This is a genomic window from Hyphomonadaceae bacterium ML37, assembly GCA_027627685.1.
Lineage (GTDB): Bacteria > Pseudomonadota > Alphaproteobacteria > Caulobacterales > Maricaulaceae > Oceanicaulis.
In genome coordinates this window covers 899,379-955,294 of record CP091241.1, presented here as the reverse complement: position 1 = coordinate 955,294, position 55,916 = coordinate 899,379, and the positions used below count along the sequence as shown (strand labels likewise).

Sequence of the window (55,916 nt, the reverse complement as noted above, 5' to 3'; positions counted from 1 at the left end):
CGCGGGTGGCCAAACCAAAAGCATCGTCACCGCTCTGGCTGTCATCCTCCCAAGCAATGATGAAACCACCCTCAGATAGCGCCGCAACACTGGGGCGGCGCTGACCACGCTCCGTTGTTGTGTTAACAAGAAACTCGCTACCGTCGGGTGTTCCGTCAGCACCATATCGCTGGGCGCGGATCGCCAATCCCGACGTATCGCCATCAGTTCGGCTGTCATCTTCCCAGGCGATGACAAAGCCCCCGCCCGAGAGCGCCGCAACACTAGGGCGGCGCTGATCACGCACAGTCCTTGTGTTAACAAGAAACTCGGTACCGTCGGGTGTTCCGTCAGCACCATATCGCTGGGCGCGGATCGCCAATCCCGACGTATCGCCATCAGTTCGGCTGTCATCTTCCCAGGCGATGACAAAGCCCCCGCCCGAGAGCGCCGCAACACTGGGGCGGCGCTGATCACGCTCTGTTGTTGTGTTAACAAGAAATTTGGTGCCGTCGGGTGTTCCGTCAGCACCATATCGCTGGGCGCGGATCGCCAAGCCCCACTCATCTGGAGGAGCCTCACTGTAATCCTGCCAAACGATAACAAATCCAGCATCCAAAAGCACGGCAACCACAGGAAATGAAAATTCATTGTAAATCCGGCTCACCAAGAAGCCTCCGTCAATTGGCTCTATATTTGCAACGTCTGAATTAATAAAATCATCCACCGCAACGGGTTGCGCCGCTGCGGCCCCAACAAGAACCGTGCTCACGAAAGCACTGGAAAGGATTTTGAAAAGTGCTGTCCAGTGACGCCGTTGGAAAACCCGCATAGGACACCCCCACTTTTCGCATTCATGTGGACAAAATGACCTTTGGCTGTCTCGCAGTAAAGCTAAAACAGAAAAGCCCGCAGCCAAAATGCGTATTCCTCTCGTAAGCTGTGACCGGCATCAAGAAGTTCAATCGATTTGTGGCTGATCCTTTGCGGCCTGATCTCTCGGAAGGGGATATTGTAGGCCAGACCGCACCGCCGGGAATCGCTGGCGAGCGACAGGAGCGGGCCGGTCATAGGGACCTATTTCAATAGGATTATACGCGCGCGCGGAAAGGGCTTGAAACTCGACGCGGCCAGATCACCATTTTGGCCAGACGTATCACCTGCGCTTTCGATCAAAAGGCCATTGCCTGTGGGCCGCCCCATACTGAATCCAAACTATCCGCGCTTTCGCCTACCGCTCCAACGCCACCCGCCAGCTTCCGCGCTCACCTGCGATGAGCACGCTCGGAGTCTCAGAGCCACGCGGCGACCCGGATAGAAGCCATCAAATCACTGACTTTAAATTGGAATTATTGGTAGCGGGGGAGGGACTCGAACCCTCGACCTCAGGATTATGAGTCCTGCGCTCTAACCAGCTGAGCTACCCCGCCAGGGGTCATGCGGGCCCGGTGGGCCGGAGGCAGGCGTATACCTGTGCGCGCCTTGGCGTGCAAGCGTGCGGCGCGCCCGAATGGAGGGGGTGTCTGCAAGTCACGTCCGCAGGCAATGCCCGAGGGTCCGCAGGCGCCCGCTGACAGGTGGCGCGGCGCGCAACAGGCGCGGAGTACGCGCCCGATGAGCGGTCCGCTGCACCGCCCCCTTCACCGGCCCGGCGCGTGTCAGCGGATCAGGCCGAGCGCACCCCGGCCAGAAACTCCGACACCGCGCCCTTGAGCGCGCCCGATTCCTGGTTCAGCGCTTGCGAGGCGGCGCTCACCTGGGCGGCGCACTGGCCGGTTTCGCTGGCCGCGGCGTCCACGCGCGAGATCGATTGCGACACGCCCCGCGCGCCGGCGGCGGCTTCCTGGGCGGCGCGGGTGATTTCGCTGGCCGCGGCGCGCTGTTCTTCCATGGCGGCGGCGATGGCGCCGGAGATGGCGTTCATCTCGTCGATCACCGCGCCGATATTGGCCATGGCGTCCACCGCCTTGCCGGTGGCGGTCTGGATGCCGCCGATCTGGTCGGAGATGGAGGCGGTGGCCCGTCCGGTCTGCTCGGCGAGGGATTTGACCTCGCTGGCCACCACCGCGAAGCCCCGCCCCGCATCGCCGGCGCGCGCGGCCTCGATGGTGGCGTTGAGGGCCAGGAGATTGGTCTGCTCGGCGATATCCCTGATCAGGCGGACAATGTCGCCGATTTTCGACGCCGCTTCGTTGAGCGCGGCCACATCGCCATTGGTTTCGTTCACCCGCGCCGCCGCCGTCTGCGCGATCTGGCTGGATCGCGCGATCTGCTGGGCGATCTCGGCGATGGAGCCGGTCATCTCCTCGGCGGCTGCGGCCACGGTGTCGACATTCTGCGCCGCGCGCGCGCCCGACTGATTGACCTCGGCCGTGGTCTCGCCAGCGCTGCGCGAGGATTCGTCCAGCGCCCGGGCCGCGATCTCCATCCCGCCTGCCGCCTGCGACACCGCGCTGAGCGCGCGCCCGGACACGGTCTCGAAGCGCGCTATCAGGTCTTCGATGGTCTTCGCGCGCGCCTCGCGCGCGGCCTGATCGGCTTCGGTCTGGGAGGCGAGGCGGCGGCGCTCGATGGCGTTCTCGCGGAACACCGCCACGGCGCGCGCCATGCCAGCGATCTCGTCGCGTCCATCATCATCGATGTCCTCGCCGATCTCGCCGCCGGCCAGATCCGTCATGGACGCGCTGATGCGTGTGAGCCGGCGCAGCAGATTGCGGTTCACATAAAACCAGGCGACGCCGAGCCCGATGGCCATGCTGATCAGGCCCAGGACGATCATCATCACCGCGCCCGCCGCGATGGCGTCGCGCCCCGCCTCGCCGGCCGAGACCTGAGACGCCAGGGCCGTCTCGCGCGTAGTCTGGACCCGCTCGGCCAGCGCCGCATCGGCGGCGCGCGCCTCGTCGACCAGGTCTTCGGCCGCCGCACCCGCCGCCAGCTCCGCCCGGCGCAGCGCGAACAGACCCTCCGCCCCGTCTGCGCGGGCCAGCAGGGCGTTGGCCGGCGCCGTCACGCTGGCGTCCACCGCCCCGTCCAGAATGGCCAGATTGATGCGTACTTCGTCTGCGGCGATCTCAAATGCGTCCTCGATGGCGTCCACATCACCAGGGGCCGCCGCGGCGCCCAGCTCGGCATAGCGCGTCGCAGCCAGATTCACCGCCATGGCGGCGCGCAGCAGGGTTTCGATGGCGCCGGGCTCCGTGGTGGCGTCCAGCACGCTTTCCAGCGCGTCGGCCGCCTGCGCCCGGTCACGCAGGGCCGCCTCCAGCGCCCGCTCGCGCGCGGCCTGCGCCTCCAGGCGCTGGCCCACCGGACCAGCGGCCGCGTTCACCGCCTCGCGCACATCGCTCACAGCCTGTTCCAGGCGTTCCGCCTCCTGCGCGTCCAGACCGGCGGCGCGCAAGTCAGCCACGCCGGACGCCGCCTGTTGCAGCAGCGCGTCCAACCGCGAGGCGGACACCGTGCGGTCATGCCCGTCGCGGGCGCGCGAGAACGCCGCGAACTCTCCGGTCAGCGCCGCCGACGCCGCCTGCAGGCGCTGGGCCGCCGCCGCGCGCGGCGCAGTGCGCTCCACCACCTCATCCAGCGCCCCGCCCGCCGCGTTGAACGCCAGCATGCCCGCGGCGATCACCGCCAGGGTCAGGGCCGTCACCCCGCAAAAGGCGGCGATCAGGCGCGTCTGGACCGATTGGAGTGCGAGTGTCATGGCGAAACCCCGTTAAGGTTAATGGCGCAAGGCGCGAAAAGCCCGGCGCAGCCATTAAGGCCGCGCCGCGCCGTGTCAGTGTCTAGCCGGCCAGAGCAAAATCGAACCGGCGCTCCAGCGTGTCGGTGCGCTCGGCGGCGGCGTAGCGCCAGGCTTCCAGCGCGCGCAGCACAGCGCGCTCGAACACGCCGGCCGGGGTGGCCTCGACCACTTCCACATCGGTGACCGCGCCGTCTTCGGTCACGGTGTAGCGCACGGTGACATGCCCCTCGAGATTGCGCCGGTGCGCCGCGCGCGGAAATTCCGGCGCCTCAAAGCTCACCAGTTCCCGAGCCTCATCGGCGGCCAGCGCCGGCGCGGCGCCAAGGCCCGCAGCCAGACTCAAGGCAAGCGCCATTGCAGACAGATGTTTCGCCATCACACCCCTCCCGGTGTCCGTAAAGCCGCCCCCGTTGGCGGCCTGAGCAAGTCCGTCCGGACAGGCGGGGGGGATCGGCCGCCTCGCCTGTCCGGACGCATGGAAGGATGATGTGAAGCTGTTGCCGTTCACTTAACACAGGCGATGAATACGCGTATGCAGTGTGCGGTTGCGCAGCCCGGCTTGGCGCTGCGTGCCGCGCGTTGAATCGCCGGTGTCAGGCGGAGATGTGGATCGGGTGGCCCAGGGCGGCCAGCGCGCTTTCGGCGAAGGCTTCGGTCAACGTCGGGTGCACGTGGATCGTGCCCGCGATGTCTTCCAGACGCGCGCCCATTTCCAGCGCCAGGGCGAACTCGCCCGACAGCTCGGACACATGCTTGCCCACGGCGTGAATGCCCAGGATCACATGATCGCTCTTGCGCGCGGTGACGCGCACAAAGCCGCCATCGGCGCCGCCCTCCATGGTCAGCGCCCGGCCTGACGCCGCCAGCGGGAATTTGCCGGTGATCACCTCTTCGCCTTTGGCTTTCGCTTCATCCGGCGTCAGCCCGGCGCCCACCAGTTCGGGCTCGGTAAAGCACACCGCGGCGATGGCGGCGGGATCAAAGCGGCGCTTCTTCCCGGCGATGATCTCGGCCACGGCTTCGCCTTGCGCGGTCGCCTTGTGCGCCAGCAACGGCTCGCCGGTCAGATCGCCAATGGCGTAGACGCCGCGCATGGCGGTGCGGCACTGGCCGTCGATCTTCACAAACGGCCCGTCCATATCGACGCCCATGGTTTCCAGCCCCCAGCCCTCGGTGACCGGCTTGCGGCCCACCGAAACCAGGATTTTGTCCGCTTCGATACGCTGGGTCTCGCCGTTTGCGGTCTCGAACTCCAGGAAGGTCTTTCCGCCCTCCTCCACCACGCCCTTGGCCTTGGATTTGAGGTGGAGATCGACCTTGTTCTTCTTCAGCCACATGGTGACCGGGCGCGTCAGCTCGGAATCATAGAGCGGCACGATGCGGTCGAGCGCTTCGACCATCGTCACCGCACTGCCGAGCTTGCGGAACGCGATGCCCAGCTCCAGCCCGATATAGCCGCCGCCGACCACCACCAGTTTTTGCGGCAGCTCGGTCAGCTCCAGCGCCTGGGTCGATCCGATCACCGCGCCGCCGAACTTCATGAAGGGCAGTTCGGTTTCCTTCGACCCCGTGGCCAGGATCACGTGCTCGGCGGTGATCTCCAGCTCGCCGCCATCGGCCAGCGTCACCACGCAGGTTTTGGCGTTTCTAAACACCGCCCAGCCATTGACCGCTTCGACCCTGGCGGCTTTGAGAAGCTGGCCCACGCCCTTGGTGAGCTTGTTGACGATGGTGTCCTTCCAAGCCGTCAGCCCCGCCATGTCGAGCTGCGGCGCCGCGCTGAGCGACAGGCCCATGTCGGCCTTATCCGCCAGATGGCGCATCTCCTCGAACTTCGACGCGGCGTGGATGAAGGCTTTCGACGGGATGCAGCCGCGATTAAGGCATGTGCCACCCAGCCCCGCCTTGTCCACGATCACCGTGTCCAGCCCCAGCTGCCCCGCGCGGATCGCAGCCGGGTATCCGCCCGGCCCGCCACCCACGACGAGAACCTGACATTGGCGGGTTTGGCGCTGGGGCATGGGGGCGTCCTTTTGGCTCAAGAGGATATCGCGCCCGATCTAACCGGTCAGCGCTCCGAGGGGAACCCGGCAGCGCCTTCCCTACCGCCGCGCCGACCCGGCCGAGCCGCCAAAGAACACCATCACCCCGATCAGAAAGCCCAGATCATAGGGCCAGCCATTATTGGGCGAGGCGTAGACCGCCACCTCCATGAAAAACCCGGCGATGAAGGTGAAGGGCAGAAGGAATCCATGGGCCAGACCATACAGGAAGCCCGGCGCCCCCGCCTGCACCCCGCCCGCCACAGGCTCGGCGCAGCCGGTCAGGGCCAGCAGGATCACGAGAACGGCGAGCGCGATACGCATGGGGGGTGCTCCTGGGGCTGGTTGACGCGGCTTGATCATGAGGGTTTGCGGGGCGAAGGGGAAGCGGGGGCACAAGACTCCGCTCCACCAAACTTGTTTTCCCGGACGGCGTAGCCGATCCGGGACCCATCCCGTCAGGTTTGGACCGCCTGTGCTTTGGAGAGGCTTGGTGGATGGATCCCGGGTCTCGCTCCGCTCGCCCGGGAAAACAAATAAGGATGAAGGGCTTTAGGCCCCCCTACTCCATGAAAAGCGTCGCGGGATGCTCCAGATAGGCTTTCACCGCCTGGATCAGGCGGGCGGCTTCGTAGCCGTCCACGATGCGGTGATCAAAGCTGGAGGAGAGATTCATGATCTTGCGCGGCGTGATCTGGCCCTCGGCGTTATAGCGCGGCAGGACCTGCAGCTTGTTGACGCCGATGATCGCCGTCTCGGGATGGTTGATCACCGGCGTGGTGACGATGCCGCCCATGGCGCCCAGCGAGGTGATCGTGATCGTGGAGCCTGACAGCTCCTCCTTGGTCGCCTTGCCGGTGCGCGCAGCTTCGGCCAGGCGTTTGACCTCGGCGGCGATCTGCCAGATGTCCATCGCCTCGGCGTGGCGGATCACTGGCACCATCAGGCCCTTGGGCGTGGCCGCGGCGATGCCGCAATGCACGCCCTGATACTGAGTGAGCACCGCGTTCTCGGTGTCGTAATGGGCGTTGGCCTGGGGCACGTCCACGACCGCTTTGGTCAGCGCCGTGACCAGGAAGGGGATGATGGTCAGCTTCTCGCGGCGCTCTTTACGCGAAGCATTGAGATGGGCGCGCAGGTCTTCCAGCGCGGTGAGGTCGATCTCCTCCACATAGGCGATGTGGGGGATGGTGCGCTTGGCCAGCGCCATGTTCTCGGCGATCTTGCGGCGCAGGCCGATGATCTTGATCGTCTCGGTCCCGGTGCGCGGCGCACGGCCCGGTGCAGTGGCGCCCGCACGCGACGCCAGCCGCCCGCCCGAGGCGATGAAATCATCCAGATCATCATGGGTCACCCGTCCCGCCGGACCGGAGCCCGGCACGGCGGACAGATCGATATCCGCCTCCAGCGCGCGCTGACGCACGGCGGGGCTCGCCAGCGGACGCTCGCCGGAGGGGCGTGACGGGGCAGGCGCAGCACCCTTTCCTCCCCCGCTTGCGGGGGAGGTGTCCCGGACTTGACCCGGGACGGAGGGGGCAGCTGAGGCTTTGGGCGCGTCGGGTTTTTCGGAAGCGGCGCTTCCCCCCTCCGTCCGCTTCGCGGACACCTCCTCCGCAGGCGGGGGAGGTGACGAATCCGCTTTGGCCTCACCCTTAGCCGGGGCCGGCGCGTCATCTTCCGTCGGAGCCGTCCCATCGATCTCGATCACCAGGATGACCGTGCCCACGGCCAGCACCTCGCCGGGCTCGCCAACGATCTTTTTCACCACGCCATTGACCGCGCAGGGGATTTCTACCGTCGCCTTGTCGGTCATCACATCCAGGATGTGCTGGTCCTCAACGACCTTGTCACCTTCCTTGATGTGCCATTCGACGATCTCGGCCTCGACCACGCCCTCGCCGACATCGGGAAGCTTGTAGGTGTATTCGGCCATGGCTTCAGGCCTCCGTGACGGTTTTCAGCGCGCGGATCATGCGGTCGCGCGTCGGGAAATAGGCCCATTCATGGGCGTGGGGATAGGGCGTGTCCCATCCTGTCAGGCGGAAGATCGGCGCTTCCAGCGCGTAGAAGCATTCTTCCTGGATCTGGGCGGCCAGCTCGGCGGCAAAGCCGGACGTGCGCGGCGCCTCCTGGGCGACCACCACCCGTCCGGTCTTGTTCACCGATGCGGCGATGGTCTCGATATCGTAGGGGACCAGCGATTTGAGATCGATGATCTCCACATCAAGGCCCGAATGCTCGGCTGCGGCCTCGGCCACATGCACCAGCGTGCCATAGGTGATGAGCGTGCAGGCCGAGCCTTCGCGCACCACTTCGGCCTTGCCCAGCTCCACCGTGTAGCGACCCTCGGGCACCTCGCCCTTGGGATGGCGCGCCCAGGAGGCGAGCGGCTTGTCGGGCACGCCGTCGAACGGGCCATTATAGATGCGCTTGGGTTCAAAAAAGATCACCGGATCACCGCTCTCCACCGCCGCGATTAGCATGCCCTTGGCGTCATAGGGGTTGGACGGCACCACCACCTGCAGGCCGGGCACATGGGTGAAGAAGGCTTCCGGGCTCATGGAGTGGGTCTGGCCGCCACGGATGCCGCCGCCCCAGGGGCTGCGCACCACGCACCCGGACGTGAACTGGCCCGCCGAGCGGTAGCGGATGCGGCTCATCTCCGACACGATCTGGTCAATGGCGGGAAAGATATAATCGGCGAACTGGATCTCCGCGATGGGTTTGAGCCCCCGCGCCGCCATGCCGATGGCCATGGCCGCGATGGCCGCCTCGTTGATGGGCGCATCAAACACCCGGTCGAGGCCGTATTTCGCCTGCAGCCCGTCCGTGGCCTTGAACACACCGCCGAAATAGCCGGCATCCTCGCCGAAGATGATGACGTCCGGGTCGGTGTCCAGAAGCACGTCCATCGCCGAGTTCAGCGCCTGAATAATGTTCATCGCTGGCATGACTAGACCCCCAGATCCTGGCGCTGGCGGCGCAGGCGCCAGTCGGGGCGCGCGTACACGTCCTCGAAAATGCTTTCCGTGGGCGAGAGCGGGCCGTCATGCAGCGTGCCGTGGCTTTCAGCCTCTTTATAGGATTTCACCACCAGCGTGGTCATCGCTTCCACCAGCGTGTCGTGGCGGGCCTCGTCCCACTCGCCCTTGCCGATCAGGTGCTGTTTGAGCCGCTCCAGCGGATCGCCCAGCGGCCAGACGCCGGCTTCGGTCTTGGGCCGGTATTTGGACGGATCATCGGAGGTGGAGTGCGCGTCGGCGCGATAGGTGAACATCTCGATCAGCGTCGCCCCGCCGCCCTTGCGCGCCCGCTCGGCGGCCCATTGCGTGGCCGCATACACCGCCAGGAAGTCATTGCCGTCCACGCGCAAGGACGCCAGCCCATAGCCCAGCCCCTTGGACGCGAAGGTCGGCGCATCGCCCAGCGCGATATTCTGATGGCTGGAAATGGCCCACTGGTTATTGACCACATTCAGGATCACCGGCGCGCGATAGGTGGACGCCAGCGTCAGCGCGCCATGGAAATCTCCTTCAGCCGTGGTGCCGTCGCCGATCCAGCTGGCCGCCACCCGGTCCTCGCCCTTGTAGGCGCAGGCCATGGCATAGCCGACGGCTTGCGGAAACTGCGTGCCCAGATTGCCCGAGACGGTGAAGAAATGCCCCTCCGCCCACGCATAGTGAACCGGTAGCTGGCGGCCTTTGAGATTATCGCGGCTGTTGGAGATGCAGTGGCACATCATGTCCACGATATTGCGCCCGCGCGCGAACAAAATCCCCTGCTGGCGATAGCTGGGGAACACCATGTCATTGGGGCGCAGCGCCATGGCGGCGGCCACGGCGACGGCCTCCTCGCCGGTGGACTTCATGTAGAAGCTCATCTTGCCCTGGCGCTGGAGCTTGAGCATGCGCTCGTCATAAATGCGCGTCAGCACCATGTGCGACAAGCCCTCGCGCATCAGCTCCGGGCTCAGCTTCGGGTCCCAGTCGCCCACCGCCTGGTGGTTATGGTCCAGCACACCTACCAGACCTGTCGCGAGATCGCTGGTCTCGCGCCAGGACGCCAGCGCCTCGGGGCGCTTGGCCGTCCCCGCCTTGGGCAGGTTCAGATAGCTGAAATCGGGCGCATCCCCGGGACGAAAGGGCGGCGTGGGCACATGAAAGCGCGACTGTCCGTTCGACATGGATTGTCCGTACGTTTCTTCTTGCCCCGCAAGGCGTTTGCGCGGGCGAGGTAGCCCTACGCAGCGGATTTGGCAACCGCGCGGGCCGGTGCGAAGCGCATGCTGCGTCTGCGAAGGGGGGAAGCAGAGGGGGCGGCACAGGCGTCCATCGATCCTCCATGCGTTTCCAAATCTTGCGTTTTCCCGGCGCAAGCCGGGACCCAGAATCACCGGCACCACTAAAGCCAGGCGTTCGCCGGGGCACGCAATGAGGGCGACACGGATTATTTGGCTCGCAAACGCGCGCAGCCCTGCTACATTCGCCTCATGCGCGAAGAGCCCTTTCAGCCTTCCGTGTATCTGATGGCCAGCAGGCGCAATGGCACGCTCTATTGCGGCTCCACCTCATCTCCGCTTCGGCGCATCTGGCAGCACCGCGAAGGCGTGGGCTCGGTGTTCACCCGAAAATACCGTGTGACCCGGCTGGTCTGGTATGAGTTTCACGGCCAGATGAGCGCCGCGCTCAAACGTGAGCTCCAGATCAAGGAATGGCGCCGGCGCTGGAAACTGGAGCTTATCGAAGCGGCCAATCCGGACTGGCGCGATCTCTACGAGGACTGGTTTTGATCGCCCACCTTGGGTGTTCCCGGCGAAAGCCGTGACCCGGATTCAGGGCCGCACTGGGCCCCGGCTTACGCCGGGGAAACGCTGGGAAGGGATGCTTTTATCAAGCAACCAGCTGCAAAAGTCGCATACGTCCGCGCTACAGTGCCATCAACCGAATCATCCTCCCTGCGGAGAGCAAGCCCCATGGCGGCGGCCGGACCCGAGATTGAACGTCTGATCCAGCTGCTCGCCAAGCTGCCGGGGCTCGGCCCGCGCTCGGCGCGGCGCGCGGCGCTGCAAATGCTGCAAAAGCGCGACACGGTGATGCTGCCGCTGGCTCACGCCCTGGCCGAAACCGCCGACAAGGTCCGGCCCTGTTCGGTGTGCGGCAATCTCGATGTGGCCGATCCGTGCACGGTGTGCCGCGATCCTCGCCGCGAGGCGGGGGTGATCTGCGTGGTGGAGACGGTGAGCGATCTGTGGGCGCTGGAGCGCGCCAGCGCCTTCAAGGGCCGCTATCACGTGCTGGGCGGGGTCCTGTCGGCGATTGACGGCATCGGGCCGGACGAACTCAACATCGCCCGCCTGATCGAGCGGGCGCGCTCCCACGAGATCAGCGAGATCATTCTGGCCCTCAACGCCACGGTGGACGGCCAGACCACCGCCCATTTCCTCGCCGACAAGCTGGCCGGAACCGGCGTCGCCCTTACCTCGCTGGCGCGCGGCGTTCCTGTGGGCGGCGAGCTCGATTACCTTGACGATGGCACGCTGGCCGCCGCCTTCCGCAGCCGCCGTCCCGCCTGAAGGAGGCCTCATGACCGCCCGCCACAATCACCCCGCCGGAACCCTCACCCGCATCCATGTGGACAGCGCGCTCCTGAAAGACAATTTTCTCGGCGATCCCACGTCGCGCGCCATCGATGTCTATACGCCCCACGGCCATGACGGGGCCGGCTTGCCGCTTCTGGTGGACCTCACCGGCTATACCGGCAGCGGGCTGTCCCATACCGCCTGGAAGAATTTCGGCGAAAACGTCCCCGAACGCCTCGACCGGCTGATCGGGACGGGCCTGATGGCGCCGGCGGTGGTGGCCTTTCCTGACTGTTTCACGCGGCTGGGCGGCAATCAGTATGTGAACTCCTCGGTCATGGGGCCGTGGGAGGATGTGCTGATCACCGAATTCACGCCGGCCGTGGAGGCGCGCTTTAATTGCGGCGGCGCCGGGCGCCGGGCGGTGTTCGGCAAAAGCTCGGGCGGCTATGGCGCCATCGCCCACGCCCTGCTGCACGCCGATTTCTGGGCCGCCGCCGCCTGCCATTCGGGCGATATGGCGTTTGAGCTGTGCTATGGGCGCGAGTTCCCGTCCGTGCTGCGCGCGCTGGCCAAAAAGGGCGGGGTGCAAGGCTTCATGGAGGCGTTCGAGGCTAGCGTGAAACCGTCCGGCGGCGACATCCACGTCCTGATGACCCTGGCCATGGCCGCCACCTACGACCCCGACCCGTCCCAGCCCTTCGGCGTGCGCCTGCCCGTCACCCACGACACGTGCGAGCGGATCGATGATCTCTGGGCCAACTGGCTCGCCTTCGACCCCCTCACCCTGGTGGAACGCCATCACAGCGCCCTCAAACAGCTCAAGGGCCTGTTCATCGATTGCGGCGATGTGGACCAGTACGACCTGGTCTACGGCGCCCGCCGCCTCCACCGCCGCCTCGACGCGCTGGGCGTGCCCCACGACTACCACGAATTCCCCGACGACCATTCCGGCATCGACTACCGCATGGATGTGAGTTTGCCGTATCTGGTGGGGGTGCTAAACGACTGACCGCCTCCGAAACACCGCCGCCACTTCCACATGGCCGGTCCAGGCGAACTGGTCGACGGGGGTGACGGGGCCCATGAGATAGCCGCCTTCGATCAGGATGGCGGCGTCGCGGGCGAAGGTGGCGGGGTTGCAGGAGATCGAGACGATCACCGGCGCCGCGCTGTCGGACAGGCGCTCGCACTGGGTTTTGGCGCCCGCGCGCGGCGGGTCGAGGACGACCAGATCGGCGCCGGCGAGCTCATTCACGCTCAGCGGCTCCAGCGCCAGATCGCGCACCTTGGCCTCGACAGGTTTCAGCCCCGGCGTGCGCCGGGCGGCGTGGTTGAGGGCGTTGAGCGGCCCGTCATCGCCCTCCACCGCCAGCACCGGCGCCTGGGCAGCGAGGCGCAGGGCGAAGGCGCCGGATCCGGCATAGAGGTCGATGACCCGCGTGGCGCCCTGCGCCGCATCCATCACGATGCCCGCCAGCACCGCCTCGCCCGCCGCCGTCGCCTGCAGGAACCCGCCAGGCGGCGGTGACAACACCACAGAGCCGATTTTGAACACCGGATCGGCGATTTTGAACACCGGATCGCCGTTGATTGTCACCCGCGCCCAGTCATTATCCCCCGCGCTGTCCGCCGCGCTTTCCCGCATGGCCAGATCGAGCTTGTCCGCCCCCGTCAGCGCCACATCCAGGCCGCTATCGCTGGCCGCCACGGCGATCTCCAGCTTTCGCTTGGGGTGAGCGGCGGCCTTCGCAAGCTTGCGCAGGGCGGGGATGGCGGCGCGGATAGCGGGATGGGAGACCGGGCAGTCATGAAGGTCGACGATCTGGTCGCCCGCCCGCTCCATGAAGCCGAACACCAGCCGCCCGCCTGAATTCATGGCGTGAAAGGTCGCCCGCCGGCGCCCCTCGCCATGGGCGTCGATCAGCTCGCCAACCTCGGCCCTGACCCCGGCGCGCTGCAGCGCCTCCACCACCAGGCCCCGCTTCCACGCGCGATAGGCGCCAAGCTCCATGTGCTGCACAGAGCAGCCGCCGCAGCGTTCGGCCACCGGGCAGAACGGCGTCACGCGGTCCGGGGAGTCGCTCAGCCGGCGCAGCACCCGCCCGCGCTCGCCGCGCACCTCCAGCTCGGCGCTCTCGCCGGGCAGAAGCCCGGGTGCATAGACAGGACCGGGCAAAACCGCATCGCCGCGCGCGCCCAGCGACTGCGCGGTCAGGGTCAGGCGCCGGGGCGGGGGAGCGGGTTTGCGTCTGCGGGTCATGGCGCGGTGTCTGACGCTGGCGGGCGCGCCGGTCAAGCCATGGAACACGTCACATGACTGTCGCGTTCATGTTCGGGTCAGGTCGCGATCCTTAACGTGTGTTAATCAGCCGGACCTTGTCCCGGCGCCTGAACAGAAAGGCCCTGCGCGATGATGACCAAGCTCCTCGCAGCCACGGCGCTGGCGGCGGTACTCGCCACGGCGCCCGAGCTTCTGGCGGTCCCGACCGCCGCCCTGTCCGCCCACGCCGCCGAAACGGCCCAGGAGCGTGATCGCGGCGAGCGCCGCGGCGCCCGTCAGGAACACCGGCGCCAGCAGAGCGGTGATCGCCGCGGCGCCCGTCAGGAACCTCGCCGTGAAGCCGCCGGCCGCCCGGACCGCCGTCCCGAACGCGCCGCCCCTCCCCGCCAGCAGCAGCGCGGCGCGCCCCCGCCCCAGCACCGCCAGAACGCCGCCCCGCCGCCCCGGCGCCAGCACAGCGATCCGGTGCCCCGCCGCCAGCTTGAAGGCGCACGGCGTCCCGATCACCGCGACATGCGGCAGGATCCGCGCGGCGCGCAAAATCCCCGCGGCCAGTGGCAAAACCGGCGCGGCGTCCATCCCGCTGTCGAAAATCAACCGCGCGGTCCTGAAAGCCGCGGACCCCAGCGCGGCCACCGGCCCGGCGTTCAGCCGGACCGCAATCGTCCGCCCCACGCCCGTGGCGGACACCCGCAGCGCGGGCCGCAGGCCGGCCACCAGCCGCGCCGTCCGCACGTGGAGCACCGTAATCGCGGCGCCCATCCCGGCGCGCATCCGCCGCGCCGCCAGTATCAGCAACACCGCCAGCCGCCGCGTCACTATACGCCGCCGCGCCATCAGCGATATCAGCCGCAGCGCCACCGCACGGTGCACCTCCACCACGCGCCGCGCACCCGGGTCGTCTACCGGCACATCAACCACTACCCGGTGCGCAATAACTGGCGCTACCACACCCGCTACCAGACGCATTACTCCAGCCGCACTTTCAACTATGTGGACAGCTTCTGCCGTCCGAGCGGCGACTCGGTGATCGCAGGCGCGCTGATCGGCGCCCTGTTCGGGGCTGTGGTCAGTGATGGCGACGCCTACGGCTATCTGGGCGGCGGCCTGCTGGGCGCGGGCATCGGCGCCTCGCTGAACGATTGCGACCGGGGCCACTACACCTATGGCGTCCACCAGTCGTTCAGTTCGGGCAACCCGTTTTACTGGCACAACCCGCATTCAGGCGTGCGCGGCGTGGTCTATGCCCGCGACTACCACACCTGGAACTCGCGCCAGTGCCGCTGGGGCGACGCGGAGATCTTCATGCCCAACGGTCAGGTCGCCTATGACCGGGTGCGCATGTGCCGCGACGGTTACGGCCAGTGGCAGGTCGCCCGCCTGCAATAACGGCTCGGGCAGTCCGGGGGGACATGACCGGGGACAGGGCAAGCGGGTCCGGCTTTTCGCCGGGCCCGCTTCTGCTTTTTTCCGGGATGAATGAGAGGTCCATGCGCCGTTCATCTCAGGCTCATCGCCAAAGGCTTAGGATTTGCGTAAGATTTCGGATGGAGGTCCCGCCTCCGCCCGGTCAGCCAAGGAGACCGATATGAAATACGCCCTCGTATCCCTCGCCGCCGTGTCCGCCGCCGCCTTTGCAGCGCCGCACGCTTCGGCCCAGCACTACCAGTCGCAGTCCTATGGTTATCAGACCTCGACGATGACCTACGAACAGTGCGTGCGCCAGCAGCAGAACCGCTCGGTGACGGGCGCGGTGGTCGGCGGGTTGCTGGGCGCCGTTGTGGGTGCGCAGGTGCATAACGCGACCGAACCGCGCAACACCGCGCCGCCCCCGCGCTATAACCACCGTGGATACCGCGGCGGACGCCATGGCGGATATCGCGGGCGCTATCACCAGCCGCAGCCGCAGAGCTCCAACCGGTCGAACTCCGGCGCCGTGATCGCCGGCGGCGCCATCGGCGCCCTGGCCGGCGCGGCCATCACCGGCAACACCGACTGCAACCAGTTCCCGCGCCAGCGCGGCGGCTACGGCCAGGCCGGCGGCCGCTACCAGAGCGGCTATCAGGGCGGTTACCAGCAGCCCTATCAACAGCCTTACAGCCAGGGCGCCTACCAGCAGCAGTCCTATGGCCACCAGCAAACCTACAGCCAGCAGGGCTACGGCTATGACGCCTATGCGGGCCAGGATGACGGCTATGGCTATGGCTATGACGCCTATGCCGGCTCGCAGTCCGGCGGGCTTCTGGGCGGCGAGGACTACGGCTATCAGACGCCGCACCAGTCCCAGGCCCATGTCCAGACCGCCGGCGCGGGCTATGCCCCGGCCTATGGCTCCAACTGCCGCCACATGGGCGCTGGCAATGGCGCTCAGGTCCTGATGTGCGAAGGCGCTGACGGCGTCTGGCGCCCGGCCTACTAGGCTGCGCCAACCCGTATCCGCCTACTGACGATCGAACCGGACGAGGAAGCGTTTGGCCTTGCCCACCGAGAGCACCACGGCGCCCGCGCCAGCCCGGTGATCACGCAGGTCAGCGCCTTCCTCGTTCAGTTTCGCGCCATTGGCCGACACCGCATTTTGCTGGATAAGCCGCCGCGCCTCGCCCTTTGAGGCTGCAGCCCCCAGCGCCACCATCGCATCGATCAGCACGCACGGGCCCTCGCCCGCTTCCAGCGTCGGCACGGCGCGCGCGATCATGGCAGTCAGCTCCGCGCTCAGACTGTCTGACTTGCCAGAGAAGATCACCGCACTCGCCTCTTCGGCCAGGGCAGCTGCGCGCGCGCCATGCACACGCGCGGTCAACAGCTCGGCCAGCGCCTTTTGCGGGCGGCGCTCATGGGCCGGGGAGGCTTTGAGCGCTTCCAGATAACCCAGATCAATATCGGTTAGCCAGGCCAGGAATTTGGGCGTGTCGGCGTCGGCGGAGTTGAGCCAGAACTGGTAGAACTCGTACGGGCTGGTCAGATCGGGATCGAGCCAGACCGCGCCCTTTTCGCTCTTGCCGTATTTCTTGCCTTCGGAATTGGTCAGCAGGGAATAGGTCAGGGCGTGGCCCTGCACGCCTTCCATGCGGCGCATCAGATCAACCCCGCCGACAATATTACCCCACTGATCCGACCCGCCCATCTGGATGCGGCAGCCATAAGCGCGGTGCAGGTGTACGAAGTCATACCCCTGCAAAAGCGCATAGGTGAACTCGGTGAAGCTGATGCCTTGCTCGCGATTCTCGATGCGGTTCTTCACCGAGTCCTTTTGCAGCATCGCATTGACCGAGAAATGCTTGCCCACCTCGCGCAGGAAGGCGATCACATCCATGCCGCGATACCAGTCGGCATTGTTCACGAAGATCGGCGCCTGGCCGTCCGTCGCGGCGAACAGGGCTTCGAACTGTTTGCGCTGGCTGGCGATATTGGCCAGCACCGCCTCTTCGGCCTGCAGATTGCGCTCGGCGTCCTTGCCGGACGGATCGCCGATCATGCCGGTGGCCCCGCCCAGCAGCACGATCACCTGCCCGCCCCGGCGCCGGTACCGGTCCATCCCCAGCAGCGGAATGAGGTTGCCGGCATGCAGGCTCGGCGCGCTGGGGTCAAACCCGACATAGAGCGGTGGTCGTTCGGCCGCGATCAGCGCATCGGTGAGTTCTGGCGTCTTCTGATGCAGCAGCCCGCGCGCCTCAAGATCGGCGAGAAAGGGCGTCTTGGCGGGATCAGCGAGAGTCAGGGTCATGGCGCTTCAGAGATTGGCTGGGTGAACGCAGGACTGCAATTCCGGCTTAGCCGCGCCACCTTTCGTTTGCAACGCGCCAGCGCTTGCCTGCATCATCGTATGCTGCGGTGCGTCGAGGGGATGCGCCAGCGACGCCTGGGGAGGGGACGATGAAGTTAATCCTGAAAGTGCTGGGCGCGATCTTCCTGCTCATTCTTCTGCTCATTGCGGGCGTCATCGCCCTTCCCTTCTGGCCGGTCGTGCAGGACCGGTTCGGCGGCGGCGACCATCGCGCCTGGCTGGACGCGAACCGCACCGGGATCGATCTCACCGCCGAGGCGCCCGGTTTCCAGTTTGATGACAGCATCCATGGAGCCCGCTTCGTGATGCTCGGCGAGATGCATGGCTTCCGCGCGGTGCAGGCCCTTGATCTGGCGCTTGTGGAGTATTTCGCCAGCGAAGGCCCGGCGCGCACCTATCTGGCAGAGCTGGGTCCCGATCAGGCCATGGCGTTCAATCTCTATCTTGAAACCGGCGACGAGACGGCGGCGCGCGGCGTGTTCGACGCCTGGGCCCAGATCGACGCCCAATGGGCCAATCAGGAATTTTTCGCCAAGCTTCAGCGGCTGCGCGACCTCAACGCCGCCCTGCCCGAGGCGCGCCGGATCTGGTTTGTCGGCATTGACCGGCTGGGCGATGTTGACCGCCTCGCCGCCCTCAGCGCCGAGCGCCCCGAAGGTGCGGAGCCGGGCTTTGGCAGCTTCGGCGCGGTTCAGGCGCTTAATGCGCAGCTGGGCGCCCGGGCGCTGGAATTCGAGGCAGGCGCCTCGCGCTACACCCACATGGTCAATCACGCCCTCACCGTCGCGGCGCTGGACCCGGAGCGTCATTTCTACGGCCTCTGGGGCCTCGGACATTCCAGCAAGACAAGCGTGAACGATGCGCCAACCCTGGCCATGTATCTCAACGGCGAGGGCGGGGCTTTCGAAGGCTCGGTCGCCGCGCTCAACACGCTGTGCATCGATGAGTGCGTCAACATGCTGCCCGCGCAGGCCCTGCCCGAGCCCATGCAGGGCGATAGCGGCGCCAATTATGTGGGCCTGCCGATCAATTATGACGTCCCGCTGCTCTATCGCATGCGCGGCATCAATGATCTCAAAGCGTCGATGGGCGAGGCGCGGGTGGCGGCCTTCCGCATATCGGGCGAAGGCAGCCCCTACGTGGATGGCCCGCGGCTGAGCGCGGTCAGCGGCTATCTCACGCCCATTCTGCCCTTCTTCTATGGCGGGCCGGCGGCCGAAATCACCGACTACTACATCGCCATCGCCGGCTCGGCGCCGCTTACCCCCTGGTCGGGCGAGGTCCATGACCTGACCGGTCTGGCCGCGCAGGCCGGCGTGCCTGGCGTGACGGAGCGCCTGAACTAGCGGAGTCTGTGGTGGCGCGGCTGGCGGATTGTCCGCCGGCCGCCATCACGCCAGCGTGACCGCCGCGCGCTTGACCCGACCGGCCATCGCGTCTCCATTGCGCCCTGGAACATTCGATAGCTCCCGGGGAGGAAGACCATGATCCGTTTGGCCATTCTGGCGCTGGGCGCCGTGCTGCTCGCCGCCGCGCCCGCCGCCGTTGCAGACGATTCGGGCACGCCGCAGCAGAGCGAGCCGCGCATTTGGGAAACTCAAGGTCAGGTCACCGCCAATGGCCAGCGCATCCGCTACCGCGCCATCGCGGGCGAGATGTTCCTGCGCGACGCAGAGAACAAGCCGACCGCGGCGATCTTCCACACCACCTATCTGCGCGAGGGCGTCACTGATCCGCGCACGCGCCCTGTCGCCTTCATCTTCAATGGCGGGCCCGGCTCGGCTTCGCTCTGGCTGCACATGGGCGTGTTCGGGCCCCAGCGCGTGGTGCTGCCCTCGGACGCTGAAGACGATGGCGCCGCGCCGTTTGATGTGCGCGAGAACCCCGAAACCCTGCTGGACCGGGCTGATCTGGTGTTCATCGATCCGGTCGGGACCGGCTGGAGCCGCACGCTGGGCGAGACCGAAGGCTCGACATTCTGGGGAGTCAATGAAGACGCCGAGGCGATCAGCCAGTTCATCCGCCGCTGGCTCGCCGAGCACCGCCGCTGGAACTCGCCCAAATACCTGATCGGCGAAAGCTATGGCACGACCCGCATCGGCGCGCTGATGCGCCAGATGGAGCTGGGCTGGAATGATGTATCCATCAATGGCGTGGTGCTGGTGTCCACCATTCTGGACTTCTCGCTGAACCGGACCAGTGCGGGAAACGAGATCGCCTTCGCCGCCGCGATTCCCGGCTTTGCCGCCACCGCCTGGTATCATGACCGGGTCGACCAGGCCGCCTGGGGCGGCGACCGGGCGCGCTTCCTCGACGAGGCGCGCAGCTTCGCCAGCGATGAATACCTGCCCGCCATCCTGCGCGGCCAGTCCCTGCCCGAGGCCCGCCAGCGCGAGATCGCCGCACGCTACGCCGCGTTCACCGGCCTCTCGGCTGATTATGTGACGCGCGCCAATCTGCGCGTGAACCTCACCCGCTTCCGCACCGAGCTCCTTCGCGATCAGGGCCTGTCGGTGGGCCGGTTTGATTCCCGCTTTACCGGCGTTGAGCCGGACGCGGTCAGCGAGGGGCCGGAAGGCGACCCGTCCGGCTATGGCATTGACGGCGCCTATACCGCCGCCATGCTGGATCACTTCACCCGCAATCTGGGTGTCGAGATCACCACGCCCTACGTGACGCTGGGCGGGGTTCCCACCTGGAACTGGGATGCGGGCGAGGCCGGCGGACGCAATTCCTTCGTCAATGTCGCGCCCTGGCTGGAGCGCGCGATGCGCCAGAACGATGATCTGCGCGTCCTTGCCGCCAACGGCCTCTATGATCAGGCCACGCCCTTCTATCCGGTGGAGCTGGTGTTCAACCGTCCCGGCTTTGACCGGGAGCGGGTGACGCTGACCTATTACGAGGCTGGCCACATGATGTATCTGCACCAGCCCTCCATCGAGGCGCTGGCGCGCGATGTGCGGGCGTTTGTGCGCTGACGCGCGGGCACGCGGTGCGCGAGGCCGCGCCCTTCAAAGTTGACATCGCACCAATTGGCGGGGGAGCCTGATTCGAGTTACAACCGGCGGTCAAAGCCTGATTGGCGGCGGAAGGGTAATTCGATGGCTACACTGGCAGAAGACGCGCCGAGGGAGGCGATCGAGGCCCATGTCGATGGGCTGATGAAGTCCTATGAGGTGCATGGCTCTGCGGCGTTCTCACGTCTTCACATGTTGCTGCAGACTTTGTGGAAGCAACGCGCGCCGTTTGGCATCCCCTCCTTCCTGAGCGCCTGCGAAAGTTTCACGGCGCGCCTGCCCGACGACCTGGTTTTCGAAGGCTCTTTTCGAGAGCGCGAGGAACGCACCGACATGGCCGAGCTGCGCCTGTTCGCCCGCTCGGGCGAGGTGCTCCAGCCCCATGACGGCGCGCGCATGTTCCGCAGCGGCGCCACCGGCCTGGCGATCATGCTCACGCGGTCTGCGGGCGCGTCACGCAGCGTGCAATGGGGCGAGTTCTTCATCTGGCGCGCGCTGCGCCAGCTGGACATGTCCATGCTGCTGCTGGGCGACCGGCAGAATCTCATCTTCCAGCGCGGCTTTGGCTCCTTCTATGGCCGCCTGCGCGAAGGCCTCGACTGGATCGAGTCGCAGGCGGAACCCTATGATTTCGCCTTTTACGTGGGCAATTCAGCGTCCGGCTTTCCAGCCCTGCAATTCGCCGCCACGTCGCGGGTCGCCAATGCGCTGACCTATTCAGCCGGCACCCACCATCCGCCCGAGGAGACGCGCGTGGCGCTGATGCGCGACCGCATGAATTCGCGCATTCCGGGCCGGCCGCTGGACGTGCGGCCCATGTTCGAAGGCTGGCAGGGCGCCGCCCATCTGCACTACCCCGCCCAGCACCCGGTCGACATTCTGCACGCCACAAATCTGGCGGACGTGCCCGGTGTGCGCCTGGTGCCGTATGACACCGACTTCCACCCCCTGTTCGGCGTGACCCCGACCCATGCCTTTCTGGAGCACGTCACGGCGCTGGCTCAGGATCCGAACACCCGCCGCAGGCGCTGAGGGGCGGGCTGCCCCCTAGCCCTCGTCCTCAAAGATCGCCACCACCGGCTCGCCGTCGGCCACTTGCGCGGCGCGGTACATGCCTGAGGTGTTGAAACTCCAAAGCGGCGCGCCGGCATGGAGCATCACCACCCCGCCATCACCGCCCATGGCGGTGAGCTCGTCGCGGATGACTGTATCGGCCGCCGTCTGACCGTCCTCGCCCGCCAGTTCGATGCGCGCGCAGATGCGCGCGGCCACCGACAGGCGGATGAAATACTCGCCGGTGCCCGTGGCCGACACGCCGCAATCGCCGCCCGCATACGTGCCCGCGCCGATCACCGGCGAATCGCCCACCCGGCCCCAGCGTTTGGCGGTGGTGCCGCCGGTGGAGGTGCCCGCCACCATCTCGCCGGAGCGGTCCAGCGCCACCACGCCCACGGTGCCGAAGCGGTGCTCGCGGTCCATCTGCTCCAACAATCCCTCGCGCACCGGCTCGGGCTCCGGCGCGCCGTCAGGGCGCGGTGGTACGGGCAGGCCCATGGACTGGACCTGACGCTCCATGGCGCGCCAGCGGCGCTCGGTGAAGAAATAGCTCTCTTCGATACGCTCCAGACCCTGATCGTCGGCGAAGCTTTCCGCGCCGGCGCCCTGCAGCATCACATGGGGGCTGTCCTCCATCACCGCGCGCGCCAGCGAGATCGGGTGGCGCACGCCGCGCACGCCCGCGACAGCGCCGGCCTGCATGTCAGAGGCGCGCATCACAGACGCGTCGTGCTCGATGCGGCCTTCTGACGTGAACACGGCGCCGCGCCCGGCATTGAACAGCGGATCATCTTCCAGCGACTGGATCATGGCCTCCACCACGTCCATCGCCGGGGCGCCGGCCTCCAGCATGGACGCGCCCAGCGCCAGCGCATCACCCAGCGCGCTGCGATAGGCCGCTTCAGTCGCCTCATCCATGTCGCCGCGCTCGATGACACCGGCCCCGCCATGCAGCACCAGCGCCCAGTCGGGACGGGCATCAATGGGACCCTCTGCGTCCTGCGCGTATGCGCCGGCGGCCCCCAGAAGGCTGGCGGCGGCGGTGACGGCGCAGGTGATGGCTGTGGTCAGATGGCGGCGGATCATGGCGGGCTCCCGAGATTCCTGTTCCCGTCAGACCACCACTCCCGGAGCGCCAAGGCAAGGCGCGCCTGCCGTCCGGCGGGACGATCCCAGGCGAACAGGCATCAGGCGATGCGGCGCCCGCCCGGCGCTGTGACGGCGGGCATGTCCAGCCCCTTCACATCGGCGAGCCGCACCGCGCGGTGCATCTTGCGGGCGGTGTCCAGGCACAGGGCGCGGGTGTGCTCGGCGCCCCATTCGCCCACATCGGCCGCGCCGATGGCTTCTTCGATCAGGCTGAGCGCATGGACGCGATCGGCCGCATCAAACAGGGTCGCGGTCATCGACATGGGCGCCGAGAAGCCGATCACGAAGGCCGAGGCCGCGTCGCCGCCCTCCAGAATGCCGTCAAGGTCCGGGTGCGCGTAGGCCGAGACGCCCGCGCGGCGCAGCAGCACCTCGCCCGGGCGCGGTTCGCAGCCGGGAATGGGCTGTGTCAGGCCGTGGCCGGCGATCATCGGCGCGCCCTGATGGAGATGGGAATGCACCAGCGACCAGCCTGCTTTACGGGCCGCCTCGATGATGCGCGCGCAGGTCAGCGCGATATCTTCGCCATCCGGGTCGGACCAGGGGCGGCCGGGCGTCACAAACTCCTGCTGCAGGTCAAGGCACAGCAAAACCGGGGTGCCTGGCATCATGTCAATCCGCCTTTTCTTCCGCCTTCTGCGGAGCTGCGCCGTCCTCCGCAGTCCGCGGCGCCGGCGCGGGCCGCCGGTTGAACTGGTCGGGCGCCACGCCGCGCTGCACCGATTTGTCCAGCGGCCCCGGCCGGTCCCACGCCCCCTCGGGACGATCCAGAACCAGCGGGTCGCTGTCAATATTCAGCGCATTGGAAAGCGGCTCATAACGCCCTTCCATTTCGGCATAGGCCCTATCTGAAAATACGAACACGCCGCGTTCAGCCCTGTGAATAAAGCCGTACCGCTTCCAGTAAGGGATCAGATGCTGCTGCACGTGACCGACAAAACGCCGGTAACCTTTCCGGCGGATGAGCTGGATGGCGTCGGTCATCAGCGTGCGCGCCACCCGGCCCTGACGATGGCCCGGACGCACGCATACGCGCTCCACCTTCGCAAAGTCGGCGAACCAGCGCAGGCGCAGGCAGCCCAGCGGCTCGGTCCCGGCCTCGGCGATCAGGTGGGTGGCGCCGGCCAGATCATTGCCGTCGAACTCTTCATCATAGGGACAGGCCTGTTCGGACATGTAGACCAGCGCCCGCACCACGGCGACGCGCTGCAAATCATCCATGGTGCGCGCCACGCGCACCACCACGGGAAGTTCAAACTCGGAGAGGGGCGTGCCGTCCATCTCAGCCCCCCTGCGCCGTTTGAGCGGCGGCGGGCACCCAGCCAAGCCACGCCAGACCGGCGGACGGCGCGTCCAGCGCAGCCGTCATCATCCGGCCTTCGCGGCTGACCGGGCGGGCGAACAGGGCAATGTCGGGGAAGGCGTCGCGGCGCGCCTCGGTGACCGCGCGCACCACCGCGCGCTTGTCTTCGGCTTCGCGGCCCGCCAGGCACCAGACATAGATGGCCTGGGCGCGCTCATGCGGCGCCGCCAGATGAGCCAGATCAGGCTGTTCAGGCCGGAACCGGCCATACATCAGCGCCTGATAGCCGGCATCGTTGAGGTAGAGCAGGGCAATGAACCCGTCCGCTGCGGTATGTTCACCCCGGCGGATGAAAAAGCAGCGCCGGGTGTGCGCCTCGCAGGCCGCGACGGTTTCAGCCGCCACCAGCTCGCCGCCCAGCGCGCTGGCGCCCAGTTCAAGCGCTGCGCGAATATCGCGTATGGAATCCGATGGCGAGAAGGCATGCCTCTCCAGCACGGCAAGCAGCCGTCTGGTCCGAAGGGCGTCTGGCCCTTCAGCATTGGAGAGCATACACTCGTCTCGCATCTCATCCCCGGTCAGCGTTAAGGGTTTGTTTACGAATTCGGCGGCGATTGCGCCTCTGCGATTATGGAATGCCCCCCATGCGAAAAACGTTTAGGTTGATCCAATGACCGGCAAAGCGCCTCTGTTCGACTGGGACGACCTGCGCATATTCCATGCGCTGGTGGCGGCCGGCTCCATGAGCGGCGCAGCGCGCCGGCTGGGCATCGGCCAGCCCACGGTCAGCCGCCGGCTCGACCAGCTGGAAACCCGCATCGGCGCCAAGCTGGTCACGCGTCTGGCCGAGGGCATCGAGCTCACCGATGTGGGCGAGCGCATCTGGACCCAGGTCCAGATCATGCAGAGCACCGCCGGAGACATTGAACGCATCGCCCACCAGGCTGACCGCGCAGACGCCGGCCGGGTGCGGCTGACCGCCCCGGAAGGCGTGGCGGGCTACTGGGTCGCGCGCCATCTCACCAGCTTTGTCGAAGCCAACCCGAATATATCTCTCGAGATCAGCACGCGCACGGAGGGCGAGTCCTCTATCGACCAGTCCGACATCGTCCTGCAGATGTCCGAATCGAAACGCATGAGCCATGTGGCCACAGAATTGGCCACATTGCACTATGTTCCGTTTGCTTCACGCCATTATCTTGATATTTACGGACCACCTAAAGGACTGGCGGATGTGCTCAATCACCGCACAGCCGATATTGTCAGCTACCGCGAGCAACAAACACACTGGCCGCGCGAGGCTGCGGCCATCAAGCAGATGATGGACCCGTCCTTGACCACCGACAGCGCCATCGTGCTGATCGAGGCGGTCAAGTCCGGCGCGGTGATCTCGCTCCTGCCGACCTATGCCGCGCGTGTTGAACCCACCCTGATCCACCTGGATCTGGAGCTGCAGGTGCCGATCACGCTGTGGATGGTCTACCACCCCGACCAGCGCCGGGTGACGCGCACGCGCAAGGTCATCGACTGGCTGCGCGAGATTTTCGATTCCGCGCAATATCCCTGGTTCCGCCGCGACTATGTCCCGCCGTCAGAGTTCTCCGACGTGGAGACCGTCCATATCCGCGGCGAGCGCCCCCGCCCCCGCTTGCTCTAGATTGCTCGCAGGGCGGGGTGGAGCGCCTCAGGGGTTCAGCACCACCTTGCCCCGCACCCGGCGCTCCAGCAAATCCTCGAACGCCTTGGCGTATTCAGCGAGCGGATAGCTCGCCGACACGGGCGGGCGCACCTTGCCCACTTCGAACATGTCGAAGATTTCCTTGATATTGCCCGCGTTTTCGCGCGGGAACCGCCCGGCCCAGGCGCCCCAGAACACGCCCAGAATATTGCGGCTGTTCAGGAGGGCCAGATTGAGCGGGATTTTCGGGATTGGCCCGGACGCAAACCCGATCACCAGATAACGCGCATCCCAGCCCGACGCCCGCAGCGCCGCCTCGGCCAGATCGCCGCCGACGGGATCATAGACCACATCCACGCCCTTGCCGCCGGTCAGCTCCTTGACCCGGGCCTTCAGGTCCTCGGTTGAGTAATTGATCGTCTCGTCCGCGCCGTTCTCGCGGCAGAAGGCGAGCTTTTCGTCAGAGCTCGCCGCCGCAATCACCCGCGCGCCCGCCGCCTTGGCCAGCTGAACCGTGGCGATGCCCACGCCTCCTGCCGCGCCCAGCACCAGCACGCTTTCACCGGCTTTCAGTTTCGCGCGGTCCTTGAGGGCATGCCAGCTCGTGCCATAGATGGTGGTCAGCGCTGCGCCCTCGTCAAAGCTCATGGAGGCGGGCATGGGCACCACCTGGCTGGCGTGAACGGGGACTTTTTCTGCAAACGCGCCCAGCATGGTCGCCGCGATCACCCGGTCGCCGGTCTTGATGCCGGTGACGCCCTCTCCCACGGCGCTGACCACGCCCGCCGCCTCCATGCCGGGAATGAAGGGCCGTTCGGGCTTCATCTGATACTTGCCCTCCACCAGAAGGATGTCGGGGAAGTTCACCCCGGCCGCCTTCACGTCCAGCATGACGAAGCCGGCGGGCAGGGCAGGGTCGGCCACCTCCTCCACGCTCAGCTGCTGGTAGGGGGCGAAGTCCTTGCAGACCAGGGCGCGCATGGGCGGTCTCCTCATGGTGTGAGCATCGTGTGCGTTGCGGCGCACGATAGGCGCGCTTTGCGCCCCAGCACAAGAAAACGCCCTGCAGATGGGGGCATCTGCAGGGCGCTCTCCAGGCCGGTCGTCCGGTTCACTGGGGACAGGGGGCTAGAAGGTGAACCGCACCCCGGCTTCGAGGATGTGGCTTCGCGCCTCGACGTTCAGATTGGCGGGGATCAGCGAGGACTGCACATCCGCCTCGTTGTGACGGCGATAGCGGTAGCCGGCGAACAGCGCGGTGTTGGGCGCGATATCGAACGATCCGCCCGCCATCACCTGCCAGAAGGCGACCATCTTGGTGTCGTCGACAATTCCGACATCAGACGGACGGTAGTCGACCTGCAGCTCGGCCACGCCCAGCCCGATCCCGCCATAGAGCGCAAAATCCGTGTCCGGGATCGGGAAGTCGTAGTAGCCGTTGATGGCATAGCCCAGCGAGCGCACATCGCCCTGCCCGTCGGCGACCAGATCGGCCACCGTTACGCCCAGCGGCGCAGAGCCGGTGATCAGCACGGCGGCGTCGGCGGCGCCCAGCGCATTGCCGCCCGCCTGCACGTCGCGGTGGGTATCCACATCCGCGCCCAGCCAGGAAATCTCGGCCTCGAGGCGCAGGTTTTCGCTGAACCGGTAGCCAGCGGCCCCCGCCACGAACAGGCCGGTGTCAAACTCGGTGGTCCAACCCACGTCGGTGCCAGACGGCAGGGTCACGCCCGGCGGCACGGCCACGCCGTCCCCGGTGACAAAATCGCGCGTGAACGCGCCGGAATTCTTGCTGTCGGTCTGGAAATTGAAGCCAGCCGAGCCTGAAACATAGGCCTGGGCCAGCGCCGGGGCGGCGCTGGCGCCGGCCAGTCCGGCGCTCAAGGCGAGCGCGCTGGCCAGTCGGGTGACAATGCTCATCGGGATCCTCCCTGTTTGAAGCCCGGATCCGGGCGGATGCGCCACGTCATCGCGGCTCTTGTATTGTATATGCAATACTCGTTACGAATGACAAGGCAGGCGCATGCGGTTTTTGCGCCGGGGCAGCCGAACCGCCCCTGAAAGGTGACCTCGGGGCCTGTGATGCCTAAGGTAAGCAATCGACCTCGCGCTGATTCCGCCTCCGGGGCGGCGGGCGGCGCGCAAACGACACATCAGGGGGCCGTCATGGCAGCTACTGCAGCGCGCGCCGAACGCGGCGTCAGCGATCGCAAAACCGAACTGCTCCACATCCTCGCGCGCACCGCCGTGGCCGACAGGTCTGCGCCGGTGAGCCTGCGCCAGTTCGCCATCCGCGCCGGGGTCTCGGAACCCACCCTGCGCCATTATTTCAATGACCGTCAGGGCGTGGTCATCGCCATTCTGGCCCTCTTTGCTGACGGCGCGCGCGACTGGCTGGTGCGCTGCGCCCAGCCGCAGGCGAGCCTGGAAGCGGCGGTCAGCGGCTATGGCGACATGGCGCTGGAGGGCGCGGACACCGACCAGTTCGCCCAGGCCCATGCCTTCGCCCTGGTGGAGTCCATCCATGATCCGCTGGTGGCGCGCGCCTATCTCGACACCATTGTTGAGCCCTCACTCAAGGCCATCGAAGCGCGCCTGGCGCCCAGCCTCGACCCCGAGGGCGCGCGCGGCGATGCGGTGCGCCACGCCGCGCTGGCGCTCTATGCGCCGGTGCTGATCGCGGTGCTGCACCAGCGCCTCCTGAAAGGCGCCGAGGCGCGTCCGCTGGACATGGGCGCCTTCTTTTCCGACCTCGCCCAACTCTTCGCCCATGGCCTGAAGCAGCCGGACTGACCCCTCCCATGCCCGACACGATCTCTGCCGCCCCCGGACTTGAGACGGTGTCGCCCAGCGTCCAGCTCAATCTCAATGTCCGCGGGCTTGGCCTGTCGGCCACGCTGGCGATCAATGAGCGCTCCGCCGCGCTGCAGGCGGAAGGCCGCCAGATATCCCGCCTGGGTCTGGGTCAGTCGCCCTTCCCCGTGCCGGACGTGATGCAGCGCGCCCTGCGCGCCCACGCCCACCAGAAAGACTATCTGCCCGTCCAGGGCCTGCCCGCCCTGCGCAAATCGATCTGCGGCTATCTCAAGCGCACGCAAGGCCTCGATTTCGACCCCGAAGACATCCTCATCGGACCGGGCACCAAGGAGCTCATGTTCCTGCTGCAGATGGTCTATTACGGCGATCTGGTGATCCCCACGCCCAGCTGGGTGAGCTATGCGCCCCAAGCGCGGATTCTGGGCCGGCCGATCACCTGGCTGCCCACCGATCCCGAAACCGGGCTCGGCGTCACGGCCAAATCCTTGCGCGCCCTGTGCGCCTCAGACCCCGAACGCCCGCGCCTCCTGATCCTCAACTCGCCCGGCAATCCCACCGGCACGGCCTATACCCGCGAGGCGCTGCGCGAGATCGCGGCGGCCGCCCATGATCACCGCCTGCTCCTCCTGTTGGACGAGATCTATGGCGGGGTTCAGTTCGACGGCCAGCACCATTCCATGGCGCGCGAGTATCGCGGCGGCACGATCATTTCCGACGGCCTGTCCAAATGGGCCGGCGCGGGCGGCTGGCGCCTGGGGTTCTTCGCCTTTCCCAAGGCGCTAGCCTGGCTGCGCAAGGGCATGTCGGCGGCGGCAAGCGAAACCTACACCTCGGTCTCTGCCCCCATCCAGCACGCCGCCATCGCCGGGTTCGAGGGCGGGCCGGAGATCGAGCTCTATCTCGAACGCTCCCGCGCCATCCTCGGCGCGCTGGCCGGGTATGTGTCCGAGCGCCTGACCCGGGCCGGCGCAGCGGTGAACCCGATCCGCGGCGGCTTCTACGCCTTCCCCAATTTTGACGCGCTGCGCGACAAGCTCGCCGCGCGCGGCATCACCACCAGCGAGGCCCTGTGCGAGCGCCTGCTGGAGGAGACCGGGACCGCCACCCTGCCCGGCTCCGCCTTTGGCCGGCCGGAAGCTGAGCTGTCGCTGCGCCTCGCGTTCGTGGATTTTGATGGCGAGTCGGCGCTGAATGCGCTGGCCGCTGGCGAGAGCCTCGACGCGGACTTCGTGACGCGCCATGCTCCGCGCGTGGTGGCGGGGATCGAGGCGATGGCGCGCTGGGCCGAAGGCTGACGCGCCGCGCCTGAAAAAGGACGCGCGATGGACCTCTGGGGCATCGAAGTTGACTGGAATGAGTTCACCCAAGCAGGCGCATACCGCACCTGGCTGATGATCTGCGCCGGGCTCGCCGTGCTGGCGCTGGTGTGGATCGCCTTTTTGCTGACGCGCGGCGGGTTTGAGGATCTCGACGAGATCGTACGCTCGCCCTACGCCACCCCGGCCGAGCGCCTGAAGGCCAACGCCATGCGCCTGCCGCGCAGCGTGCTGATGCTGATGGCCGCCGCCGCGGGCGCTCTGGGCGTCGCCATCCCGCTCCTGTTCCAGGGCGTGGTGGTGATCTTCCTGTGGCGGCAGGCCTTCGGTTAGGACGCCGGCCCTATTCCGCCGGCGCCACGCTGCCCGGAGGCAGCGCCTTGGTCTCTTCCTTGGCCAGCTGGCGCGACACCCAGTTAGGGGTCTTGGTGTAGCGGCCCACCGAGGCATAGACGGCCGGCACCACGAACAGGGTGAACAGGGTCGCCACCATCACGCCGGTGAAAATCACCACGCCGATGGTCACCCGGTTCTCCGATCCCGGCCCGCTGGCCAGCATCAGCGGCAGGGCGCCGATAGCGGTGGAGATGCCGGTCATCAGGATCGGGCGGAAGCGCGTGCCCGCCGACTCCAGCGTCGCGTCCAGCACGCTCTTGCCCTCATCGCGCACCTGATTGGCGAACTCGACGATCAGAATGCCGTTCTTGGCGGCCAGACCGATCAGGATGATCAATCCGATCTGGGAATAGATGTTCAGCGACGACCCGGCCATGTACAGGCCGAATAATCCGCCCGCCACGGCCAGCGGCACGGTCAGCATGATCACCGCTGGCTGGATGAAGCTTTCAAACTGCGCGGCCAGCACCAGGAACACGATCAGCAGCGCCATGGCGAAGGCGAACAGGATGGCGTTGTTGGAATCCAGGAAATCGCGCGCCGAGCCGGTGTATTGCGTGCTCATGTCATTGGGCAGGTTGTCATTGGCGTAGGCGTCCAGCCAGGCCACCGCCTCGCCCAGCGTGTAACCTTCGGCCAGCGTCGCCGACACCGACACCGCGCGCTGGCGGTTCAGGCGGTTGCGGGTGGCGGATTCGCCGGTTTCACGCAAGGACACCAGGTTGGACAGCGCAATCAGCTCGCCGCCGCGCGCCCGCACATAGAGCGATTCCAGATCGCCGCCGCCGGACCGGTCCGCAGAGCGATTCTCCATGATCACGTTATAGGCTTCGCCCCGGTCGATGAACTGGCCGACCCGGCGCGCGCCCAGATGGGTCTGCAGCGTGCGGCCGACCTCGGCCACCGACACGCCCAGCGCGCCGGCGCGCTCGCGGTCGATCTCCACGACCAGGCGCGGCGAGTTGGGTTCGAAATCCTTGCGCGGGCGCTGCAGGTTCGGATTGCCCGCCTGGATCGCCTCGACCATCGCCTCGGCTTCGGCGTTGAGCTGGTCGTATTCGGGGCCCAGGATGACGATGGACACGTCATCACCGCCGCCGCCGCCGCCCAGGCCGCCGCGCATGGTCACGAACGCGCGCACCCCCGTCAGCTCGCCCAGACGCCCGTTGATCTCGTTGACGATTTCCTGGCCCGCGCGGCGCTCAGCCTGGGGAACCATGGTGCCCACCACAATACCGCTGGAGAAATCACCGCCGCCGCCGCCAAAGCCGGGCACCGCCACCAGAAGCCGGCGCAGCTCCCCGCCCTCGACATAATCCATGATCGTGTCTTCCACGATCAGAGCCTGCTCGGACGTGAACTCGAAGCTGGCGCCTTCCTGGGCCGAGAACCGGCCAAAGAAGCTGCCGCGATCCTCGTCCGGGGTCAGCTCGCCGGGCAATTGGGCGAACATGAAGACCGAGCCGCCGACCGACAAAAGGACCAGCGGGATCACCAGCCAGGGCGCCTTCACCACGACTTTCAGCGAGGAGATATAGTTCGCCCGCGCCTTGTTGGTCAGATTGTCCACCCAGCGCGCCGGGCCGCGCAGATTGATGCTGGGACGCGCCAGCTTGGACGCCATCATCGGCGACAGGGTCAGCGCCACGAAGCTCGACAGGATCACCGCGCCGGCAATGGCCACGGCCAGCTCGGTAAACAATCGCCCGATCAGTCCGGGCAGGAAGACCAGTGGCGTGAACACCGCCACCAGTGTCGCCGTGGTGGCCACCACCGCAAAGAACACCTGACGCCCGCCATTGAGCGCGGCGGTGAGGGGCGGCTCGCCCAGATCCACCCGTCTCTGGATGTTCTCGATGACGACGATGGAATCGTCCACCACCAGTCCGATGGCCAGAACCAGCGCCAGCAAGGTCAGAATGTTGAGCGAAAACCCGAACATGGACAGCACCGCGAAGGTGCCGATCAGGCATACTGGCACCACCGCGGCGGGCACGATGGCCGAACGGAAGCTGCCCAGGAACAGATAGATCACCAGCACGACCAGCGTCGCGGCCACGGCCAGTGTCATCCAGACTTCACGGATGGACTCGCGGATGAACACCGTTTCGTCATTGGCGACGATCAGATCCATGTCGTCGGGCAGCTGGGCGCGGATCAGGTCCATCTCGGCATGGATGGCCGAGGCGACCTCGACGGCGTTGGACTGGCTCTGGCGGATAAAGCCCAGCCCGATCATGTTTTGCTGGTTGCCGCGGAACATGGCGCGCGGCTCTTCGGCCGACAGCTCCACATCGGCCACCTCGGCGAGGCGGATCACCTGACCATCCGGCAGGGTGCGCACCGGCAGGCGCGCAAAGCTGTCCGGATTGGTGAACAGGCGCTCTACGCGCACGGCGATCTGGGAGCCGCTGGTTTCCAGCGAGCCGCCGGGCACTTCGATGTTCTCGGTGCGGATGGCGTTTTCAATGTCCGACGCCGTCACCTGGCGCGCCGCCATGGCGGCGGGATTGAGCCAGATGCGCATGGCGTAACGGCGATTGCCGCCGATATTCACATTGGTCACGCCGTCAATAATGGTCAGCCGGTCGAGCAGGAAGCGGTTGGCGTAGTCGGTCAGCTCCTCGGCCGTCATCGTCTCGGACATGAGGTTGTACCACATGAACGGACGGGCATCGGAATCCTGCTTGCTGACGCGGACTTCCTCGACATCCTGAGGCAGCTGGCGGCGCGCCTGGCTGACGGCGTCGCGCACATCATTGGCGGCCGCTTCCAGATCGCGCGACAGGCCGAATGTCACGGTGATGCGAGAGTCGCCATCCTCGGTGCGTGAGGAAATTTCCTCGATCCCGTCAATGCCCGACAGCTGGGCCTCCAGCGGTTCGGTGACCCGGTTCTCCACGATCTCGGCATTGGCGCCGGGGAAATCGGCATTGATCGACACCACCGGCCGGTCCACGTCCGGCAGCTCGCGCAGCGGCAGGTCGCGCAGCCCCAGAATGCCGAACACGATGATCAGCGCGCTCGCCACGAAGGCGACCATGGGACGGCGTACGGCGATATCGGACAGGGTCATCGTGCTGCGCTCTGGACAGCAGCCGCGATGCGCGGCGTTGACGGCTCCGCGCTCGCCTGTACGCGCACCGGCATCCCGTCGCGCAGGCGGTGCACGCCGTGCATCACGATGCGCTCGCCCGGCTGCAGCCCGTCGAGAACCTCAAAATACCCCGACTGGCGCTGGCCCAGCTCCACGCGGCGCTGCTCCACCGTCACCGCTTCGCCCGCTTCGCGCAGGACGAACACCGTCACCCGGTCGCCCGAGCGGGTGATGGCGGTTTCCGGTGCAGCCAGGCGCTCGCGCACATCGCGGCGCAGCTGAACCGTCATCAGCATGCCCGGCAGCAGGCGGCGGTCTTCATTGTCGATCTCGGCGCGCACGGTGACGGTGCGCGTCACCGGGTCGATGCGGCTGCTGATATTGACAATCTGGCCGGTGAACTCGGTTTCGGGAAAGGCCGCCGCGCGCGCCTGGATGATCATCCCCGCGGACAGCACCGACAGGAAGCGTTCGGGCAGAGTGAAATCGAGCTTGATGATGCTCACATCATCGAGCTGCGCGACCACATCGCCGGGCCGCACCAGCTCGCCCAGGCTGACATTGCGCAGGCCCACCACGCCATCAAACGGCGCGCGGATAATGCGTTCGGCGACACGCGCCTCCAGCCCGGCGACACGCGCGCGGGCGCGCTCCATGCCGGAAGTCAGCTCGTCCAGCCGGGCGCGCGAGGCGATGCCGCGCTCGGCCAGCTCGCGGGTGCGGTCCAGTTCGCGCTGGGCTTCGCGCAGAGCCGCGCGCGACTCTGTCAGCCCCGCCGCCGCCTCGGTATCGGTCAACTCGACCAGAATATCGCCCGCGCTCACCTGATCGCCGGAATCAAAGCCGACACGGGAGATGCGGTCGGCCACCGTGGCGGTGATCACGACGGACTCGTTCGCGTTCGCCGTACCCAGCGCCTCGACCAGTTCGGAAAACTCACGCGGCGCCACCGGTATCACGGCGACCGGCACCGCGCGTCCGCCGCGCATCTCCGCGCCGGCGCCCGCATCGCCGGTCATCAGCGCACGAATGCCCACCGCGCCTGCCATCAAGGCAAACACGACGGCCACAACGATCAAAAAGGCGATGCGCTTCATTCCGGTCTCCTGCGGGGTTGGGAGGGGATATGCGCCGGATCGGCATAAAATCAAAGCGTTTGGCAGTCACAAATTAGTTAGCTCAGTCTAGAATGTGCGCCAGACCGCCACAAACGCGCTGCGCTCATGGCCGGTATTGCGCCCGCCCGTCGTACGCATAACGCCAGCCTGCAGGTGCAAACGGCTGGTCACCGGCCAGATCAGCGAGCCCTGCGCGCGGTGGCTGGCATAGCCGTCAAAGCCCGCCGCGCCGCCCGCCGACCACACCGAAAAGCTTTGCCCCATCACGCGCATGCCGCGCCAGGCATGGGTTCCCGCCGTCACATCGAGCCGCACCTCATCCGCCGCTCCGCCCGGCCGGCGCCGCCAGCCGGCCTGGACGTCGACAAATGTGCTGCGCCCGAATGACCGCCCCGCCATCAGACGCACATCCAGATCACCCCCGCCCTCACCCAGCGCAGCATGGTTGCGGTTCTCCCCGCCCGTGCGCGCGCTGACAGTGGCCTGAACGGACGCCGCCCACGGCCCGCCGCGATACAGGCGCAGCCGCGCGCCCGCCTCGACCCCGCCCACGCCGCGCCAGGGTTCGATCCCGCTGCGGTCGATGGATTGCAGCGCGGCGCGGCCCACCAGCGTGACATGGTCGCGCCAGCCATATTCGGCATAAAGCGCGGTCTCCTGCTTGGACTGGGATATCCCGCCCGGCGCGCGGTCGAGATAGTGCACGCTCTGCGTGGTGATCATCAGCAGTTCGCCACGCGGCTTGGTCCACGCTCCGGCGTGGGCCGGAGCGCATGACAGCAACAACAGGACCAATGCAATCGCACTGCATCCCGCCATCCGGCCGGTCCGCCGCGCCATGCCCGCCTCCCCTGTCCGGGAGGGCGCATTACGCACACGTCAGAAGCGTTGAGTCGAGTCCGTTTTCGCCCTACACGCGATCAGATATCATAGCCCGGGCATTGCCGGTCCACCCGCGCGCGCAGGGCCGCCCAGGCGATTTCCTTGAAGAATTCATTGGTGAAGGCCTGTTCGCCCTGGGCGTAGACCCGGTCCTGCATGGCCTTGTCCCACTCCACCAGCTCGGCGCCCTGGGCCATGACCTGCATCTTGCAGGCGCGCTCGAGCATGTACATGCGCACGTAGCACGAGAACGGGTGATCGCCGGTGGTCAGCGTGCCGTGATTATTGAGGATCATCAGATTGTGCTGGCCCAGATCGGCCACCAGGCGGGTCTTCTCGTCGGCGTCCAGCGCGATGCCTTCATAGCCGTGATAGACCACGTCCTTCATCACCGTCATGGCGCTCTGGGAGATGGGCAGAAGCCCACGCTTCTGCGCTGACACCGCCACGCCCTGATCGGTGTGCAGATGCATGATCACCTTCACGTCCGGGCGCGCGTGGTGGATGGCAGAATGGATAGTGAATCCCGCCGGGTTGATGCCGTACTGGCTGGGCGGCAGGACATTGCCCTCAATGTCCACCTTGACCAGGTTGGACGCCGTCACATCCTCGAACAGCAATCCGAACGGATTGAGCAGGAAATGCTCCTCCGGCCCCGGCACGCGCATGGAGATATGGGTGAAGAACAGATCATCCCAGCCATGCATGAAAATGAGCCGGTACAGCGCGGCCAGATCGCAGCGCGCCTTCCACTCCTCAGGCGAAACCTGATCCTTGACGCTGATGCGGGCCTGATCGTCCATAATCGCCTCCCTGACGCGGCGAACGGGTCGAGCCGCCCGCCTTTATCCCATGATCGCGCGCCCCGGCGCAGGCGTCAAACCGGTCAGATGTCCCGGGCGAGCCTCAGCCCCGTCATCTGCCATTGCGCGGCAGGCGGGAAGAAATTGCGGTAGCTGGCGCGCACATGACCCGGCGACGTCAAGGCGGAGCCGCCCTTGAGCACATATTGGCCGCACATGAATTTGGCGTTGTACTCGCCGATGGCCCCCGCATCGGCGCGGTAGCCGGGATAGGGCGCATAGGCCGAGCGCGTCCACTCCCACACCTCGCCGAACATTCCCGCCAGCCCTGCCGGCCCGCTCATCGGCCCATTAACCTGGCAAGCCTGCAGCCAGCCATCAGGCTGCGCCCAGCGCCCCTCAACCGGATCGACGCCGCGCGCCGCATGCTCCCATTCGCGCTCTTCGGGCAGGCGCGCGCCGGTCCAGGCGGCATAGGCCGACGCCTCGAAATAATCGACATGGCTGACCGGGGCGTTGAGGTCCAGGGCCTGATCGCCATGCAGGGTGAACTCGCGCCAGCGCGTCTCGTCCCTGGTCCAGTAGAGCGGCGCGTCGCGCCCTTCCGCCTGGATCAGCGCCCAGCCGTCCGACAGCCAGTGGCGCGGCTCGCGATAGCCGCCATCCTCGATGAAGGCCAGAAACTCGCCATTGGTCACCGGGCGGGAGGCCAGGGCGAAGGGCGTCAGCACGCCGTCATGGGCCGGGCCTTCATTGTCGAAGGCGAACGCATCGCCCTCATGGCCGAAGCGATGCACCCCGCCCTCGAACGCGATCCACTCCAGCGGCTGCGCCGCCTCACTGATGACGGGCCGCGCGGGCTGCGCGAACCCCGCTTCGCGGAACGCCGCGCGCGATAACAGATATTTGATGTCGGTCAGGAACAGCTCCTGATGCTGCTCCTCATGGGCGAGGCCCGTCTCGATCACGCCGCGCGCCGCGTCCAGCGCCGCCGGGTCCGCGCGGTCGAACCAGCGCCCCACCGCCGCGTCCACATGCTGGCGATAGGCCAGCACCGCGTCGAGCCCCGGACGGGTGATCAGCCCGCGTTCGGACCGCGCCTGACGCGCGCCAATGGCCTCGTAATAGGAGTTGAACAGATAGTTGAACCGGGCGTCTGCGGGCTCATAGCCGCCATCGAACGCCTTGAGGAGAAACGTCTCCCAGAACCAGGTCGTGTGGCCCAGATGCCATTTGCCGGGCGAGGCGTCCGCCATCGCCTGGGCGCCCATATCCTCAGGTGAGAAAGGCGCGGCCAGCGCCAGGGTGCGCCCGCGCACCGCGTCAAATCGCGCCCGCAGGCATGCAGCGGCAGTCTCTTCCATATCCCGGGCCATGCGCTTGATCCTGGCTGCACTAACGCATTCCTAACCATAGCGCAGTCAGCATGTTCCGCCAGAGGGACAGTACGGACCGGTATCATGCCGCACGTCAGTTTATCGCCAGACCCCGACGGCCGCCACCACGCGGCCGGGCGCAAGGCTGTCCAGCTCAGCGATCTGTGCGCCATACGGCCTCTGCCCGATACCATCATCGCCGAGATCGATCCGGTGCTCACCGATCTGTTGCGCATCGCCGAATCCGGCGCGCGCGCCCACGCCGCCGTGCGTCTGGCGCGCTGCGACTGGGCCCCGCGCGAGGCGGTGCGCCTTTTGGCCTTCGAGCCACTCGACATCGCCCGGCCCATCGTGGAGCGCTCGCTGGCGCTGGACGAGCGTGACCTGATCGCACTGGCTGATCTGGGCCATGATCACCGCATGGCGCTGATCGGGCGTATTCACCTGAGCGCACCCGTCACCGCCGCCATGGCCCGCCACCGCGAGCGCGACTGCCTGATGGCGCTGGCCGCCCATGAAGGGGCGATCCTGGCCGAAACCTCGGCGGGCGATTTCATGGCGGTGGCGCGCAGCCATGAAATCCTGCAGGACGCGCTGGCCGGTCGCGGCGATCTCAGCGCCGGCTTCGTGCGCTCGCTCCACGCCATCGCCGCGCAGCGCGTGCGCACGCTACTGGTGGAGCGTTACCCGGAACTGGCCGACATCGCCGCACCCAAGCCGGACGCGCCGCTTCCGGACGTGGACGCCGACGCCGACCGCGACGCCGACGAAGTGACTCGCAAGCTCATGTCCGACCGTGCCCTCACAGCCGCTGACGTGCTGCGCGCGGCGCGCAACGGGCGCGCGGAAATCGCCGACCACGCCATTGCCCGCCTGACCGGGATGGAGGCCGCCGACTGGCGCCAGGCCATGCGCCGCTCGCCGCTGCGCGCCTGCCTCCTGGCGGCGCGGGCCATGGCCATGACGCCGGGCGAGGCGGCCGATCTCATCGATTCCATGGCCGCATCGGGCCGAGCCCACGCCATGGCGCCCGATGCGCTGGCGCGCGCCCGCACCGACATCTATGGCGCCTTCACCCGTGATGATGCGCGCCGGGCCTTGCACCGGATGGGCGCGGGCGGTTCAATCCACTAGCCCGCGCCCGCCCTTCATCAGCACGGAATGCCCCATGCGTCTCGCCTATCACGCCGCTGACCGCGCCGACGCCCGCGCCGCGCGTGAGCGGCTGGCCAAGCGCTATGGCGAGGTGGCGCTGGACGAGGCGGACTGCCTGATCGCGCTGGGCGGCGATGGCGTGATGCTGGACGCCCTGCACGCCGTGATGGGGCGCAATATCCCGGTCTACGGCATGAATTTCGGCTCGGTGGGCTTTTTGATGAACGAACCGCGCGAGGACGGTCTGCCAGAACGGCTCGCCGTGGCCGAGCGCGCCGCCATCCATCCCTTGCGCGCGGTGGGGCGCCATGTGGACGGGCGCACGTTTGAAGCGCTGGCCATCAACGAGGTGTCGCTGCTGCGCGAAACGCGCCAGACGGCGAAGATCCGCATCAGCGTCGATGGCCGCATGCGCCTGCAGGAGTTGGCCGCCGATGGCGTCCTGGTGGCCACGCCCGCCGGATCCACCGCCTATAACCTGTCTGCCCACGGCCCCATCCTGCCGCTGGACGCCCAGCTTCTGGCCCTGACCCCGATCAGCGCCTTCCGCCCCCGCCGCTGGCGCGGCGCGCTGCTGCGCCATGGCAGCCGGGTGCGCTTTGACGTGCTGGAGCCGGAAAAGCGCCCGGTCTCGGTGGTGGCCGACAATCAGGAATTTCGCGACGCCGCCACCGTCACCATCAACGAGGCGCGCTCCATCTCGCTGACGCTTCTGTTTGACGAGGGCAAGGCGCTGGGCGAGCGCATCCTGATGGAGCAATTCGCCGCCGACTGAACGCGCCCGCCGGCCCCCGGGCGCGGGCGCTTAGCGCGCCATTAAACAAATTCATCTACCCCGGTTGGGAAAGCCTGTGCGGCGGACAAGGGGCGCACGACATGATCGCAAACGGGTCTGCCCCGGACGGGCTGGGCAAGCTGCGCATCGCCGTGGTGGATGACAACGCCGCCATGCGCGGGATCGTGCGCTCGGTGCTGGGCGCGTTCGGCATCATCAATGTCTATGAAGCCTCCGACGTCGAAGCGGCGCTGCATATCCTGCGCGGCGAAAAGATCGACATCCTGATCTGCGACTGGAAGATGAAGCCGGTGGACGGGCTGGCCCTGGTGCGCACCCTGCGTGACCCCGAAGAAAGCCCCTGCCCGCTTCTGCCCATCATCATGCTGACCGCCTATGCCGAGCCGTCCAAGGTGAAAGAGGCCCGCGACGCCGGCGTGACCGAGTTCCTGGTCAAGCCCTTCGCCGCCGAAGGCCTGTACAAGCGCCTGCAAATGATCGTGAACCGGCCCCGCCCCTTCGTGCGCACCAAGGTGTTTTTCGGACCCGACCGGCGCCGACTGGCCAGCGGCTATCAGGGACCGGAGCGCCGCGACGACGCGGCCCCCCTGTCCTGAAACACCCCAGCGGAGACGCCTGACCCATGACCCAGCGCGAACGCCCCATCGAGATCATCACCCCGCCCAACATGCTGAAAGCCAAGGTGGGCGGCGCCCTGCCCGCCGCCAATGAAGCCATGATGGCGCGCGCCGAGGCCGCCGTGGGCGATCTGCGCCAGAATTTCAAAGCCTGGCTGGAAGAAGAAGTCGCCAAGCTCGAAGCCCTGATGCGCACCGCGCGTACGCAAGGCCTGGACGGCGAGACCGGCGAGGCGCTGTTCACCAGCGCCCATGATCTGCGCGGGCTGGGCGCCACCTACGAGTTTCCCATCATCACCCGCATCGCCGCCTCGCTGTCCAAGCTCATCGAGACGCCCGAGCAGCGCGCCGCCGCGCCCGTGGCCCTGGTCGACGCCCATGTCGGCGCCATCCGCGCCGCCATCCTGCAAAACGTGCGCGACGACACCGACCCCATCGGCAAAGCCCTCGCCGAAGAGCTCGAAACCCGCGTGACGAAACTGGTGGGCGAGCGGGGTTAGAGGGTTTCGGAGAGGAGCCTCCAAGCGCTGCACTTTTGGAGTTGAGCCAGCCGCCAGCTATTCCTTGAAAACACGCCCTGGTCCAGCCCCCTCTCCCCTCCTTCAGGGGAGAGGGTGGGGTGAGGGGTGCACGGACGGTCCAATACAACGCGGCGGCGCAAGGTGAGGCGGAAAAGACCGCCCCCTCACCCTACCCTCTCCCCCATAAATGGGGGAGAGGAGGCATCAACGATACATTTTTATCATTGAGGCCAATGGCTTGCTGTTTCGAATGCCCCTACCCCGCCCGCTGCGCATAGCCTGCTGCGGCGATGTCGGCGTCCAGGCGGTCGAGGCAGTAGTCCAGTTCTGACAGGGGTGCGCCCTGGAACTGGGTGAAGACGCGTTCGACGAGGTGTTTGCGGAAGCGGATCATGTCGCGCGCGCCGCCCGGGCCCATCTCCAGCGAGTGCCAGGCCTGCAGCGCCGCGCGCACGGCGGGCAATATGCGCTCGGGCAGGCCGGCGCGGCGGAAGATCGCCTCCAGGCCCAGCGGTCCGGCGTCGTGGATCAGCACCCAGGCCTTGGAGTGCTCAAGGCCCGCCAGCTCGGCCACGCAATGCTCGAAAAAGCTCATATGGCCCCGGAACAGGGCGCGCAGCAGGAGCGAGGGCGTCAGCCGGCTATTGAGTTGGAGCTGCTGGGCGAAGCGGCGCGGATCAGGGGCGAGGCCCGCCTGGTCGACCAGATCCACCGTGGCGCGTTCGCGCGCGCCCTCGGCCAGCTCCACCGCCAGCTGTGGCGGCAGGGCGTGGCGCGACACCAGGCGCTGCAGGGCCTGATCGGAAATGCGCGCCACCAGCTTCTCGGTGATCTCCAGCGGCAGGGAATCGCGGTCGATGAAGCGTTCGAGCACCTGGGGCGTCTGCGCGAACCGGCGGAACACGCTGGCAAACGCGCCGGCATTGAACGCGGCGCCGCTATTGCCCGCCAGCACGCCCACGGCCTCGGTCACGCCATGCTCGGCGATCTGGCCGGTGACGGCTTCGGACAGGCGCTCGCGCGTCGCCACCGCCACCTGGCGCCGGGCCGCGCCCGAGCGCACAATGTCGATCAGGTCGTCATCGGTCAGCACCGGCGAGCCGGCGATCACCGGAATGGCGATGGAATCCACGTCGGCGGCCAGCTGGCGCGCCACGTCGGGCGGCAGATGGGGCGAGCGCTGCAGCGTCACCGACAGGGCCCGGCGCACCAGCTCGGCGGCGTCGCGGGCCAGCACGCGGACAATCTCCGCGCCCAGAACGCGCTCTTCTTCGCTCAGGCCCGGCGCGGCGTAGCGCGCGCACACCTTGCGGGCGGCCAGCGCACGCGCCTCGTCATCGCCGCGATTGGTGAGCCGGACGAGATCATCCGGGGTCAGGCGGGCTCTCAGGGTATGCACGCTCATGGGCTCCACACGCCTCCCAGCAAAGGAACGCATCCAGCCTGCGCGCCAAATCTTAACGCCCGCTTGTCAGACGCGGTGAACGGGTAACTTACCCTTTACGCCTGGCCGGGGCCGGCGCGTCCAGCGAGGCCAGAAGCTCCACCAGCGCCGGGGTCAGCACGCTGCCCGTACGGCCCATGGCGGCGAGCCCGCCCAGGCCGCCGCGATGCCCGCTCTCGCCCACGCCCAGCGCCGAGGCGGCGCGCGCCACCGCGGTCTGGGGTTCAGCCGGTGCGGCGGCAGCCTCACGCGGCGCCCGCGCCGAAGCGCGCCAGGCCGAGGGCGCCTCCACCGATCCGCTATTCTCACCCGTCAGGCGGGCGAGCACTTCGCTGACGCTGCGCGGGCGGCCCTGATCAAAGAAGATCGGCCGGTTGGCGGCGGCCGCAGCGGGGAAGAGCTGATCGGCGCGCTGGGCCGGATTGTCGGCCGTGTGGGCGATCAGGCGGGCGGCGCCCTGCGCGCCCAGAAAATGCGCCGCGTACAGCTCGCCTTCGGTCGGTTCGCGGCCTGTCGCGGCGCGCAGGATAGAGGCGTTCTCCGCCGCCAGCTCGCCGGCCATCACGCTGGCCGCGCGTGCATCAAAGCGCAGGTTCAAGATCGCATCGCGCTGGGAGGGATCGCTGACCTGGAAGCGGCCTTGCGCATCGCGCGTCACCGCCCCGGCCAGCTCGCCATAGCCATGCTTGGCGCCGTGGCGCGACACCATGCCCAGCCAGGTCTGCTCGATGAACTGGAACAGGCCCGCGGCGCTGGAGGTGCGGGCGCGCGCGGCGGGATCGAAATTGCTCTCACGCTGGGCCGTGCGCACCAGAAAGTCGAAGCTGGCGCCCGTCTCGCGCGCCGCGTCGGCGATCAGGCGCCGGGGCGATGGCAGGGCGTCGCCCAGCATGGACAGGGGATCGGACATGGCCACTCCGGATGCGGCGCCAGGGCGTGCGAGGGGGCGATTCGCCCGTTCACGCGCCAGCCTGGGGTTAGAGGCCATAAGCTTTCGTTAACCGCGCCTGCACAATCCGGCCCCGTCACCCGCCCCGCAGGCCCGCCCGGTCCGGCGTGAAGGCGCGCGCCCACGTGGGCAGCGATCCGGTGCGCACCAGCGTCTCGACCGCCTGCGCGATCGCCGGCGCCAGCAGCACGCCATTGCGGTAACCGCCGCCCGCCAGCACCAGGCCGGGCGCCGCCTCGCCGATCACCGGCATGCCGTCGCGCGCCCGCGGGCGCAGCCCGGCCCAGCCCTCGTCCGGCGCCCGCCCCGCCAGCGCCGGAACCAGACGCCCGGCCCGTTCGCTCAGCCCCGCCAGCGCAGCGTCATCGGTGTCCAGCCCCGCCACGCCCGGCTCGCTGGTGGCGCCCGCGATCACCCGCCCGTCCGGTTTGGCGGCCAGATACAGCGAGACATGACGCACCACATGGGTCAGCCGCACCGGCGCAGGCGGCCCCCAGGCGATCATCTGGCCCTTCACCGGCGCGGCCTGCGCCCAGACCGGCGCGCCCTCGATCTTGCCCGTGCCCACGGCCAGCACGATCAGGTCCGCCTCAAGGCGCCGTCCGTCATTCAGCACCAACGCGCAGGCGCGGCCCTGAACCCTCTCCACCGCCCGCACCGGCGCCTCGCCCAGCACGACGCCCCCGGCTGCACGAAACGTCTCCACCAAAGCTGGGCCCAGCGCGCGATTATCGATCTGGCCGTCTGAAGGAAAGCGCAAGCCGCCGCGCGTCAGCCCCAGCGCCGGTTCGGCCGCCCGCATCGCCTGCGCGCTCACCCGCTCCACACTCACGCCAAACCGGGCCGCCCGCGCCAGCGCCGCGTCTGCACGCGCGGCATCCGTCTCGTCCAGCAGCGGGACCACCACGCCCGGCCGGGCATGGCCTGGCGCCAGCGCCGCCGCCACCCCTGCCCACTGCGCCCACAGCGCCCCGCCGCGCGCGGCCAGCGCCGCGAAGCCGTCCGCCAGAGGGTGAGCGGGATCGAGCTCGAGCAGCGTCTCGAAGCCCGGCGCGAGCATGCCCGCTGACGCCCAGAGCGCGCCGCGCCCCGGCGCGCCGGCGTCGGCGATGGTCACCTCATGCCCGGCCCGCGCCAGCGCCAGCGCGCACGCCAGCCCCGCCGCGCCGGCGCCAGCGATGGCGACGCGCAATCGGGTGCGGGGATGGGGGTTCGGGGTGGACAACATGGCGGTGCGGCGCCTCAATCAGGCCATGGTGAGCCTGTAAACACCAATTGGTTGAGGCTCAATGTCAGCCCCCAGCCCGGCGGCGCATCGCCGCTGTCAAAACAAGAGGAGGCGCCCTCATGGCGACCCGCTCCAAAACCGAAGCCCAGACCCGTCCGGCCACCCGTCCGGCACACGGCCCGATCCTGGCCGCCATGCTGCTGACCGCCAGCGCCCTGGCGCTGGCGCTGGCCGCCGCGCCTGTGAACGGCGCGGCGTTGCAGGACAGCGCCCCGGGTTACGAAGACGGCAATCCCGGCGAGGCCCTGGACAGGGATGAAGACGACGACGCAGACGCCGCGCGCTGCGTGCGCATCCGCACCATTTCAGGCTATACCGTCATCGACGACCGCCATCTGCTGATCCGCGGCGGGCCGAGCCGCCAGTATCTGGTCACCACCCGCCAGCGCTGCTCGGGCATGCGCTTTGGCGTGCAGATCGGCGTCAGCTTCAGCGACAACCAGCGCATCTGCCAGCCCCACATGGAATACGTCATCCCCGATGATGGCTGGCGCTGCCTGATCGACACCATCGAAGAAGTCGACAGCCGCGAGCACGCCGACGAGCTGATTGCTAGGCGCGCAGCGGCGGCGGAAGGCGCTGAAAACTGAATAATGCCCGACGGCGAAAGGCCGGAAGGCCGGGGACTCGCACCCGTTTGTCCTGCGCTGAAAGCGCTGCCCTGACCTGAGGTCACCTAACAGGTGTGTCCCCGTTTCGCCCTCCCTTTTGCGCTTCGCCCAGCCTGAACACGCACAACATCCACCATGGTGCGACGGCCTCAAACCATTGGCATCATGATTTGCAGCCGGCCATGGACAGGCTGATCGGATCTGGACCTTACTGAGCCGGCAACTGCCTGCGGCAGCTGCGCAGGATGTTCATGGTAGCGCCCAGGCCGTTCACGGGAGGAAACGTATAGCTGCCGTGGCGATCACTGGTGATCGTGAATGTGCCGTCGAACGAAAGCTCGTGCAATACTGTCTCCAGGGCCTGTTCGGACAGATATACAGCAATCACGCCATCCAAGTGTCTGGCACGGATGTAGCTGGTCTGGCCGCGCGGAAATTGGAGCGATACCTGAAGCTCCTCGCCGGTTCCGCCGGCGAGTTCTGCAGCCGCCAGGTTCATACGCACCGTTTGATCTGTCAGCGTTATATTCAATAGAGGCTGTGGCGATCGGCCGTGCCAAAGCATACAGAATATCCAAGGATCGCCATTCGATAACACGCGCTCATCCGGCGTGTAGGTCACGCCCCATCCCCCCGGCGTGTCAGCCTGTTGCGCCATAACGCAGAAGGGCAGGGCAATGGATAGGGTCGCAGCGGCGAGTGCAGCCCGCATCCAACGAACCAGACCTGAAGACCGCATCATTCACCTCCCTGTTCACGAACGCGCGCAGACAGACTGGAGGCGCAATGGGTCCTGCGCACCCCCCTGTTCAGGGGAGCATTGCCCGAATTGACCCGGTCTTGGAGCATGATCCTGAAAACCGGGGACACAAACCCATTCCTGCGCGAAACGGGTGCACTGAGCCGTGGCCGTCAGATGGGCGCGTCCCCGTTTTGCAGCGTGGAAAGATCGACGCCCCGGCTATCCGCCGGGGCGTTTTTCATATCAACTCCTCGGGAAAACCGGGGACACAGACCTGTTTCAAAGCCGAACGGGTGCGCCTGCAGATGGTCAGTCAATCGGCGTATATCCCCTTTTTGACCAGTCTCAATTTCCGCGTCGACAGGGCAGCTGGTCGTTCTTACTCTGCTCCCGGGCAATGGAGGGGGACGAAAAATGGGCGAGCCTCAACGCGGTGAGCGCTTCTTCTTTTACTACAGTTTTGTGCTTTTCGGGATTGTAGCCGTATTTTTTCCGCTGCACGCGCTGTTGAATGCCGACAAACTGCCCCCGATGCGGCCCCTGCTGCACCTGCACGCGATCCTGACGGGAAGCTGGTTCGCCCTGATCGTTTTTCAAACCTGGCTGATCGGACAGAACCGGGCTTCAGCACACAAGGCGCTCGGCGTGGCGAGCCTTCTGCTTGTCTCGGTGATGCTGCCAAGCGCAATCTGGGTGTCGTACGACAACATGATGCGGACCGGCGCGCCGCAAATCTTCTACGGAAACTGCGTCAACACGGCCTTTTTCACGCTCTACTATCTCATGGCGCTGAACTGGCGCAAAAAGGCTTCGCTGCACAAACGCTTCATGCTCCTGGCCAGCCTGTCGATCATGTTCCCGGCGCTGGCGCGGATCGGTTATGTGTTCGACCTCAATCCATTCACCGTCCTGCCGATGTGGCTGGCCTAGCTTTTTGCACTCCCTGCCTACGACCTGATCAAAGAGCGCAGGATCAATGCGGCCACCCTGACGGGCCTCGGTCTGTCGCTGGTCTATATTGGGGTCCTGGTGCTTATCGGGCCGCCGCCGGAATAGGGCCGGGCCGGGAAACCGGGGAAAAGCGGGGCAGACACCTATTTCCCGCGCCGGGAAGTGGTGCGCTCTTGCGCCCCCCCTACTCCGCCGCCACCTTCAACGGATCATGGCTGAGCCACCCAAAAACCTGCGGCCAGAAGACGTCGGACATGCGCTCACGGAACAGGCCGTCATGGCCGATGGGGCCGCGGCGCAGATCGTCGCGGCGCACGATTTTCATGTCGCTGGGGGCGCGCTCATAGCGCTCCAGCAGCCAGCGCACGCCGCCCGGCGTGGCGATGGGGTCGTCATCGGGGACCCAGGCGCGCACCGGGGCGGAGAAGGCGCGCCAGCGCGCGTCCAGCCCGTGCTCGGCGAACACATCGCGCAATCCCTCGCGGTTGACGCCGAACCGGCGCCAGTCGCGCCACACGCCCGGCGGCAGGGGCGCGCCGCGCCACAGCGCCCCGCGCGGCACATGGCCGGTCATGGCCAGCGCCGCCGGGCCGTACAGCCGCCAGAACGCCCACGCCTGCGCGCGCATCGATGGCGCATGATGGCCCCAATAGGGGCCGGAGGAGGACAGGAGCGCCAGCGCGCGCACCGGCACATGCGGCTCGATCAGGCCGGCAAATTGCCCCCCCACCGAATGGCCCACCACATCCACCTTCAGGCCAGGATAAAGCGCGCTGGCGTGGGCGGCGGCGGCCGGCGCGTCATAGCGCGCCCAGTCGAGCATGCGGGCAGGATCGGTGCGCGGCGGCCCGTCCAGCGAGGCGCCCTGGCCGCGATAATCAAACGTCAGCGCCGCCCAGCCGCGCGCGGCGGCGGCCTCAGCAAACGGGCGGTAGAAGCCTTGCGTGTAGCCGGTGGCCGGGTTGATCACCATCACGGCCTGGGGCCGCGCCGGCGCGTACAGGCACGCCGCCAGCACCCGGCCATCGGCGGCGGTTATCGCGGTCTCGCGCGCGTGTACGGGTTCACATAACGCCATGCGCATCGCCTGTCGCGCCGCGCCCGCCTGGGCCGGACGCCCGCCTCCCCCAATGCCGCGCACCATGGCGCGCATGGCCGCGCCCTTCAACCCCGGGGGCGATTGGTGCGCGAGGGGGTCGCCGCGCCAGACCGGGGGCAAACGCCGATTTCGGCAACGGGAAACGGGTGCGCGTGTCTCTTGTCGGTAAATGGGTGTGTGTCCCGGCTACTGCTGGAGCATGGTCAACAGCGAAGGCACACCAAGTCTGCGGGTAGAAAACAGCGCGGGCTTTCGCACAGTGCGACCCTATCTTCCCGTCATTCCTTGCCGAGCCATTTTCGCAAGCGTCGCAGCCTGTCAAGGACGGCCCTTCGGGCCGCCGCCGTGCGGCGACCGGGCAAAGCCCGGTCGTCCTTGACAGCCGGCGATCGCCTTGCGGTTTCTTCCAGCATGGAACGATGGGGAGGATTGAGCACCGGGTCGTTCGGGCGAGGGGTGGGGAATGGCTGCACGGTCGAGACTTTCATTCTATTTCTTTATATATTTCTGATAGTTAGCCAATTTCACTCTTCGAGTACTTTTCCATATTGTTTAAGTACTATAACCTGCTATGCTCCCTCTAGCGATGGAGGCAACCATGCACGAAACGAACCTAAGCACAAACCCGTTCGACTACGTTCACGTGCCCGTGCAACGCGACACATATCACGCATTCGTAGCTATGCTTGACGATAGCGAGCACGCAGTGGCAGTTATCGACCGGCTGCTACAAGACTTCTGGGCTCAGCGGTTCGAGCGTCTAGACAGCCTTGGTCACATTCAAAGCAGCGCATTCTCTCATGAAGATCTTCTGGTGCAAGAGAAAGCTTGGAGCGCCCATTTTGGCGATATTGACGAAGGATATCGTTGGGATCGGTTACTCTTAAGAAACGGCACTCAGCTAAGGTCTGTTTACAAGGGGAAGGCATATATCGCACAGGTTCGGCACTCGGAAATTTGGTACGAAGGTAAAACACTCACGCCCTCTAAGTTCGCGAACCTCGCAGCTGGAAACACGATCCGAAATGCTTGGCGAGACCTAAGCATCAAGTTTCCCGGCCAAACTTGGAAGGAGGCCAACACACTGAGGCACGACCCTCCAGCTAATGAGCCCTACAAACGCGACCATCTTGATGCGTTTGCTGACGCGATCGCAGATTTCAACGGGGTAGACAAAACTGGGGGTGCGTCAAATGACTGAGCTGACCTTGACAAAGCACGCACGTACGCGCCTTCAACAACGTGGCCTGAAGGCCAAAGACATAGAGCTTATAGCCGAGTATGGGGAAACCATTGAAAGAGGCTTGTTGATGACAGCCGAAGCGGTCGATGAGGCTCTTGCGGATTTGAGAAATAAAATCAGCAGACTTGAAAAGTTAAAGGGCCGGGTATTGATAACCGATGGTGAAATCGCAATCACAACCTACCGAGCCAATCACAAAAAAATCGGATACCTAAATGAAAGTAATACATAATGAGATCGTTCAGCGAAATTGATTTTGTAGAGCTTGAAAAGAGGCTTTACGAAGAATGTAGAAGAATGCTAGAAGACGAATCTCTGTCCAAAGCAGTTCAGTTCGGATTGAATCCGCTTTATGGGCCGCTAAAGAAAAATCCCGATCTTGCGCTGATCTCCTTTCAAGGCGGAGGCGCGGATCGGCATGTCCAAACCTCCGCGCCTAGCGAGCTGCTCTACCTCTCCGATCAGTATAAGTTTGGAACTTCGCTCCGGGCGCATATGGCAAGCGCGAAACTAAGCTCAATTCTACAAAACTCGACGGTAGCCCACGCGGCAGTTTTTCCCCAGGCCCCAACCAGTGAGGCTTCTAAGTGGATTAACCCCAGAGACCCAGACAGAAAGAGGTGGGTCGAGTTTTCAAGCCACTGGAACGAGGTGCTTTTGCGCGCCCAGTCCCCAAAAGCTCTGATATTCTTCGGCGAAAAGGCGTCGAACGCGTTCGGTATGCAATGGAAGGACATCGAACGCAACCATGGTCAGGGCCACATGACATTTGCGCGCGCAACTTGGAATGATATCCCAGCGTTTTTCTGTCACCATCTATCGATCAGCTGTCCTGCAGCAGAAGCGGTTCGTTGCTTTCAGCGAGTAGGAGAGGCGCTGCGCTGAAGTAGAGCGTCATCCTGTGGAAGGATAATCGGGTGCACACCTCCCGGATAACCGCAGGATGACCGGGGACAGACACCCGAAACCCGGGACACACCCCTATTCCTCCCGCAGAGAACCGGTGCGCATATCCACGCCCGGCAGATCGGCCTGCGCCCCCGCTCTCGCAGACAGTGATCGCCCACACACGCCCCGCCCTGAATCACCCGCCCCGCCGCTCCCCCCACCCCCCACCCGATTGCAATTGCGCCACGAACACGGTCTATCTCAAGCCAACCGATCCGCCGCCCCGGAGGCCCATGCCGTGACCGCTCCCCAGACCCCCGCCCAGAACCTGATCGAATCCCGCCTGGCCGATCTGGGGATCACCCTGCCCGCGCCCGTGGCGCCGGTGGCCAATTACGTGCCCTTTGTGCGTTCGGGCGCGCTGGTCCACATTTCCGGCCAGATATCGCTGGGCCCGGACGGGCTGGTGGCCGGGCGCCTGGGCGCAGGGATGGAGCTGGAGGCCGGCCAGGCCGCGGCGCGCCTGTGCGCCATCAATCTCATCGCCCAGTTCAAGGCGGCCTGCGGCGGCGACCTCACCAAGGTGGCGCGCATCGTGAAGCTGGGCGGGTTCGTCAATGCGGACCCCGCCTTCACCGACATTCCCAAAGTGATCAACGGCGCCTCGGACCTGATGGTGGCGGTGTTCGGCGAGGCCGGGCGCCACGCCCGCTCGGCGGTGGGGGTGGCGGTGCTGCCGCTGGGCGCCGCGGTGGAGGTGGACGCGGTGATTGAGATCGGGTGAGATGGTTTTGACGCGGCGCAGCATGTTGCAGTGCAGCGTCAGCCCGCCGCGGCCACCGCGCGCCTCGCTCCTCCCGGGTCGCGGCGCTATATCCCCGGGTTCATCCTCATCCGACCTCCGGCGGCCCGCGATATGACCTCCCTGCGCCTCTCCCTCGCCGAAACCTTGCGCGCCGCGCCCGAGCGGACGTGGGACGCCCTGTCATGTACCGTTCAGCCCGAGTCATGTCCCCCTCAACCCGATTCACGTCACCAGGAAGGGGTGGTTTCGTCACCCAAAAGGGGGACAAGCCCCTTCACCAGCTGGGCCTTTCTGGACGCGCTGGAAACGAGCGGAAGCGTCGGCGCAGGGACCGGCTGGGCGCCCCGCCACCTGCTGGCGCACGATGCGGACGGCGCGCTGGTGGGCGCTATGCCGATGTATCTAAAAGAACATTCCTACGGCGAATATGTCTTCGACCATGCCTGGGCCGATGCGCTGGAGCGAGCGGGCGGGAGTTATTACCCCAAGCTGGTCACCGCCATTCCCTTTACCCCCGCCACCGGCCAGCGCATCCTAACCCATTGTCCTGAAACCCGTAATACTCTCATCGAGGGCGGTATCGCCGCGGCCCGCCAGCTGGGCGCGTCGAGCTGGCATGTCCTGTTTCCCGACGAGACGGATCGTCAGGCCCTTGACTCTCAAGGGCTTCTCGCCCGGCACGACATCCAGTTCATCTTCACCAGCGAGGGCTACCGCGATTATGCCGACTTCCTCGACGCCCTGGCATCACGCAAACGCAAGGCCCTGCGCAAAGAGCGCGAAATCGCCCAAGCCAATGTCAACATTGAACTTTTGACCGGATCGGACATTACCGAAGCCCATTGGGACGTGTTCTTCGCCTGCTATCTCGACACCGGCGCGCGCAAATGGGGCCAGCCCTATCTCAACCGGGAATTCTTCTCGCTTATCGGCCAGAGCATGGCGGATAAAATCCTGCTGGTGATGGCGTCCCGCGACGGCCGGTATATCGCCAGCGCGTTGAATTTTATCGGGTCTGACACGCTCTATGGCCGCTATTGGGGGGCGCTGGATTCCCATGACAGCCTGCATTTCGAGCTCTGCTATCATCAGGCCATCGAGTACGCGCTGTCCCACGGCCTCACCCGCGTCGAAGCCGGCGCCCAGGGCGCCCACAAGCTCGCCCGCGGCTACCGCCCGCACCTGGTGCATTCAGCCCATCATATTGAACATGAAGGCCTTCGCGCCGCCGTCGCCCGCTATCTCGCCTCCGAACGCCCCGCCATGATCCGCGAATGCGAGGCGATGGACGCCGAGTCGCCGTTCAAGACCGCGCCCTGACTTGGCGCATCACCTCGATTTTGCTTATGATTTGCGCTCCTCGAGCGAGACCGGAGACCCGCCATGAGCCTGCACGGGACCTATGACGACCAGAATATTTTCGCGAAGATCCTGCGCGGCGACGCCCCTTCGGTCAAAGTGTTTGAGGACAAGCAAGTTATTGCAATCATGGATGTTTTTCCCCAAAGCGAGGGGCATGTGCTGGTCATCCCGAAGGCGCGGGCGCGCAATCTGCTCGACCTTCCCGCCGAGGCCGCGTCCGCCGCCATGGAGCGCGTCCAGCAGGTGGCCCGGGCGGTGGAGGCGGCGCTGAAACCCGACGGCGTCATGGTCGCCCAGTTCAGCGGCGCGGCGGCGGGTCAGACCGTATTTCACGTGCATTTTCATGTCATTCCGCGCTGGGCCGACCGCCAGATCGCAGGCCATGGCCAGGCCGGTCAGGCAGATGTGAAGGCGCTCGAAGCGCTGGCCGAACGGATAAGGGCAAAACTCTGAGGCCTCGTTTCAGGCGTCCGGCGCCACCGTGAAACACGCCTCGCCGCGCGCCTGCAGCCGGGCGCAGGCCGCCCGGGCGATGTCTGCGTCCAGCCCCGCAAACCGGGCGCGCCACAGCCGGGTCTCGCCGCGCAACAAGGGCTCCGGGGCGTGATGCGCCTGCGCCACCAGATCGCTGATCCCCAATGCTGACACGGTTTCCAGCCGCGCCCGCGCCGCCGCTTCAGAGCCATAGGCGCCAACCTGAATGGACCAGCCCCGCGGCAGCGCCAGCGCAGGCTCTGCGGCGCGCGCCGGCTCGGCCAGCTCGTCCACATCGGCCAAAGTCACCCGCACGGGCGGGGCGGCGCCAGCGGAGCCCTGGGCGGTCTGGGCGGGCATGTCTGCCAGCTCGGCGGTCAGAATTTCCTGTTCGCGTATGGGGTTGAGGCGCGGCGCCTCCAATGTCGCGAGCAACCGGCCCTGATCGCGCGCGTCCAGCGTGATGAAAGCTGCGTCGATCAGCTCTCTGGCATGGGCGTCGCGCACCGCAGGCGAAGCCCCGCCCATGATAATGGCCACCAGCTGGCGCCCGTCGCGCTGCGCCGTCAGCGCCACATTGAATCCTGACGCGCGGATATAGCCGGTCTTCAGTCCGTCCACGCCCGGCATGGTGTTGACCAGCGTGTTGTGGCTGTTGATGGTTCGGCCGTTCCAGACAAAGCGCGTCTCGGAGAAATAGGCGTAGCGCTCAGGAAAATCGCGGCGCAGGGCATACGCAAGACGCGCCATGTCGCGCGCCGTCGTGCGCTGCAGCGGATCGGGCAGGCCCGAGGCATTGCGGAAGGTGGTGGAGGTGAGGCCCAGACGGCGGGCGCGCTCGGTCATGGCCTGCGCAAAGGCGGTTTCTGTGCCGCCCAGATGCTCGGCGACCACGACGGCGACATCATTGGCGCTGGCGATGATCAGCGCCCGCACGGCATCTTCCACCGCGATGGTGGCGCCTTCAGCCAGCCCCAGCCTCGAGGCCGGACGCGACGCGGCTTCCGCCGACACAACCAGCTCGTCGCTCAGCGAAACCCGCCCGTCACGCTCGGCTTCAAACAGAATGTAGAGCGTCATCATCTTGGTCAGCGAGGCGGGAAAGCGCATGGCGTCGGCCCTGCGCGCATGCAGCACCTCGCCGCTTTCCATGTCGGCCACGAAGGCCGCGTAGCGTTCCGACTGCGCCGCAGCCCCCGCGCTGGCGAACGCCAGCACGGCGAGAACCGAAGCCATCCATCGAATGAGTGCGTGCGCCATAGCCTGACACACTGGCGCCGAGCTGTTGCCGGGCCGTTAACCGCATGACGCACTTCGGCTTTTGTGCAGCGCAACATTTTTCTTGACTTGCGTCGCCGGTTTTGAGAGATTTGCTGCACTTGCGAAGGGCGGATCCGCCCCGAGCGAGATAAAATGAGGACGCCATGACGACCGAGACCGGAACAATGAGCACGACCATCGACCAGACGACGGGCGGCAACGCCGATGCGTCCGGATATGTCGCGCCCGATACGGCCGCCGTCCAGCTGTCCCCCAAGACCGAGGCCCGCCCCGCGACCGCACGGACATCATCCGGCAAAGCTGCGCGTGCGCCCTCGCCTCCCCGCAAAATGACAGGAGTCATCACCATGGCCGCCGCCGCCAAAAAAGATCCCGCCAAGGAAGCCTTCGAAACCGTCACCGCCGCGTCGAACGACGCAATCAAGGACGGCTTTGAAAAGTCCGTGAACGCGCTGAACGAGTTCACTGCGTTCCAGAAAGACACCGTTGACGCCATGATCGCGTCGGCCACCACCACCGCCAAGTCGATCGAAGAGATCAACACCGCCGCGGTCGCCTACGCCAAGAAGTCGATGGAAGACTCCGCCGCTGCGGCCAAAACCATGGCCAGCGCCAAGTCCGTCCAGGAGCTCATCGAGGTCCAGGCCGACTACGCCAAGTCGGCGATGGAGGCCTATCTGGCCGAAATCACCCGCCAGTCCGAGCTGATGTCGGGCCTGGTCAAGCAATCGTTCAAGCCGCTCAACGACCGCGCCGCCGCGGCTGTCGAGCTGATGCAGTCGCAGCGCTAGACGCGACGCTACCCCATCGGCGCGCGCGGCTTGCCGGGCGCGCCCACGGATCCTCCCTGACTGGTCCGGCGCCCCAAAGCGCCGGACTTTTTTTATCTCCAACCGGGCGCTGCAATCCACGCGGCTGGCTGAGACAGGGGCTTCCCACGCGGCCATGGATGCCTATCTAATCAGGGTATGGAAACTGTGTCAGCGCTGACCCGAGGCCCGTGGGCATGACTGAACGGCGCAAGGATGACGAGGACGCCGGACGCGGCGCAGGCGTCGCGCTCGAAACGCGCACGCGCACTAAGCGCCCGTCAATGTACAAGGTCCTGCTGTTAAACGACGATTACACCCCGATGGAGTTCGTCGTGGGCGTTCTGATGACGATTTTTCACAAGAACGCTGAGGAAGCGACTCGCATCATGCTCCATGTGCACCAACATGGAGTGGGGGTCTGCGGCGTGTTTACGTTTGAAGTGGCCGAGACCAAAGTAGCCCAGGTGATGGACGCCGCACGGCGCTCGCAGCACCCTCTGCAGTGCACCATGGAAAAGGATTAGGCGCTTGCCCTCATTTTCATCCGCCCTTGAGCACAGCCTCACCCGCGCCCTGGCCGCCGCCAAGGAGCGCAAGCACGAGTACGCCACGCTCGAGCACTTGCTGCTGATCCTGTGCGAGGATGAGGACGCGGCCGCCGTCATGCGCGCCTGCGACGTGGATGTGGATGAGCTGCGCGAGACCCTTCTCGATTATGTCGAGCGCGAGCTGGCGAGCCTGGTGATCGAGACCGGCGAGGACGCCAAGCCGACGGCCGGTTTCCAGCGCGTGATCCAGCGCGCCGTGATCCATGTGCAGAATTCCGGCCGTGACGAGGTGACCGGCGCCAATGTCCTGGTCGCCCTGTTCGCCGAGCGCGAAAGCCATGCGGCCTATTTCCTGGCCGAGCGCGACATGACCCGGTACGACGCGGTCAACTTCATCTCCCATGGCATTGCCAAGCGCCCCGGCGCCAGCGAGGCGCTCCCGGCCCGCGGCGCGGACGATGAAGACGAGGACGAAGCCGCGCCCGCCGCGGCCGACGACAAGGACAAGGATGATGCGCTGGCGGCGTATTGCGTCGATCTCAACGCCAAGGCCCGCGCCGGCGATGTGGACCCGCTGATCGGGCGCGACCACGAGGTGGAGCGCTGCATCCAGGTGCTGTGCCGCCGCCGCAAGAACAACCCGCTTCTGGTGGGCGATCCGGGCGTGGGCAAAACCGCCATCGCCGAAGGCTTGGCCCGCAAGATCATCGAGCACGATGTGCCTGATGTGCTGGAAAAAGCCGTCATCTATTCGCTCGACATGGGCACACTGCTGGCGGGCACGCGCTATCGCGGCGACTTCGAAGAGCGCGTCAAGCAGGTGGTCAAGGCGCTGGAGCAACGCCCCCACGCCATCCTGTTCATCGACGAGATTCACACCGTCATCGGCGCCGGCGCCACGTCGGGC

At 66.6% G+C, this 55,916-nt stretch carries 55 protein-coding genes and 1 tRNA gene (2 of these 56 cut by a window edge); 27 read left to right on the top strand and 29 right to left on the bottom strand.

The annotated features are described in order from the left end of the window. The 9 genes from L2D01_04720 to L2D01_04680 all read right to left on the bottom strand — a co-directional run. Positions 1-811, bottom strand: the start of a protein-coding gene (locus tag L2D01_04720; GenBank protein WBQ11617.1) for an Ig-like domain-containing protein. It extends 3,158 nt beyond the left edge of the window; 811 of the gene's 3,969 nt are visible here — the first part of the coding sequence; it begins with the start codon at positions 809-811; the stop codon falls past the left edge of the window. 521 nt (positions 812-1,332) lie between these two features. Beyond that, positions 1,333-1,409 (bottom strand) — tRNA-Met (locus L2D01_04715). Positions 1,410-1,645: 236 nt separating this feature from the next. Continuing rightward, positions 1,646-3,685, bottom strand: coding sequence for a methyl-accepting chemotaxis protein (locus tag L2D01_04710; protein WBQ11089.1), 2,040 nt, complete (start codon positions 3,683-3,685; stop codon positions 1,646-1,648). A gap of 82 nt (positions 3,686-3,767) precedes the next feature. After that, the gene (locus L2D01_04705) at positions 3,768-4,103 is read right to left on the bottom strand and encodes an energy transducer TonB (protein ID WBQ11088.1); all 336 of its coding nucleotides are present in this window, start codon (positions 4,101-4,103) and stop codon (positions 3,768-3,770) included. 217 nt (positions 4,104-4,320) lie between these two features. Further along, on the bottom strand, positions 4,321-5,748 hold the full coding sequence (gene lpdA, locus L2D01_04700; GenBank protein WBQ11087.1) for a dihydrolipoyl dehydrogenase: 1,428 nt from the start codon (positions 5,746-5,748) through the stop codon (positions 4,321-4,323). A gap of 81 nt (positions 5,749-5,829) precedes the next feature. Beyond that, positions 5,830-6,093, bottom strand: a complete 264-nt coding sequence (locus tag L2D01_04695; GenBank protein ID WBQ11086.1) for a CorA family divalent cation transporter — start codon at positions 6,091-6,093, stop codon at positions 5,830-5,832. A 238-nt stretch (positions 6,094-6,331) separates the two neighbouring features. Continuing rightward, the gene (locus L2D01_04690; GenBank protein ID WBQ11085.1) at positions 6,332-7,702 is read right to left on the bottom strand and encodes a 2-oxo acid dehydrogenase subunit E2; all 1,371 of its coding nucleotides are present in this window, start codon (positions 7,700-7,702) and stop codon (positions 6,332-6,334) included. A 4-nt stretch (positions 7,703-7,706) separates the two neighbouring features. Then, positions 7,707-8,720 (bottom strand): alpha-ketoacid dehydrogenase subunit beta, encoded by a 1,014-nt coding sequence (locus tag L2D01_04685; GenBank protein WBQ11084.1) that lies wholly within the window; start codon positions 8,718-8,720, stop codon positions 7,707-7,709. 2 nt (positions 8,721-8,722) lie between these two features. Beyond that, on the bottom strand, positions 8,723-9,952 hold the full coding sequence (locus L2D01_04680; GenBank protein ID WBQ11083.1) for a 3-methyl-2-oxobutanoate dehydrogenase (2-methylpropanoyl-transferring) subunit alpha: 1,230 nt from the start codon (positions 9,950-9,952) through the stop codon (positions 8,723-8,725). Between the two features lie 306 nt (positions 9,953-10,258). Here L2D01_04680 and L2D01_04675 point away from each other — a divergent pair, with 306 nt between their 5' ends. The 3 genes from L2D01_04675 (at position 10,259) to L2D01_04665 (ending at position 12,359) form a co-directional block, all read left to right on the top strand. Beyond that, positions 10,259-10,558: a GIY-YIG nuclease family protein gene (locus L2D01_04675; protein ID WBQ11082.1), complete on the top strand. Its 300-nt coding sequence runs from the start codon at positions 10,259-10,261 to the stop codon at positions 10,556-10,558. Positions 10,559-10,741: 183 nt separating this feature from the next. Continuing rightward, positions 10,742-11,341 (top strand): recombination mediator RecR, encoded by a 600-nt coding sequence (gene recR / locus L2D01_04670; GenBank protein ID WBQ11081.1) that lies wholly within the window; start codon positions 10,742-10,744, stop codon positions 11,339-11,341. 10 nt (positions 11,342-11,351) lie between these two features. Beyond that, on the top strand, positions 11,352-12,359 hold the full coding sequence (locus tag L2D01_04665) for a hypothetical protein (GenBank protein WBQ11080.1): 1,008 nt from the start codon (positions 11,352-11,354) through the stop codon (positions 12,357-12,359). On the opposite strand, the gene L2D01_04660 is transcribed toward L2D01_04665, so the two are convergent. Together L2D01_04660 and L2D01_04655 are read right to left on the bottom strand one after the other, a co-directional pair. Then, positions 12,348-13,610: a hypothetical protein gene (locus tag L2D01_04660; GenBank protein ID WBQ11079.1), complete on the bottom strand. Its 1,263-nt coding sequence runs from the start codon at positions 13,608-13,610 to the stop codon at positions 12,348-12,350. The genes L2D01_04665 and L2D01_04660 overlap by 12 nt on opposite strands. A gap of 105 nt (positions 13,611-13,715) precedes the next feature. Continuing rightward, positions 13,716-14,513, bottom strand: coding sequence for a hypothetical protein (locus L2D01_04655; protein ID WBQ11078.1), 798 nt, complete (start codon positions 14,511-14,513; stop codon positions 13,716-13,718). On the opposite strand from L2D01_04655, the gene L2D01_04650 reads away from it, so the two are divergent. Then, positions 14,499-15,020: a hypothetical protein gene (locus L2D01_04650; GenBank protein WBQ11077.1), complete on the top strand. Its 522-nt coding sequence runs from the start codon at positions 14,499-14,501 to the stop codon at positions 15,018-15,020. The two genes, L2D01_04655 and L2D01_04650, sit on opposite strands and share 15 nt — an antisense overlap. A 199-nt stretch (positions 15,021-15,219) precedes the next feature. Beyond that, entirely contained in the window at positions 15,220-16,050 is an 831-nt protein-coding gene (locus L2D01_04645) for a hypothetical protein (GenBank protein ID WBQ11076.1), read from the top strand. A gap of 21 nt (positions 16,051-16,071) precedes the next feature. Here the strand turns inward: L2D01_04645 and tyrS are convergent, their stop codons facing one another. Further along, positions 16,072-17,355, bottom strand: coding sequence for a tyrosine--tRNA ligase (tyrS, locus tag L2D01_04640; GenBank protein ID WBQ11075.1), 1,284 nt, complete (start codon positions 17,353-17,355; stop codon positions 16,072-16,074). Positions 17,356-17,504: 149 nt separating this feature from the next. Between tyrS and L2D01_04635 the strand changes: the two genes are divergently transcribed. The 3 genes from L2D01_04635 (at position 17,505) to L2D01_04625 (ending at position 21,464) form a co-directional block, all read left to right on the top strand. Next, positions 17,505-18,761: a hypothetical protein gene (locus tag L2D01_04635; GenBank protein ID WBQ11074.1), complete on the top strand. Its 1,257-nt coding sequence runs from the start codon at positions 17,505-17,507 to the stop codon at positions 18,759-18,761. A 138-nt stretch (positions 18,762-18,899) separates the two neighbouring features. Continuing rightward, positions 18,900-20,393 carry a peptidase S10 gene (locus L2D01_04630; GenBank protein WBQ11073.1) on the top strand — a complete coding sequence of 498 codons (1,494 nt, stop codon included), beginning with the start codon at positions 18,900-18,902 and terminating at the stop codon, positions 20,391-20,393. A 123-nt stretch (positions 20,394-20,516) separates the two neighbouring features. After that, the gene (locus L2D01_04625; protein ID WBQ11072.1) at positions 20,517-21,464 is read left to right on the top strand and encodes a hypothetical protein; all 948 of its coding nucleotides are present in this window, start codon (positions 20,517-20,519) and stop codon (positions 21,462-21,464) included. A gap of 15 nt (positions 21,465-21,479) precedes the next feature. Here L2D01_04625 and L2D01_04620 read toward each other — a convergent pair whose 3' ends face one another. The 4 genes from L2D01_04620 to L2D01_04605 all read right to left on the bottom strand — a co-directional run bounded on the left by L2D01_04620 (position 21,480) and on the right by L2D01_04605 (position 24,438). Next, a complete protein-coding gene (locus L2D01_04620) occupies positions 21,480-22,574 on the bottom strand; it encodes an isoaspartyl peptidase/L-asparaginase (GenBank protein ID WBQ11071.1) in 1,095 nt (364 codons plus the stop codon). A 101-nt stretch (positions 22,575-22,675) separates the two neighbouring features. Beyond that, positions 22,676-23,248, bottom strand: coding sequence for an isochorismatase family protein (locus L2D01_04615; protein WBQ11070.1), 573 nt, complete (start codon positions 23,246-23,248; stop codon positions 22,676-22,678). Position 23,249: 1 nt separating this feature from the next. Beyond that, positions 23,250-23,918, bottom strand: a complete 669-nt coding sequence (locus tag L2D01_04610) for a GNAT family N-acetyltransferase (protein WBQ11069.1) — start codon at positions 23,916-23,918, stop codon at positions 23,250-23,252. A 1-nt stretch (position 23,919) separates the two neighbouring features. Beyond that, on the bottom strand, positions 23,920-24,438 hold the full coding sequence (locus L2D01_04605) for a hypothetical protein (protein ID WBQ11068.1): 519 nt from the start codon (positions 24,436-24,438) through the stop codon (positions 23,920-23,922). 172 nt (positions 24,439-24,610) lie between these two features. Between L2D01_04605 and L2D01_04600 the strand changes: the two genes are divergently transcribed. Next, positions 24,611-25,597: a LysR family transcriptional regulator gene (locus L2D01_04600; protein ID WBQ11067.1), complete on the top strand. Its 987-nt coding sequence runs from the start codon at positions 24,611-24,613 to the stop codon at positions 25,595-25,597. A 27-nt stretch (positions 25,598-25,624) separates the two neighbouring features. On the opposite strand, the gene L2D01_04595 is transcribed toward L2D01_04600, so the two are convergent. Both L2D01_04595 and L2D01_04590 read right to left on the bottom strand, forming a co-directional pair. Then, positions 25,625-26,599 (bottom strand): NADPH:quinone oxidoreductase family protein, encoded by a 975-nt coding sequence (locus L2D01_04595; protein ID WBQ11066.1) that lies wholly within the window; start codon positions 26,597-26,599, stop codon positions 25,625-25,627. 147 nt (positions 26,600-26,746) lie between these two features. Next, a complete protein-coding gene (locus tag L2D01_04590; protein ID WBQ11065.1) occupies positions 26,747-27,538 on the bottom strand; it encodes an outer membrane beta-barrel protein in 792 nt (263 codons plus the stop codon). 246 nt (positions 27,539-27,784) lie between these two features. On the opposite strand from L2D01_04590, the gene L2D01_04585 reads away from it, so the two are divergent. From L2D01_04585 to L2D01_04575, 3 genes are read left to right on the top strand one after another with little or no spacing between them, the layout of a single operon-like run. Beyond that, positions 27,785-28,411: a hypothetical protein gene (locus L2D01_04585; GenBank protein WBQ11064.1), complete on the top strand. Its 627-nt coding sequence runs from the start codon at positions 27,785-27,787 to the stop codon at positions 28,409-28,411. A gap of 8 nt (positions 28,412-28,419) precedes the next feature. Further along, positions 28,420-29,730 carry an aminotransferase class I/II-fold pyridoxal phosphate-dependent enzyme gene (locus tag L2D01_04580; GenBank protein ID WBQ11063.1) on the top strand — a complete coding sequence of 437 codons (1,311 nt, stop codon included), beginning with the start codon at positions 28,420-28,422 and terminating at the stop codon, positions 29,728-29,730. A gap of 27 nt (positions 29,731-29,757) precedes the next feature. After that, entirely contained in the window at positions 29,758-30,084 is a 327-nt protein-coding gene (locus L2D01_04575) for a hypothetical protein (GenBank protein ID WBQ11062.1), read from the top strand. Positions 30,085-30,094: 10 nt separating this feature from the next. Here the strand turns inward: L2D01_04575 and L2D01_04570 are convergent, their stop codons facing one another. The 5 genes from L2D01_04570 to egtB all read right to left on the bottom strand — a co-directional run bounded on the left by L2D01_04570 (position 30,095) and on the right by egtB (position 37,423). Further along, on the bottom strand, positions 30,095-33,223 hold the full coding sequence (locus L2D01_04570) for an efflux RND transporter permease subunit (GenBank protein WBQ11061.1): 3,129 nt from the start codon (positions 33,221-33,223) through the stop codon (positions 30,095-30,097). Further along, positions 33,220-34,341 carry an efflux RND transporter periplasmic adaptor subunit gene (locus tag L2D01_04565; protein WBQ11060.1) on the bottom strand — a complete coding sequence of 374 codons (1,122 nt, stop codon included), beginning with the start codon at positions 34,339-34,341 and terminating at the stop codon, positions 33,220-33,222. Before L2D01_04565 ends, L2D01_04570 begins: the two co-directional genes overlap by 4 nt. An 87-nt stretch (positions 34,342-34,428) precedes the next feature. Then, a complete protein-coding gene (locus tag L2D01_04560) occupies positions 34,429-35,202 on the bottom strand; it encodes a hypothetical protein (GenBank protein WBQ11059.1) in 774 nt (257 codons plus the stop codon). An 80-nt stretch (positions 35,203-35,282) separates the two neighbouring features. Beyond that, positions 35,283-36,047: a class II aldolase/adducin family protein gene (locus tag L2D01_04555; GenBank protein WBQ11058.1), complete on the bottom strand. Its 765-nt coding sequence runs from the start codon at positions 36,045-36,047 to the stop codon at positions 35,283-35,285. An 83-nt stretch (positions 36,048-36,130) separates the two neighbouring features. Beyond that, on the bottom strand, positions 36,131-37,423 hold the full coding sequence (gene egtB, locus L2D01_04550; protein WBQ11057.1) for an ergothioneine biosynthesis protein EgtB: 1,293 nt from the start codon (positions 37,421-37,423) through the stop codon (positions 36,131-36,133). Between the two features lie 84 nt (positions 37,424-37,507). Here egtB and L2D01_04545 point away from each other — a divergent pair, with 84 nt between their 5' ends. The 4 genes from L2D01_04545 (at position 37,508) to L2D01_04530 (ending at position 40,491) form a co-directional block, all read left to right on the top strand. Then, entirely contained in the window at positions 37,508-38,557 is a 1,050-nt protein-coding gene (locus L2D01_04545) for a DUF2336 domain-containing protein (GenBank protein ID WBQ11056.1), read from the top strand. 34 nt (positions 38,558-38,591) lie between these two features. Beyond that, positions 38,592-39,353, top strand: coding sequence for an NAD kinase (locus L2D01_04540; GenBank protein WBQ11055.1), 762 nt, complete (start codon positions 38,592-38,594; stop codon positions 39,351-39,353). Between the two features lie 101 nt (positions 39,354-39,454). Next, positions 39,455-39,970, top strand: coding sequence for a response regulator (locus L2D01_04535; protein ID WBQ11054.1), 516 nt, complete (start codon positions 39,455-39,457; stop codon positions 39,968-39,970). Positions 39,971-39,996: 26 nt separating this feature from the next. Further along, entirely contained in the window at positions 39,997-40,491 is a 495-nt protein-coding gene (locus tag L2D01_04530) for an Hpt domain-containing protein (GenBank protein ID WBQ11053.1), read from the top strand. A gap of 277 nt (positions 40,492-40,768) precedes the next feature. On the opposite strand, the gene L2D01_04525 is transcribed toward L2D01_04530, so the two are convergent. The 3 genes from L2D01_04525 to L2D01_04515 all read right to left on the bottom strand — a co-directional run bounded on the left by L2D01_04525 (position 40,769) and on the right by L2D01_04515 (position 44,133). Beyond that, positions 40,769-41,917, bottom strand: a complete 1,149-nt coding sequence (locus L2D01_04525; protein ID WBQ11052.1) for a DUF2336 domain-containing protein — start codon at positions 41,915-41,917, stop codon at positions 40,769-40,771. 88 nt (positions 41,918-42,005) lie between these two features. Next, positions 42,006-42,866, bottom strand: a complete 861-nt coding sequence (locus L2D01_04520) for a hypothetical protein (protein WBQ11051.1) — start codon at positions 42,864-42,866, stop codon at positions 42,006-42,008. Positions 42,867-42,981: 115 nt separating this feature from the next. After that, complete coding sequence (locus L2D01_04515) at positions 42,982-44,133, bottom strand: FAD-dependent oxidoreductase (GenBank protein WBQ11050.1); 1,152 nt, start codon at positions 44,131-44,133, stop codon at positions 42,982-42,984. 119 nt (positions 44,134-44,252) lie between these two features. Here L2D01_04515 and L2D01_04510 point away from each other — a divergent pair, with 119 nt between their 5' ends. Then, positions 44,253-44,783, top strand: a complete 531-nt coding sequence (locus tag L2D01_04510) for a DUF6491 family protein (protein WBQ11049.1) — start codon at positions 44,253-44,255, stop codon at positions 44,781-44,783. A 229-nt stretch (positions 44,784-45,012) separates the two neighbouring features. Here L2D01_04510 and L2D01_04505 read toward each other — a convergent pair whose 3' ends face one another. Continuing rightward, positions 45,013-45,426, bottom strand: a complete 414-nt coding sequence (locus L2D01_04505; GenBank protein ID WBQ11048.1) for a hypothetical protein — start codon at positions 45,424-45,426, stop codon at positions 45,013-45,015. A gap of 534 nt (positions 45,427-45,960) precedes the next feature. Here L2D01_04505 and L2D01_04500 point away from each other — a divergent pair. Further along, entirely contained in the window at positions 45,961-46,476 is a 516-nt protein-coding gene (locus L2D01_04500; protein WBQ11047.1) for a hypothetical protein, read from the top strand. Positions 46,477-46,681: 205 nt separating this feature from the next. Here L2D01_04500 and L2D01_04495 read toward each other — a convergent pair whose 3' ends face one another. Beyond that, a complete protein-coding gene (locus tag L2D01_04495) occupies positions 46,682-47,650 on the bottom strand; it encodes an alpha/beta hydrolase (protein ID WBQ11046.1) in 969 nt (322 codons plus the stop codon). Positions 47,651-48,194: 544 nt separating this feature from the next. On the opposite strand from L2D01_04495, the gene L2D01_04490 reads away from it, so the two are divergent. From L2D01_04490 to L2D01_04465, 6 genes are all read left to right on the top strand, one after another. Then, positions 48,195-48,797: a hypothetical protein gene (locus L2D01_04490; protein ID WBQ11045.1), complete on the top strand. Its 603-nt coding sequence runs from the start codon at positions 48,195-48,197 to the stop codon at positions 48,795-48,797. Next, on the top strand, positions 48,790-49,071 hold the full coding sequence (locus tag L2D01_04485) for a DUF4258 domain-containing protein (GenBank protein WBQ11044.1): 282 nt from the start codon (positions 48,790-48,792) through the stop codon (positions 49,069-49,071). The genes L2D01_04490 and L2D01_04485 overlap by 8 nt, the downstream gene beginning before the upstream one ends. Next, positions 49,071-49,724, top strand: a complete 654-nt coding sequence (locus L2D01_04480) for a hypothetical protein (protein ID WBQ11043.1) — start codon at positions 49,071-49,073, stop codon at positions 49,722-49,724. Before L2D01_04485 ends, L2D01_04480 begins: the two co-directional genes overlap by 1 nt. A gap of 301 nt (positions 49,725-50,025) precedes the next feature. Continuing rightward, positions 50,026-50,511: a RidA family protein gene (locus tag L2D01_04475; GenBank protein WBQ11042.1), complete on the top strand. Its 486-nt coding sequence runs from the start codon at positions 50,026-50,028 to the stop codon at positions 50,509-50,511. Positions 50,512-50,643: 132 nt separating this feature from the next. Beyond that, positions 50,644-51,852, top strand: coding sequence for a GNAT family N-acetyltransferase (locus tag L2D01_04470; GenBank protein WBQ11041.1), 1,209 nt, complete (start codon positions 50,644-50,646; stop codon positions 51,850-51,852). 63 nt (positions 51,853-51,915) lie between these two features. Beyond that, the gene (locus L2D01_04465; protein WBQ11040.1) at positions 51,916-52,347 is read left to right on the top strand and encodes an HIT family protein; all 432 of its coding nucleotides are present in this window, start codon (positions 51,916-51,918) and stop codon (positions 52,345-52,347) included. 9 nt (positions 52,348-52,356) lie between these two features. Here the strand turns inward: L2D01_04465 and L2D01_04460 are convergent, their stop codons facing one another. Further along, positions 52,357-53,628: a D-alanyl-D-alanine carboxypeptidase gene (locus L2D01_04460; protein WBQ11039.1), complete on the bottom strand. Its 1,272-nt coding sequence runs from the start codon at positions 53,626-53,628 to the stop codon at positions 52,357-52,359. A 164-nt stretch (positions 53,629-53,792) separates the two neighbouring features. Between L2D01_04460 and phaP the strand changes: the two genes are divergently transcribed. From phaP to clpA, 3 genes are all read left to right on the top strand, one after another. Next, the gene (gene phaP, locus L2D01_04455) at positions 53,793-54,440 is read left to right on the top strand and encodes a TIGR01841 family phasin (protein WBQ11038.1); all 648 of its coding nucleotides are present in this window, start codon (positions 53,793-53,795) and stop codon (positions 54,438-54,440) included. Positions 54,441-54,655: 215 nt separating this feature from the next. Then, a complete protein-coding gene (clpS, locus tag L2D01_04450; GenBank protein WBQ11037.1) occupies positions 54,656-54,985 on the top strand; it encodes an ATP-dependent Clp protease adapter ClpS in 330 nt (109 codons plus the stop codon). Between the two features lie 4 nt (positions 54,986-54,989). Further along, positions 54,990-55,916, top strand: the start of a protein-coding gene (gene clpA / locus L2D01_04445; protein ID WBQ11036.1) for an ATP-dependent Clp protease ATP-binding subunit ClpA. It continues 1,425 nt past the right edge of the window; the window shows 927 of its 2,352 coding nt (coding positions 1-927); its start codon is at positions 54,990-54,992; its stop codon lies beyond the right edge, outside the window.

Bases quoted from the DNA above. Each gene is read 5' to 3' on its own strand.
- L2D01_04710 (WBQ11089.1), bottom strand. From the start codon at position 3,685: ATGACACTCGCACTCCAATCGGTCCAGACGCGCCTGATCGCCGCCTTT.
- L2D01_04705 (WBQ11088.1), bottom strand. From the start codon at position 4,103: ATGGCGAAACATCTGTCTGCAATGGCGCTTGCCTTGAGTCTGGCTGCG.
- lpdA (WBQ11087.1), bottom strand. From the start codon at position 5,748: ATGCCCCAGCGCCAAACCCGCCAATGTCAGGTTCTCGTCGTGGGTGGC.
- L2D01_04695 (WBQ11086.1), bottom strand. From the start codon at position 6,093: ATGCGTATCGCGCTCGCCGTTCTCGTGATCCTGCTGGCCCTGACCGGC.
- L2D01_04690 (WBQ11085.1), bottom strand. From the start codon at position 7,702: ATGGCCGAATACACCTACAAGCTTCCCGATGTCGGCGAGGGCGTGGTC.
- L2D01_04685 (WBQ11084.1), bottom strand. From the start codon at position 8,720: ATGCCAGCGATGAACATTATTCAGGCGCTGAACTCGGCGATGGACGTG.
- L2D01_04680 (WBQ11083.1), bottom strand. From the start codon at position 9,952: ATGTCGAACGGACAGTCGCGCTTTCATGTGCCCACGCCGCCCTTTCGT.
- L2D01_04675 (WBQ11082.1), top strand. From the start codon at position 10,259: ATGCGCGAAGAGCCCTTTCAGCCTTCCGTGTATCTGATGGCCAGCAGG.
- recR (WBQ11081.1), top strand. From the start codon at position 10,742: ATGGCGGCGGCCGGACCCGAGATTGAACGTCTGATCCAGCTGCTCGCC.
- L2D01_04665 (WBQ11080.1), top strand. From the start codon at position 11,352: ATGACCGCCCGCCACAATCACCCCGCCGGAACCCTCACCCGCATCCAT.
- L2D01_04660 (WBQ11079.1), bottom strand. From the start codon at position 13,610: ATGACCCGCAGACGCAAACCCGCTCCCCCGCCCCGGCGCCTGACCCTG.
- L2D01_04645 (WBQ11076.1), top strand. From the start codon at position 15,220: ATGAAATACGCCCTCGTATCCCTCGCCGCCGTGTCCGCCGCCGCCTTT.
- tyrS (WBQ11075.1), bottom strand. From the start codon at position 17,355: ATGACCCTGACTCTCGCTGATCCCGCCAAGACGCCCTTTCTCGCCGAT.
- L2D01_04635 (WBQ11074.1), top strand. From the start codon at position 17,505: ATGAAGTTAATCCTGAAAGTGCTGGGCGCGATCTTCCTGCTCATTCTT.
- L2D01_04630 (WBQ11073.1), top strand. From the start codon at position 18,900: ATGATCCGTTTGGCCATTCTGGCGCTGGGCGCCGTGCTGCTCGCCGCC.
- L2D01_04625 (WBQ11072.1), top strand. From the start codon at position 20,517: ATGGCTACACTGGCAGAAGACGCGCCGAGGGAGGCGATCGAGGCCCAT.
- L2D01_04620 (WBQ11071.1), bottom strand. From the start codon at position 22,574: ATGATCCGCCGCCATCTGACCACAGCCATCACCTGCGCCGTCACCGCC.
- L2D01_04615 (WBQ11070.1), bottom strand. From the start codon at position 23,248: ATGATGCCAGGCACCCCGGTTTTGCTGTGCCTTGACCTGCAGCAGGAG.
- L2D01_04610 (WBQ11069.1), bottom strand. From the start codon at position 23,918: ATGGACGGCACGCCCCTCTCCGAGTTTGAACTTCCCGTGGTGGTGCGC.
- L2D01_04600 (WBQ11067.1), top strand. From the start codon at position 24,611: ATGACCGGCAAAGCGCCTCTGTTCGACTGGGACGACCTGCGCATATTC.
- L2D01_04595 (WBQ11066.1), bottom strand. From the start codon at position 26,599: ATGCGCGCCCTGGTCTGCAAGGACTTCGCCCCCTACCAGCAGCTGAGC.
- L2D01_04590 (WBQ11065.1), bottom strand. From the start codon at position 27,538: ATGAGCATTGTCACCCGACTGGCCAGCGCGCTCGCCTTGAGCGCCGGA.
- L2D01_04585 (WBQ11064.1), top strand. From the start codon at position 27,785: ATGGCAGCTACTGCAGCGCGCGCCGAACGCGGCGTCAGCGATCGCAAA.
- L2D01_04580 (WBQ11063.1), top strand. From the start codon at position 28,420: ATGCCCGACACGATCTCTGCCGCCCCCGGACTTGAGACGGTGTCGCCC.
- L2D01_04575 (WBQ11062.1), top strand. From the start codon at position 29,758: ATGGACCTCTGGGGCATCGAAGTTGACTGGAATGAGTTCACCCAAGCA.
- L2D01_04570 (WBQ11061.1), bottom strand. From the start codon at position 33,223: ATGACCCTGTCCGATATCGCCGTACGCCGTCCCATGGTCGCCTTCGTG.
- L2D01_04565 (WBQ11060.1), bottom strand. From the start codon at position 34,341: ATGAAGCGCATCGCCTTTTTGATCGTTGTGGCCGTCGTGTTTGCCTTG.
- L2D01_04560 (WBQ11059.1), bottom strand. From the start codon at position 35,202: ATGGCGCGGCGGACCGGCCGGATGGCGGGATGCAGTGCGATTGCATTG.
- L2D01_04555 (WBQ11058.1), bottom strand. From the start codon at position 36,047: ATGGACGATCAGGCCCGCATCAGCGTCAAGGATCAGGTTTCGCCTGAG.
- egtB (WBQ11057.1), bottom strand. From the start codon at position 37,423: ATGGCCCGGGATATGGAAGAGACTGCCGCTGCATGCCTGCGGGCGCGA.
- L2D01_04545 (WBQ11056.1), top strand. From the start codon at position 37,508: ATGCCGCACGTCAGTTTATCGCCAGACCCCGACGGCCGCCACCACGCG.
- L2D01_04540 (WBQ11055.1), top strand. From the start codon at position 38,592: ATGCGTCTCGCCTATCACGCCGCTGACCGCGCCGACGCCCGCGCCGCG.
- L2D01_04535 (WBQ11054.1), top strand. From the start codon at position 39,455: ATGATCGCAAACGGGTCTGCCCCGGACGGGCTGGGCAAGCTGCGCATC.
- L2D01_04530 (WBQ11053.1), top strand. From the start codon at position 39,997: ATGACCCAGCGCGAACGCCCCATCGAGATCATCACCCCGCCCAACATG.
- L2D01_04525 (WBQ11052.1), bottom strand. From the start codon at position 41,917: ATGAGCGTGCATACCCTGAGAGCCCGCCTGACCCCGGATGATCTCGTC.
- L2D01_04520 (WBQ11051.1), bottom strand. From the start codon at position 42,866: ATGTCCGATCCCCTGTCCATGCTGGGCGACGCCCTGCCATCGCCCCGG.
- L2D01_04515 (WBQ11050.1), bottom strand. From the start codon at position 44,133: ATGTTGTCCACCCCGAACCCCCATCCCCGCACCCGATTGCGCGTCGCC.
- L2D01_04510 (WBQ11049.1), top strand. From the start codon at position 44,253: ATGGCGACCCGCTCCAAAACCGAAGCCCAGACCCGTCCGGCCACCCGT.
- L2D01_04500 (WBQ11047.1), top strand. From the start codon at position 45,961: ATGGGCGAGCCTCAACGCGGTGAGCGCTTCTTCTTTTACTACAGTTTT.
- L2D01_04495 (WBQ11046.1), bottom strand. From the start codon at position 47,650: ATGCGCGCCATGGTGCGCGGCATTGGGGGAGGCGGGCGTCCGGCCCAG.
- L2D01_04490 (WBQ11045.1), top strand. From the start codon at position 48,195: ATGCACGAAACGAACCTAAGCACAAACCCGTTCGACTACGTTCACGTG.
- L2D01_04485 (WBQ11044.1), top strand. From the start codon at position 48,790: ATGACTGAGCTGACCTTGACAAAGCACGCACGTACGCGCCTTCAACAA.
- L2D01_04480 (WBQ11043.1), top strand. From the start codon at position 49,071: ATGAGATCGTTCAGCGAAATTGATTTTGTAGAGCTTGAAAAGAGGCTT.
- L2D01_04470 (WBQ11041.1), top strand. From the start codon at position 50,644: ATGACCTCCCTGCGCCTCTCCCTCGCCGAAACCTTGCGCGCCGCGCCC.
- L2D01_04465 (WBQ11040.1), top strand. From the start codon at position 51,916: ATGAGCCTGCACGGGACCTATGACGACCAGAATATTTTCGCGAAGATC.
- L2D01_04460 (WBQ11039.1), bottom strand. From the start codon at position 53,628: ATGGCGCACGCACTCATTCGATGGATGGCTTCGGTTCTCGCCGTGCTG.
- phaP (WBQ11038.1), top strand. From the start codon at position 53,793: ATGACGACCGAGACCGGAACAATGAGCACGACCATCGACCAGACGACG.
- clpS (WBQ11037.1), top strand. From the start codon at position 54,656: ATGACTGAACGGCGCAAGGATGACGAGGACGCCGGACGCGGCGCAGGC.